We start from the raw sequence: 56398 nt of genomic DNA on the forward strand, positions 1-56398 counted from the left end.
CTTTTCTGTATTCGATTATGCAATTTATCAATATCATATGCTAACGCCAATAGATAATATTAAGTTCTTACATTTATAGTCTTGTTTTGTAACACTGAAAGTTCTTTCTACTTGAATAGAGTGATTCATTCTAAGCAAAATTCCTACTTTATTTTTAATATTATCTTGACTACGCTTCCTAAGTTTAGTTAAAACTTTAGAACATTCAATCTTTTTATTATTCTTACCTTTAAAGCATTTTCCACGTAAAAAGCAATTATTATAGCTTTCACATTTATACACTTGTACTTCATATGTATCCATTTTTATTTGTTTTCTTTTTAGATATGTAACTTTAATAAATCTCTTATTAGCACAAGTATATACATCTGATTCAGAATCATATTTCATATTTATTTTCTATATTTTTCAAAATAGATGGAAAATAGAGTAGTTTCAAACTGCTCTACTTTTTTATCTAAAATAAAAAGTGTATATATAATTTATTATATAAGTTATTTTATTTATTCAATAAATGGAAAATTTTTTCAATATAAGATATGTTATAATAAATATTCAGTGTATGATATTTAAGAAAATAATGATTTTAAATTAGGGTTTTATATTAACTAAGTGATATGTAAATAAATTATTAGCATATGCTTGTTGTAAAGCCTATCCAAGTTTTATATTAACTAAGTGGTATGTAAATTCACCAGGTAAGATAAATTCATTAAATTTACCTGGAAGGTTTTATGTTAACTAAGTAGTATGTAAATGAAGGTCTTTCTATTGTTTTATTTAAAGAGTATTCTTTTTATATTAACTAAGTAGTATGTGAGTAGTTTCTTCCCTCCATTACTTTTTCTTCTTTGTACTCTAGTCTTATAGTGAATACGTACAAAACAAAATAGTTTCAAATTTCTCTGTTTCTTTATCTAAAACTAAATAAAAAATGTATATATAAATTTAAATAATTTTAGTTCTTTATATTTAGTTTATTTAATAAATCTAGATTTTTGCTAGATAAAATACGATATAATGAATATATAATATGCAGTGTGCAATATTTTGAAAACAAACGCTGTAAGAATTGGAAATACTGTTTTACAAGGTGTTTTTTTAAATATCAAAAACACTACTTATAATTCAGTGCTTTGTGTGATTGAAAGTATTGAAAATACTAGATTTGAATTAGTGTTTTATATTAACTAAGTGGAAAACAGGAGTTATCTCAAAATTGATTTTTTTCTAATCAAATTTTAAGTTTAACTCCTTTTTTGATTAGTATCTTAAATTTTAATACTGAGTAAATTTGAGAACAAGAAATAAAGCATATGTATAAAAAATTAACTACATAGCTATTTCAAATAAGTGTTTTCTGAATCTATATTTTTGTATTCGATTATGCAATTTATAAATATCAAAGGCTAACGCCAATAGATAATATTAATTTCTTACATTTATAGTCTTGTTTTGTAACACCGAAAGTTTCTTCTATTTGAATAGAGTAATACATTCTAAGCAAAATTCCTACTTTATTTTTAATATTATCTTGACTACGCTTCCTAAGTTTAGTTAAATTCAAGAATATTCAATCTTTTTATTATTCTTACCTTTAAAGCATTTGCTACATAAAAAGCAATCATTGCAGCTTTCACATTTATACACCTGTACTTCAGATGTATATCCACTTTTATTCGTTCTCTTTTTCAGATATATAGGTCTAAGAAGTCTCTTATTAGCACAAGTATATACATCTGATTCAGAATCATATTTCATATTCTCTTTTCTTCCTACTATAGGATTTAAAGCTATGCTTTTTAATTTGTTTGTAATTTGCAGGTTTAATATATGAATTAAGGTTTTGATCTTCTAAATACTTATAGTTTTCTTAACTTTCATATCCAGCATCACATACAATATTTTTAAATTGCTTTTCTCTCTTTTTTTACAAAAAAAGAGATGATTCAAATTTTTATTTTGACACATCCCCTTTATTATTGCTTTAATTCAAATAATTAATTTTAAATTTATGTTCTTAGTTATAATTTTTTAATCTAGACTTTGTTCTAAATAGAAAACTATTTTTTCTTAAATTATACTAGATATGTAAATGTACTTAGTTTTTAAATGAATGTATAGGAGCTGGAATTCTTCCTCCTCTTTGAGTAAATAGTTCAGATGAATTTTTATTTATAGGCATTACTGGTGCTCGTCCTAAAAGACCTCCAAACTCGACCATGTCACCTACATCGCATCCTGGTGCTGGTATAATTCTAACTGCTGTAGTCTTATTATTAATCATACCTATTGCTGCTTCATCAGCTATCATAGCTCCAAGTGTACCTGCTGTAGTGTCTCCTGGCACAGCTATCATATCAAGACCTACAGAACAAATTGCAGTCATAGCTTCAAGTTTATCTATACTTAAAGCACCCTTAATAACAGCATCAATCATACCTGCATCTTCAGATACTGGTATAAATGCTCCACTAAGTCCTCCAACATGTGAACATGCCATAACTCCACCTTTTTTAACAGCATCATTTAAAAGGGCTAATGCTGCTGTAGTACCATGAGTACCAACAACTTCAAGACCCATTTCCTCTAATATATTTGCTACAGAATCGCCAATTGCAGGTGTAGGAGCTAATGATAAGTCTATTATTCCAAATGGGACATCTAGTCTATTAGAAGCTTCTTTTGCTACAAGTTGTCCAACTCTTGTAATTTTAAATGCTGTCTTTTTAACAGTTTCTGCGACAACATCAAATGGCTCTCCTTTTACCTTTTCTAAAGCTCTCTTAACAACTCCAGGACCACTTACACCAACATTGATAATTCTATCTGCTTCACCAACACCATGGAATGCTCCTGCCATAAATGGATTATCTTCTACTGCATTACAAAATACTACTAGTTTTGCACAACCAAAACCTTTTGCATCTTTTGTCATTTCTGCAGTTTCTTTTATAATTTCTCCCATTTCTTTTACTGCATCCATATTTATACCACATCTTGTAGAACCTACATTTACTGAAGCACATACCTTATTAGTACTTGCTAAAGCTTTTGGGATTGATTTAATTAATATCTTATCACCTTTTGTATATCCTTTTTGAACCAATGCTGAAAATCCACCAATAAAGTCTATCCCTAAATCCTCTGCTGCTCTATCTAATGTCTGTGCAAATTTCACATAATCTTCTTCATCTGTTGCACCTGCAATAATAGAGATTGGAGTTACTGATACTCTTTTATTTACAATTGGAATACCAAATTCACGTTCTATATCCTTACCAACTTTTACTAAGTTTTTAGCAGAATTCATAATTTTATTATATATTTTTTCTCTCGCTTTATCTCCATCAGGGTCTATACAATCTAGTAATGAAATCCCCATAGTTATAGTTCTTATATCTAACTGTTCTTCATCTATCATCTTGATTGTTTCAAGTATATTTCCTACATTCACTGTTATCACCTCCCCTTACTGTTTGCTACAGATTATGCATTGAATTAAATATTTCTTCTCTTTGAATTTTTACATCTACTGATAATTTCTTTCCTCTTTCAATTAAATCTTCAACTGTTTGCTCAAAAGAATTTAATGCTTTTTCTAAATCAACTACCATAATCATTGTAAAATATTCTTGAAGTATTTTTTGTGAAATATCTACTATGTTAATATTTTGTTTGTATAGCTCATCACTAATACCTGCTACTATACCTGGTTTATCCTTCCCAATTACTGTTAAAATTGCTCTCATAAATAATATCCTCCCTTAATTTTTTTATAAATCTTACATTTTTACAAATTGAACTAGTTGTTAACATATATTTCATTTATTTGTTGGTAAATCACTTTTTATGTATATATTTAATATATTTTAATACCTATACATTCATTTGTCAATTTTTTTTCAATATTCTATTATTTTTATACTATTTAACGAAACTGTATATTATATATCATTTTATTGATAGTAATATATAGTTTTCATAATACTGAAAGGTATTATTTATCAACTTTATAATTCACTAAATAATACCTTTTTAAAAATTATTTTTTTATTTGTATGAATTCTATTACATTTTTTCTTACACTTGGATTTACAGCTAATATAGAACCAATCATAGTTGGAGTTAATATACAGAGTAAAAAGAAAATCTCTCTGTTTAAATTATATTTTTTAGGTATAGACTTAAGATTTTCATTGTAATTTGCTATTTCGTCATAATTATTTACTCCTAACTTTCCATTATCTATTTCTTGATTTTTGTTTACAAAAACATTCCTATAGGAGAAATATTGATTATTATTGCTAAATACTGATTTTTGCTTTAAATTATAATTGCTATCATCTTCTGGCATTAAATTTTTACTATTAAATTTATTTTTATCCTCATAATCATTTTCTTTATCACTATTTATATTGGCATCTTCTTTATTATTTTGATGATTTTTATCATCAACACCACCAGCACTTGGTCCTATGTTATCTTCTGGAGCATTTGGTTTTCCTCCATTAGAATCATTATTTTCATTACTAGCACTGTCATTATTTTCTTTATTTTCGCCATTATTATTTTCTTTATTTTCGTCATTATTATCTTCTTTATTTTCATTGTTATTACCCTCATTTTTACTGCTACTGTCATCTCTATCTGGGTCATCTCTACCACCACCTCCACGGTCACCTCCATCGATAATAACGTCTCGGTCATCTTCTGGTGTCATCTGGTCACTACCTCCACCTATCACAAATCCTGGTTTTAAAAATATATTTGAATATCCGTCTCTCAATCCACCCTCTACATTTACTCTGAAGCATCTCAACTTAAAATCTTCAAAATTAAGTGTAGCTTGGTTGCTAATATAATCTAATTCTTTGCTTACCCAATTTATACCATCATCAGAATATTCTACAAATACCTTCTTGGCATTATATGGCATACTATAATCGAAAAGAGCTGAATAACCCTTTCTTGAGTTTATAAAAAATACTTCTAAATCATTTATAGGTCCTTTATTTGTAATATGAACATATAAAATAGGAGCAACATTATCATTTAGCACTATATTCTTTTCATTTAGATGTTCTTCTTTAAATTTTCCTTTTATTATGAATTCTGTATCTTTATTTAAATCAGTATAGTAATTTGATAAATCCCAATCTACATCTAACGTTACAAACTTTCCACTAGAAGTTTTTAAAGTTACAGTTTGAGGGAATTTTAAACCTTCTATTTTATCTTCTTTTGTTATCATTATTTCCTCTTCAAAGACTCCAATACCTCTACGATTACACCTTATAATATTATAATCATCATCTCTAGGTATACCTGGCATTATCATATTTTGGTCTCCTATAATATAGACATTCTTAGTCTCTGATACAATTGATTTTCCTTTTTTAGAGTTACTTCCTACTCCTATACTTTGTTGTTTATTATCATCATTAACAATTACTGAAGTATCCTCTATTTCGACTTCTCCCTTAGAATAAATTCCTATAGCATTTTCTCCATCAACTTCAATTGTTTTACAGTCTACTCTAACATCATTTTCCGAATAAATTCCTATAGCGTTTTCTCCACTTGCTTTTATGTTTCCAACCTCACCATAATATGTATCTATAAATAAATCAGCTTCTTTTTCTGCATATAAAGCAGTCCCATTTAAAGCAGTTATATTGTCTATTCCTATCCTTAGCTTTCCTCCTCGTTCTACATGAATTACACCTTCAGTTTCACCTTCTCCAACTATATTTAGTTCATTCCCATTGATAAAAAAATTCCCTTTATCTTTTATGAGTATCTTATACTTATTAGTATCTATCGTAATCTTAGTTCCATATGGAATATTAAGTTCAAAATAATCATCTATTACCATATCACAAGGAAGAGTGTAAACTATTTTTTCACTGTTATCTTCATTTTTCAAAATCCAACTTTTAAAATCATTCAGACAATTACTTTCTTGGGAAAAACTCTTATTTGGGAAAAGCACAAAAATCACAATTAACAAATGTATAAGAATAAAAGCTTTGTTTGTTTTGCTCATATTTTTCTCCTACTAATTCTCTTATCAAATAAAATTAACTTATTTTAAACAATTTTACTTATTTTACTATTTAAATTTTATAAATTTATTTATATACTTTATGATACCAGGATTTACTGCTGTTATTGAACATAGCATTGTTGAAACTACAATTCCAATTCCAATGATAATTCCACTATTAAAATTTTGAGTTTTATTCTGTGATTGAGAAGGAGAGTCTAATTTATCATTAAACTTACCTACTTCAGAAGTATCTTGTCGATTTAAGGTATTCTTGTCATTAAATGTACTTTTGGAAGATTCATCATTTTCATTGTGATTTTCTGTTAATATTTCCTTTAAACTATTTTCAATTTTATTTTTCATGATTAAATCATTACTCTTAAAATTTTTGTCTTGATTATTAATGTTTTTGTCTGTTTCATTCTCTGTATTAATATTTTTTTCATCTGAGTTATCATTATTTTCATCTTTCTGAGGTTTATTATCTTTTTCTTCATCATTAGATTCTGTAACTTTATTGGAATCTTCAGGTATTTGCTCATCAGTAGCTTCACTCTCATTATTGTCATTTGTATCTCCAATAATCTCAGAATCTTCTCTATCTGGGTCATCTCTACCACCACCGCCACGGTCACCATCAATATCATCATTTTCCCGTTCATCATCTGGTGTCTCTTGGTTGTCGCCACCTCCCACTATAAATCCTGGTTTAAAAACTATATTTGAATACCCTTCTTTTAATCCTCCTTCCACTCTTACTCTAAAACAACGCAGCTTAAAATCTTCAAAGAAAAGTATAGCTTGCTCTCTAATATCCTCCTGTTCTTCAGATATCCAATTGATTCCGTCGCTTGAATATTCAACAAAAACTTTACTTGCACTATATGGCATGTCATAATACAAAGCAGCTACATATCCATTTCTTGTATTTTGAAATTCCAATTCCAAATTGTCTATTGGCTTTTTCTCTACAACAGATATATTCAAAATAGGAACAACATCATCATTTATTATAATTTTTTCTTTATTTAATGTTTCTGTTTTAAACTTTCCTGTTATACTAAAATTTTCTTCTTTTTTTAGCTTTTCATAATAATCAGTAAAATCCCATTCTACATCTATATCAATTTGATTACTGCTAGATGTTTCTAATACCATATCTTTGGAAAATTTTATATTTTCTATTTTATCATCTTTACTTACTTTTATTTCTTCACTAAATACACCAATTCCCCTATGGCAACATTTTACAATATTATAGCCAGAATCTTCAGATATGGCTGGTATAAGCTCATTATAACTACCAATTATATAAATTTTCTTGCTTTCTGATACAATTGATTGTACCAACTCATTATTATCTCTTAATAATCCATTTTCTTTGTTACTACTATAAACTTTTATTGAAGATTCTTCTATCTCAACATCACCTTTAGAATAAACACCTATAGCACTCTCTCCATTCACTTCTATATCCTTATTTGGTATTCTGATATCATTTTCAGTATAAATTCCTATTGCATTTTTTCCATTTGCCTTTATTTTTTCAACATATTCATAGGATGATGCAAGATATAAATCTCCTCCTTCTTCGACGTATAAAGCTGTCCCATCAGTAGCAATTATGTTATTTATACCGATACTTATACTTCCACCATTTTCTACATGTATTACTCCTTCTTTTCCTCCTTCACCTATTATATTTAGTTCATTATCATCAATAATAAATTTTCCATGATTTTTTATCAGTATTTTATATTTGTTAGTATCTATTGTAAAATTACTGTCATAAGGAATATAAAATCTAAACTCTTCATCTATTACCATATCACAAGAAAGAGTATAAACTATTTCTTCTTTATTATTTTTATTTTCTTGAACCCACCTTTTAAAATCTTCAAGACAAGTTTCCTCTTGTCCAAAGACCTTATTTGGAAAAATTACAAAACAGAGTATTATTATGCTTACAAAAATAAATATTTCAGATTTTTTCATCTTTTACTCCTAATATTTTTAATATAATAATGTTAAAAAATGTATCTCATATAATATAATTTTTCCATAATTAGAACTTATTGTCAATTTTTATAAATAAAAAGCTACTTACTAAAGTAAACAAGTGTTTAACTTTAATAAATAGCTTATATTCTTATAATAAAATAGTTATAATATTAGAGCTTCCTTCATTTACAATTTTTTGTAGAGTCTTTTGCATCTTAACCCTTATCTCTTCTGGCATAGTATATAATTTACTTTGAAGCTGCTCTTTTACTAAATCATGAAGTGACTTACCAAACATATTTGACTCCCACAAATCTGCTGGTTGTTCTTCAAATACCTCCATGAGATATTTTATCATCTCTTCACCTTGATTTTGATTTCCAACTATAGGAGAAACTTCTGTAGATATATCTGCTTTTATAATGTGAAGTGATGGTGCATTAGCTTTTAACTTAATACCATACTGTTTTCCTTGTTTCATTATTTCTGGCTCTTCCAAGCTAAGTTCCTCTAAAGAAGGTGCTACTACTCCATATCCTTTTATCTTAGCATCCATTAAAGCACTTTCTATCTTATCATACTCATTTTTAACTTTAGATAATCTAGTTATCAGGCTAAGCAATTGATAATCTCCTTCAATTTTAAATCCACTTTTTTCTTCAAGGACATTATAGAATAAATCTTGCTTTGTTTGTAAGTCAATATTTATGACACCTTCTCCTAACTCCACATGGTCAACACCTGTATCATCTAAAAACTCTAACTCAGAGAAACCTTGCATAATTCCTTCTATATCTCTTATTTTACCTATGTCTATAATGCTCTGTTTTAATGTTGTTATTATACTGCTTTTTATCCAGTGATTTCTCTCAAGACCTTCCACCCATTTAGGTAAGTTTATTCTTATTTCTGTAAGTGGGAAATCATATAGTACAGTTTCCATAACTTCTTCTATATCCTCATCTTCCATTTCAACTATATTCATTGGAAGAACTGGAACTTCATATTTTTCCTCTAATTCATTTCTAAGCAGACTTGTTTCTTCACTTCTAGGACTTAACGTATTTAAAACCACAGCAAATGGTTTTTTAAGATTTTTTAATTCTTGTATAACTCTCTCTTCTGGCTCTACATAGCTTTTTCTGTCAATACCAGTAACTGAACCATCTGTTAAGACAACTATTCCTATTGTAGAATGGTCTTTTATAACTTTTTTAGTCCCTATCTCTGCTGCTTTCTCAAATGTCATAGCTTCTTGTGACCAAGGAGTGGATACTAATCTTTGCTTTCCACCTTCCTCATGACCTAAAGCTCCTTCAACTATGTATCCAACACAATCTACCATTCTCACTTTTAAAGATACTGTGTCTTTTATTTTAATTTCTACACCATCTGCTGGTACAAATTTTGGTTCTACTGTCATTATAGTTTTGCCTGAACCACTTTGAGGTATCTCATCTCTTGTTCTATCTTTTTTGAACTCATTGTCTATATTTGGGATAACCAACTTTTCCATAAACTTTCTTATAAAAGTTGATTTTCCTGTTCTTACAGGTCCCACTACTCCAATATATATATCCCCCTGAGTCCTTTTGGATATATCTTCGTATATATTATTATTCATATTATTCCTCCTATACATCTAATCTTATTAAATTATATTTAGATTTCGAGGTTAATATTCTTAAAATAGAAAAATAAAGACCAGCAATATTAATTTAGTTTACATATAGAAATTTGCAAATTTCAATGTAAATTAAATTATAATGCTAGCCCAAATAGTAGTGTATTATATTAACTAACTTTAGTAGTATTTTCATTTGACTTACTATTCATTTCAATAAGCTCTTTACGTCTTTCTTTAGTCATATTCATCCATATAAATGTAAACACCAATCCAATTATGGCTACTATAGTAAGAACTATGAAGTAGTACTTATATCCAGTTACACCTGGAAATGCATCTAATATCTTTCCTGCTGCTAGAGGACAAAGTACTTCTGGAAGATATCCTAATGTAGCAACTATACCTATAGCAGTTCCTGATATCGATAGTGAATAATTACCTTCTTCAAGTAACGAATAGTGTAAACCTTGAATGGCATACATAGATACATATATTGCAACACATCCAATCAATAGTACATAAATCATAGAAGATTTTGTTGGTGTAAATATTACACCTAAAAGTCCTGCAATCATAAGTATAAATCCATAAGATATAATCTTTGATGAACCAACTTTATCTCCAAGTAATCCAGAGGCTGCTGATGCTACTGGTCTACAATACTGAGCTAATATTGATATTGCAGATGCAAATACTACAGTTGCTCCAAATGCTTCAGTTGAATATGGCGTAAAATAGTAAAATGACATATTAGCTGAATATGAACAAAACATTATTATTGTTATTATCCATGTATGAGGCATTTTTATTACTGTAAAGAAAGCTTCTTTATCAAATTTGGCTGATACCTCTTTTTCATTATCTTTTAACTTAAAAAATACTAATAATCCAACTATTACATTTATAGCTGAATACAACACTATAATAGCTGTAAGACCAGATTTATCACTTACTTTTGATGAAATGTATCCAAATAATATTAAGACTAGAGATAAATGAATTGCATTGGTAATTCCACGACCACTTTCCATAAATCCAAAAGCCTTTCCTTGTTCATTTTCAGAGGCTAACATCCTAACAGCTTTTACAAGCGCTGGCCAAAAAGTAAGTATTGTTGTTATTCCCCATAAAGCATGGATTAAAAATACAATAGTATATGGAGGATAAAGTGTTAATACAAGACCCAATACTCCTGTAATAATTAAAGAACCTGAAAGTAGCTTTCTGGCTGAAATACGATCTGCTAAGAAACCACCAAAAAGGTATGATACCATTGCAAGTAAACCATAAATACTTCCTAAACTACCCATTTGTGTATTTGTAAGATTAAATGCTTGTGCAAAAGTATCATAATAATAATTTTTTAAATATGGTAAAGCATATATAAAGGCTCCTGCTACAAAGAGTATTATTAAGACTTTGAAATTTTTCCAAATGCTTGGTTTATTTACTTCAACTGACATATTTCCTCCTTATGTAAATACTCATAAATTTTTACGATAGCTAATTATTGATTTTTCAACATCCCAACATATTATAGATTTATTAATATATTATGTTAATTTATCCATAATTTTTAGTGAACTAAAGACAAATGCTTTTAGCTCACTAAAATAATTATATTTTTATTTATAGGAATCCCCAGAATTATTAGATACCTTCCTTTCATAGTTCTTCCATATCATTAAACCTGTTAATATAACAAAAAGACCTCCACCTATCATCTCAATCTCATAAACTATATTATCTTTTAAAGTCTCCATAACTGGTGCTGTTGAAAAAAGTATCCCCACTACAGTCACTACAAGTACCATTCTAGCTATATTGATACAAACTGAATCACTTTTTGCAATTGAGTATGGTCTTTCTTCGTTTGGTCTTGTCTTTCTAAGTCTTATATAAGACGTAAAAAGTAATACATATGGAAACAATGCCGTTAATGCTGTCATAGTAACAAGAACATTATATATATTATCTACTGATGGCAGTAAATTTGTTCCTATAAGAAGTAGACTCACTATTATAGCTTGAATTACTACAGCATTTGATGGTATATTGTGTTTATTTGTAACAGTTAATTGCTTAGGAAATACACCTTCTTTTACATTTCCAAAAAGCATCTTTACTGGACCTGCTATATAAAGTATTAGTGCTCCAAGTACCGATAAAGTTATCCCAAATGCTACTACTCTTATAAACCAACTTCCTATTCCTAAATCTTGTGCAACTTTAGCTAGTGCATCTAGTATTCCTGTTGATGCTGCAATTTCATCTGGAGGAAGTATCATTGTTATTGCTACTGAACCTAGGATATAGATTCCTCCTATTAAAACAGCTACTGTCAATATAGCTTTAGGAAAGTTTTTCTTAGCATTATCCATTTCAGTTATAAAATTAGCAGTTGTTTCAGCTCCTGATAGTGCAAATATTATAGCAGATATAGAAACTAGTGAATTAGCATCTATCTTTGGTATTATATTTTGGATTGTATATACAGATGCTGATGGAGCTTTTTTGAGAATAACTACAGACATAAATGCCATCACTATAAGTAATATAGCCGGAATTGTAGAACCTAATGCTCCTGTATTTGTAAAGAATTTTCCAAATGCCATTCCACGAGTACTTACTAGGGATAACATCCAGAATATTATAAGTGAAAGCACTAAAATAAACATCTTATTGTTTGATAGAGCAGGATTTCCAAGCATATAAGCAATATTTATAGCTAAAAATGTCAAGAAGGAAGAATACCAAAATATCTTTGATGTCCAATTTAACCATGACACCATAAATCCCCACTTCTCTCCATAAGCCTGTTTAACCCATTCTCCAAGTCCACCATCTTTTGGATATGTTGCAGCCAACTCTGCACATATAAGTGATGCTGGAACAAAGAATATAAAAGCAAACAACAACCAAACTGGTATCGAACCAAGACCCAACCCAAAACTAGAGGCAGTAGATTTAGCTATCCATCTAATCCCAAATAGTGCTGATATATTCATAAATACTAAATCCCAAAATCCAATCTTCTTTTTCACTGTAATTCCTCCAATTTTAAATTTACTTAAATTCATACATATGTACTAATTTAAATATCAAGTATAAGCTCTTCAACACTTCTTGGATAATTAGTTATAATTGTAGCACTATTTTTACCTACTATTGCTGTATCTGAGTGTCTAAATCCTCCAACTCCAGGTATATATATTCCTGGTTCCATAGAAAATACCATTCCTTCTTCTAGTATTAATTCATTGTCAAATCTTAAATATGGCTCTTCATGTTCTGATAAACCTAAACCATGACCAATTCTGTGATTTGAATATAACTCTAGACCATGCTTTGCAACAACAGCTCTTGCTGCTTCATCCACCATTCTTGCTGGTATTCCAGCTTTTATTGTATCTAATCCAGCTTGTTGAGCTTCTACTGCAATCTTAAATACTTCCTTTTGTCTTTCTGTTGGCTTACCTATAATAAAAGTTCTTTCATTTTCTGCTCTATAGTTTTCATACCAAACCTGTCTACTATGTATTACTATATCTCCTCTTTGAAGTATTCTAGTATTTGAGTCTAAATGTGGTTGTGCTGTTCTATCGATGCCTGAACAAGTCCAGTTTGCAAATCCTATATATGTATCAGGATAATTTTCAGATACATATTTTAGTAAAGCATTATCCCCTGCAACGTCAAATTCCAATTCACTCATCCCAACTCTAACATTTTCCAAAGAACCTTTTATTCCTATATCAGATAAGTAACCAGCTATCTTTAAAAATTCTATCTCTCTTGCGTCTTTTACATATCTCATTTCAAATATTTTACTTCCAACATCTTTAATAGCAAATGATTTCTCAGTTATATATTCTGAAAAGCTTGCAGATACTATATCTTTTTCTATCCCAACAGTTATCCCTTTAGGATATCTATTTAAAATTATATCTAAGTAATGTTTATGTGATATTCCATGTTCTTTCATTTCTGGTATTTCATAATATACATATACATTATCAACTTTTGCAACTTCTTTAGCATGTAGCTCCTCTAATCCAGGCACTATTAATTCTATTTTATCTTGAGTTACTACTGTTACAATTGGTCTAGAATAAGTTATTGCTTTAAATCCACTAATATAAAATTGGTTGTCTGGTTCAAATATTAGGGAAATTTCAATATTTTTTTCATTCATATACTTTCTTAATCTTTCTAGTCTCATGTTATTTGACATAGTACACCTCTTTCTCAATATTCAAATAATTTATTCAATACAACAAGTATGAATATATCATTTCAAAATTCTTAATATTTTTAGTACTTGTTGTATTCGTATGTAAATTAAATTTATTTGTGATTATTTTATCATAATCATGATTATTTTGTCAATCACGATTTAATTTTTAAATATTTTTTATATTCTGCTGATATTAAATTATCTAAAATATAACAAATATATATTATATTTTGGAATATTATTCTTGATTTATGATAAATTTAATGATAAAATCACGATTATATAAACTATATTGATTATTTGTAGGTGAATAAAATGACAAATAAAGAATTACAAAAGAAAAGGATATTGATGTATTTCATAGAAGCTGCTCAAAACATTATGGAAAATGAAGGAATAGAAAATATTACACTTCGTAAGGTTGCAGATATGGCTGGCTATAACAGTTCAACCCTATACAACTACTTTAAAAATTTAGACCATCTAATATCATTTGCATCTATAAAATATTTTAAAGATTATAACTTAAATATTTCAAGGTGTATAGAGAATGTAAATGATGAATATAAGAAATATATAATTATGTGGAAATTATTTTGTAAACATTCTTTTGACAATGCCCAAGCTTTTTATCAAGTATTTTTTAACTTGTCCAGTGATGAACTTAGTTATATAATAAAACAATATTATGATATGTTTCCAGAAGACTTAGGTATTCATGACAGTGATATATCTCTAATGATTACAGGAAAAAGTATAAAAGAAAGAAATAAAATACTATTGAACAATCTTGTAGATACTGGATATATACCATCTAAAGATTTAGACATAATCAATGATATAATTATTTCTTTTTATCAAAATCTATTATTCTTAAAAAAGAACACAGGAAAAAATTCTAATGATGATGAGTTAACTATGAAAATGATTTCTTCTATTGAATACATAATAAAACATGCTAAGTAATATTAAAATAGCCCTCTTTATAAAAAGAGGGCTAAAACACATCTATTATTTTTTTATTTTATTGTGCAATAAGTTTATATATCATCACCTAAAACTACTTCTTCCATTTCGTGCTTTTTACTTCTCATCATTAGTTCTATTCCAACTTCTTTAGGATTTGCACCTTTAGTTATTACAGAGTATATAGCATTAGTTATTGGCATATCTATATTCAGCTTTTCAGCAACATCATGTGCTACTTCAGTAGCAGTTATTCCTTCTACAACCATCTTTACTTCTTTTAAGGTATCTTCTAAGCTCATCCCTTGACCTATAAGTATACCCGCTCTTCTATTTCTACTATGCATGCTTGTACAAGTAACTATTAAATCTCCAATGCCTGAAAGGCCTGCAAATGTAGACATATTAGCTCCCATAGCAGTACCAAGTCTACTCATTTCACTAATTCCTCTTGTCATAAGAGCTGCTTTTGCATTGTCACCATACCCTAATCCATCACATATACCAGCACCAAAAGCTATAATATTTTTCAATGCTCCTCCAAGTTCAACTCCAACTATATCTGGATTTGTATAAACTCTAAGTTTAGGGCTCATAAATAAATCTTGTATACTCTGTGCTATTTTTAATTCTTTAGATGCTACTACTACTGTAGTAGGTATATTTCTTGCTACTTCTTCAGCATGAGATGGGCCAGATAGTATTACATATGGATTTTGTGGCAATTCTTCTTCACATACCTGAGACAATCTAAGTCCAGTGCCTTTTTCAAGACCTTTTGCTACATTAACAATAATTTGTCCAGCTTTTACAAAGGGTTTTATTTTTTCACAAGTACTTCTTACGGCTTGAGATGGAACTGCTAAAACTATTACTTTGCAATTTTCTATAGTTTTTTCTATATCAGTACTTATCGTTATATTATGTGGAAATAATACTCCTGGTAAATAGTCTGTATTTTCTTTAGTCCTGTTTATTTTTTTAGCTTGTTCTTCTTTTCGGGTCCACATGCTCACATCATTACCTTTATTTGCAAGACCTAAAGCTAATGCACTTCCCCAACTTCCAGTACCTAATACACATACTTTCTCCATATTTAACACCACCTGAGTATAATATATTTACTATTCTTTCTTTTGACCAATTTTTCTTTCTGTCCCATTTAATAATCGCTTTATATTTGCTCTGTGATTATATATTACTGATATGCTTAAAAACAAAGCTACAACTAGCCCAGCTTTATTTTTTGCTATAATCATAAATATTGGTGAACAACCTATCCCAACAACAGAACCTAATGAAACATATTTTGTTATAATTACCACCAATATAAATACGGCCAAACACATTAATGTTATTACTGGATTTACAGCAAGCATTGCACCTAATGAAGTTGCAACACCTTTACCCCCTCTAAATCCTAAAACTGCTGGCCAATTATGACCTGCTACAACACATATAACTGCTAGATATCCAGCTAAAAGAGTATCTATACCAACCAACTTTGCTGCAATTTCCGATATCAAAACAGCAATTACACCTTTAAAAACATCACCTAAAAAAGTCATTGCTCCTGCTTTTTTCCCAAGTGTTCTAAGTACATTTGTCGAGCCTGCATTACCCGAACCTTGAGTCCTTATATCAACCCCCGCAATTCGCTTTGCAACTATATACGAGGTTGATATATTGCCTAATAAATATGCAATTACAGCAATAATTATATAACTAAATATCTCCACTGAACTTACCTCCTTTAGTTATATTTTAGATATTTACTTTTTATTTTTTTGTCTATACTCAAACTTTATGGAAGTTCCTTCAAATCCAAAGTTTTCTCTTATCTTATTTTCAAGATATCTTTGATATGAGAAGTGAGTTAAGTTCTTGTCATTTATAAATAAAGTAATTTTAGGAGGTCTAATGTCTGTTTGAGTTCCATAGTAAATTTTTAATCTTCTACCTTTATCAGATGGTGGCTGATTTAACATTACAGCTTCTCCAATTACTTCATTTAATGCTGAAGTTGATATTCTCTTAGAATGTTCATTTGATACATATTCAACTGTGTCTAATATTTTATTCATTCTTTGATTAGTCTTTGCAGAAACAAATACTATTGGAGCATACATCATAAATGGGAATTTTTCTTTTATATCTTTTGTGTAATTACTCATTGTCTTATTATCTTTTTCTATTAAGTCCCATTTATTGACTACAAATATACATCCCTTACCTTCATCATGTGCTATACCTGCAACTTTTGTATCCTGCTCTGTAACGCCTTCCAAAGCGTCTATAACTATCAACACTACATCTGCTCTATCTACAGCACTCATAGCTCTTATTACACTGTATTTTTCTATTGTCTCATATATTTTGCTTTTTCTTCTAAGCCCTGCTGTATCTATAAGAAGAAATTTCTGCCCATTTTTTTCAAAATAAGTATCTATTGCATCTCTAGTAGTTCCTGCAATTGGACTTACAATTACTCTTTCTTCTCCTAATATCTTATTAAGTATAGAACTCTTTCCTGCATTTGGCTTACCTGTTATAGCTACTCTTATTATATCTTCTTCATACTCTGTATCTAATCCTGCTGGAAAATTTTGAACTATCTCATCTAATAAATCTCCAAATCCCATACTATTGGCTCCTGACACTCCAAAAGGAGTTCCAAAACCTAATTCATAAAAATCGTATATATTGTCAAACTGACTTTGACTATCAATTTTATTAACCACTAGAATTACTGGTTTTTTTGTTTTTCTAAGTATCTGAGCAATTTCTTTATCAGCAGCTGTTATTCCAGCCTTACCATCAACTATAAAAAGTATTACATGTGACATGTCCATTGCAAGCATAGCTTGACTTCTCATTTGAGATAATATTATATCTTCGCTATCAGGTTCAATACCTCCTGTATCTACTAATGTAAAATATTTATCTAACCATTCTACTTCTGCAAATATTCTATCTCTTGTAACTCCTGGTGTATCTTCAACTATTGATATCCTTTTTCCTGCAAATTTATTAAATATTGTAGACTTACCAACATTTGGTCTCCCAACTACAGCTACAACTGGCCTACTTATACTCATGTTGTTTCTCCTTCCATCTTTTGTTTTCTATTTTAAAATTTTATCCACAAAATCTTTTCCTTCATTTAAGCATGGGATAATTTTTATTTTCATAAGTTCTTCTAACTGATTTAGTTCAATATTATCTAAGAAAATTTCTTCATCTGCTTTTAACATACTTCTTGTTATATAAAGAGCTTCTCCCAATTCCTTATGCTCAAGTTGCTCTTTTAAATCTTTCGCTGTTAAAAGGCCTGATACTGTTATTGTTTCTCCAAAAAACTTATTTTTTATTTCATAAACATCTATTTGAAGATTCTTAAACTTGTCCATCATAGCATCTGCCATACTTTGTATAAATTCATATGCAGAATGTCCAGTAGCTATTGATACCTTTTTGTCTCTTTTAAGACTATTCTCAGACAATGTGTTTAGATACTCTTCAATCTCTGTTTTTAACTTACGTATCATACCTACACCATCTTCAAACTGTAAAAATCCTTCATATTCTTCATATCCAGGCAATTCTCTACTAGATAATATATAAAATTCATCCGATAAAAATGCAAATCGAGTCCCTATTTTCTCAAGATATTTCTGTTGTATTTCATGAATTTGCTCTATAGTTTTACTTGCACCATTATTATCAAATATATTTAATTCTGCTAAATTTTCTCTATGCTTTGTAATTCCAACTGGAACTATAGCAACACTATTTACATATGGATAAAGTTGAGCTAATTCTTTTATTGTTCTATCCAATTCCTTTCCATCATTTATACCTGGACATAAAACAATTTGACAGTTCATTTCTATATGAGCATCTGCCAATCTCTTCATTATACCATATAATTTTCCTGCAAATTTATTGCTTATCATTTTTTGTCTTAATTCTGGATTAGTTGTATGCACAGATATATTTATAGGACTTATTCTGTATTTAATTATATTATTTATATCTTCTTCGCTCATATTTGTAAGTGTAACAAAATTTCCTTGTAAAAAAGACAATCTTGAGTCATCATCTTTAAAATAAAGAGTTTCTCTCATTCCTTCTGGCAACTGGTCTATAAAACAAAACATACATTTATTTCTACAACTTTTAGCTTGGTCAATTATTGGATTTGTAAATTCAACGCCCAAATCTTCATCATAGTCTTTTTCTATCTCATATATGTAGACTTCACCATCTTTTTTTTGTATTTCTACCTCTAAATACTCATCACTTAGTAAGAATCTATACTCTATTATATCATGTATTGGTTGTTCATTTACAGATATAAGTAAATCTCCTACTTCTATACCTATTTCTTCTGCAATACTATCTTTGTAAACTTTACTTATAATATTATTTATTTTTTTTACATTTACTTCCATTTTTTTCACCACTCTTTTATATTCATCAATATTTATTATAATATATTTTAATATACAGTTTATTACTTTATTGTATTTTACAATAGCATTTTTAAACATTTCATGTCATAATAACACATTTTAATTCTAATAGTCAATATAAGTAAATAGCTATAAAAAGATTAAAACAAATAATATTCAAATTTAAATATTTTATAAATTTGAACATTATTTGCCCTTAAAAGTACCTTATAGTTTTAATGCTTTACTATTATTAATGTTCCATTAGTCATATCGTGAACCATTCCGCCTACACACTTTGACATGAGCATCGCCTTATTTTGCAAATCTTTTTCATCATTTGCATAAAATATCGGACAACCTCCACCATTTCTCATATTTTTATCTAGTGTAACTATTGCTAGGGTATATTCATTTAGACCTATATCCATTCCCATTTTATGCACTTCCTTTCTTTCCTATTTTATAGTTTTTCAGTGATAAGTTTTTACCTTTAGAGCTTGAAAGTATTGGACATGATTTTACAGCTTCCATTACCTTATCAACATTCCTATCTATTGGTAAATAAGCAATCATTATACTTTCATCATCTTTATTTCGTCTAGGTAATGGTACAAATGCAGGTTCTCCATAATCTCCATATAAACCTAATCTCGAATATATATTGTATACTATCGCTTGTCTTTGACCCGAATCAAATAATATTCCTGCATTAGCATAATCTCTATCTTTAGGAATTATTTGTATTCCTACACCTCTATTAATATATACTTCTCTATCACTTTTTAGACCTATATTTGTTATCCCTTTTAAATCTCCCACCTTTAGTATAGATTCATTTACGAAGCTAATATCGGCAGGCATTACATCAGCTATATCTCCAATACTTTTTCTAGTAAGAAGTTTCTTAAGCATGAAAGCTAATAATAAACCACAAATTGAACTTATTATCAAACTCATGCCTTCACTTATTTTAGTTTCTTCAATAATTACATAATATAATCCTATTGTTAAAAAAGATGTAACTATGCACATATAATTTCTTACTTCATAAGTTCTAGCTATCTCTTCTATAAATGCAGCTCCTCTTTTTACAAGTTGAACTTCTTCTAAGTTTTGTAATGTATTCCTTCTATTTGCTCTTACTTGTCTAAACTGTTCTGCTGCCAAAGATAAAAATGTTATCGATGTATAAGAACGATTTATAAGAGCTGGAACTAGTAATGCTCCTAATGCCGAAGCAACAAAGGCTAATATAAGCTGAGATAGTAAAACATTTGGTTGTGTAGGGTACTGTTTTTGGTCTAAATTTAACATTATGACTCTTGATGTCATACCAATAATAACTGCAACAAAAAATACTCTATCCATTAAATCACTCCTAAAATATCTAATATAAAATGTTCACATATAAATCTACAAAGTCTTTCTAGAAAAATCACTCTGTTTTCCTTTTGATGTCTCTATGATAGGAGTGCTCTTTACTACATCTATCATTACATCTATATCCTTGAGTATTGGTACATATGGTACAACCACAGTGCTTTTTTCTAAGTTAGTTTTAGATATAGCTACAATATCAACCTCATCTACATCCTTATCTATACCCATATGAATAAATAGATTATGTATTATAGCTTGTCTTTGCCCTATATCATTTACTATCCCAAATGCACCCAAATCTCTTGGTATAATCTCTATAGCTAGACATTCATTTTTATATTTTTCTCTTGTATTCTCTAAACCTATATTAGTTATTATTACACCATTTACTTTTAAAATAGGCCCTTCAAAACTTACTTCAGCAGGAACTATATCTGCTATATCTGCTATACTATTTCGTCTTAGAAATCTTCTAAAAATTAAACCAACTAAAGCTCCTGCTATAACAGCTAGTATTGTACAATAAACAAAACTAAGGTCATATCGTTTTGAAACAGTAATATAAACTATAGAAGATACTAGTGCAGAAAAAAGACTGATATAACTTCTAGATTCATACGTAGATGCTATTTCTTCTACATAAGCATCTCCTTTTGGTACTAATTCTTCATTGTCGATATTTTTTAATGTTATTCTTTCTTGCTCTGCAAGACCTTGAAATTGTTGTATTGCTACTGCAAAAAATGTTAATGCTGCAAACTCCTTATCTATAAGTGCAGGTAATGCTATAGCACCCAATGAAGCTGAAAGTCCTGATATTATTATTTGTTCTAAATAATCTTGCGGTCTCGATGGGTATTGCTTGTCTGTAACTCTTAAAACTAATCCTCTACACAATATTCCTATAATTACTGCTACTATAAAAGAGTGTCTAAATAAATTTGCACCTAATAAGCTTTCTTCCATTTTCTCAGCTCCTTCTATTATATAGTTTGTGCAAAAAACAAAAAAAATTTCCTTCTATTTAAGGAAATTTTTTTGTAGTATTGTAACAATAAATTCGCTACCAATACCAAGTTCACTTTTTACTTTTATACATCCATTTAATGATTTGACTATATGCTTCGTTATAGCCAATCCTAAGCCCGTTCCTCCTACATCTCTACTTCTTGCTTTATCCACTCTATAGAAGCGTTCAAAGATACGTTCTACATCTTCTTTTGGTATTCCAACGCCATTATCTATAACTTTGATTATTATTTTTTCTTCATCTTTTAAAACTACAACTTGTACAATACCATTATCTTGAGTGTATTTTATAGCATTATCAACTAAATTTAAAAACACTTGTTTGATATAATCTCTATTAGAAAGTATGTTTATTGATTTATCATCACATTTATATAAAACTTCTATATTTTTTTCACTAGCTGAACGTTGAGTTATTTCATATACTTCTCTAAATACATCATATATTACAACATCTTCCATTAGAAGAGTATCTTTATTTTCTACAAATGATAATAATAATATGTCATCAATCAATCTTTTTAATCTGTCTGATTCACTTTCTATTATTTCCAAAAACCTATTTCTAGTATTTACATCTATATTTTCATTGGATTTTAACGTTTCAACAAATCCACTTATAGATGTAAGTGGTGTTTTAAGTTCATGACTTACATTAGCAACAAAATCACTTCTCATATTTTCAAGCTTCACCTTTTTAGTAATATCTTCTATGTTTACTATTGAGCCAATTATTACATTATTAGTATTTTGAAGATAAACTGGGTCCACTTTTATTTTGTATACTATATCATCTTTAGTAGTAATCTTTGCAGTTTCATTTTCTTTAGAACCTATAAATTGAAGTATCTGCTTTAATATTTCTTCTTCTTTTATTACAGCATTGATATTATGACCTTCAACTAGTTTGTTTGGTTCGCTCTTTATCATTTCTTTAGCTTCATCATTTATCAATAATATGTTTCCATTTACATCTATAGCTAAAATTCCATGAGATATACTTTTTAATATAGACCTTAATTGTAAATGTTTATATCGCACTTCTTCTAATGTATCATCCATGTTTTTTATCATATGATTAAAATTTCTGGCTAATTCTCCTAGTTCTCCTTTAGCTGATATATTCAGCCTAGCATGAAACTCTTTGTTACTTACTTTTTTTGAAACGTATATAAACTCTTTTAAATATTTTCTTAGTGTTATTGTGTATCTTACAGACAATATCACAATGGCTATAGACAACATAACAATAAAAAAATATATGTTCTTTAATTCTTCCACAAGATAACACTCCTAAAATATAACTTTTTCTAATCTATTTTGTATCCTACACCTCTTATAGTTTCTATATATTTTTCTGATTTATCTTCATCTTCTATTTTTTTTCTTAAATATCTTATATGGACGTCTACTGTTCTAGTTTCTCCATAGTATTCATAGCCCCATATTTTATCTAAAAGATAGTTTCTTGAAAGTACCTTACCTTTATTCTGAATTAATAATTTTAACAGTTCAAACTCTTTAAGTGTTAACTCTATCTTTTCAGAACCTTTAGTAACTTCATGTTTTGATAAATCTAGTTTTAAATTACCTGTGGTAAGTATATTATTTTCTTCACCTGTACTAGTTAAGTTATATCTTCTTAAAACAGAGCTAACTCTAGCTAACAATTCTTTTATACTAAATGGCTTGGTTATATAATCATCAGCACCTACTTCAAGACCTTCAACCTTGTCATTTTCCATATTTTTAGCAGTAAGCATTATAACAGGAATATTTTTCAAGTCTTTATCACTTCTTATTTTTCTAAGTACTTCTATTCCACTTATATTTGGTAGCATCCAATCTAAAAGTATTAAATCTGGTTTAACTTCCTTAGCTTTTATAAATCCATCAAATCCATCATATGAATAACTAACTTCGTAGTTTGACACCTCCAAATTGAATTTTAATAGCTCAACTATATGCATTTCATCGTCTATAACAAGCACTTTAGTATTCATTAAAAAGCTCCTCTCTATTTTATCTGTAGTACCGTTCCTATTCGTTCTGATGCCTTATTATGTTTTCTATAAGAGTGGAATTCATCTGCTCTACAACTAGTGCATAGATTTAAATTTATTATATTTTCTTCTTTGACTCCACTACATCTCAGCATATACTCATTAATTTTCCATAAATCTAAATAGTAACTTCCCTCTTTTATTATATAGAACTTTTCATCATTATTTGTAAGAATTGTGTTAAATTTTTCTACTAAATCCTCAGACACTTCATAACAACAAGGTCCAATTGATGGTCCAATTATACATATCAAATCTTCAGGAACTGTTTTATAGGTCTCAGACATCAATTTTATTGTTTTGTGACCTATATTACTAAAAGTACCTTTCCAGCCCGCATGTGCTAGTCCTATGGCTTTATTTTTAGCATCTATAATTGATATGGGTACGCAATCTGCTGTAAACAATAAAAGTGGTACTTTCTCTAAGTTTGTTATAAGTGCATCGCCTTCTATTTTTTGTCCTATATTCTCTCTGTTAACTATGTTAACTATGTCTGAATGTATTTGAGAATTACTAGTTAAATTTTCAAACATTAAATTGCATTCCTTACAAACCCTTAACATGTCTTCTTTACTTTTTGCATCTATATTTTTGCAAGTTATAATTAGATTTATAGAATTTAATTTTTCATCAATTTCTTTACAGTTGCTACTTAAGTTAACATACTCTTTAATATCTTCTACACTTTTTAGATTTATATAATCTTTCATCATTTATCTCCTTTTTCTATTAGTATACTTTTAAGTTCGTTTACAAAAGTATTTATATCTTTAAATTGTCTATACACAGAAGCAAATCTTACATAGGCGACTTCATCTAAATCTTTCAATTTATCCATTACCATTTCACCAATTTTTTTGGTTTCGATTTCTTCTATAAAACATTTATTTATTTCATTTTCAATATGTACAACTATATTCTCAATATCTTCAACAGATACAGGTCTTTTCTCACATGCCTTTAATAGTCCGTATTTTATTTTTTCTCTATCAAAATATTCTCTACTATTATCTTTTTTAATAACCATTAAAGGAGTAGTTTCTATTTTCTCATAAGTAGTAAATCTCTTTTTACATAATTCACATTCACGTCTTCTTCTAATAGATTTTAAATCTGTATGTCTAGAATCTATTACCTTTGATTCTTTATAATTACAATAAGGACATTGCATCTGTATTCCTCCTTCGTTTAGCTATATATCAAATTCATCTAAGCTTAATTCTGAACCTATATTTACTATTATTGTATCACAACCTATTTTAAGTATATCATTCCAAAATATAACTTCTTCATCCCCTCCTCTTGAAAAAAAACTTCTACTTCCATCTCCAAAAATGGTAAATGAGACTACCTTACCCTCATGGATATCCATATCTATGTCGATTATGAAACCCATCCTTTTTCCATTTTTTACATTTATAATTTCTTTTTCCATTATATCAGAAACTCTAATCATATTATACTCACCCTTTCTTTAAAAATAAATATGTATTTGGATAAAAAAAAATGACCTATATAGGTCATTTAAATTTAAAATTATGTTTACATTCCATGGATTACTTATACATACTTTCTCATATTTTTTAAAGCATTTTTTTCAATTCTTGATACTTGTGCTTGAGATATACCGATTTCATCAGCAACTTCTATCTGAGTTCTTCCTTTGTAAAATCTTAAATCTAATACCAACTTTTCTCTACTATTTAATTTTTTAATAGCTTCCTTAAGTGATATTTCTTGCAACCAGTTTTCATCAGTATCTTTTTTGTCTTGAACCTGATCCATTACAAATATCGCATCTCCATTATCTTGATATACTGGGTCAAATAAAGATATTGGGTCTTGTATAGCATCAAGTGCCATTACAACTGACTCTACTTCTAATTCTAATTCTTTTGCTATTTCTGATACTGTTGGTTCTTTTGAATTTGTTCTAATTAATCTTTCTCTGACTTGTAGTGCCTTATATGCTATATCTTTTAATGATCTACTTACTCTGATTGGATTATTATCTCTTAAGTATCTTCTAATTTCTCCTATAATCATAGGAACAGCATAAGTTGAAAATCTGACATTTTGACTTAAATCAAAATTATCTATAGCTTTTATAAGACCAATACAACCTATTTGAAATAAATCGTCTATATTTTCTCCTCTGTTGTTAAATTTTTTTATTACACTCAAGACTAACCTTAAATTTCCTCTTACAAATTGTTGTCTGGCTTCTTCATCACCACTTTTTATTTGTAATAAAAGTTCCTTCATTTGCTTATTTTTAAGAACTGGAAGTTCAGATGTATTAACACCACATATTTCAACCTTATTAACTTGCATACATTTCAGTCCTCTCTCAAAAAGTATTCATCTATTGAAATTATTTACATTTCCAATTTTTTTATACTTTTTAAGAAGAATTAATTTAGCATTATACAAATTTTTTCATTTCTTTTTGTAACCTTGAAATTATTTTCTTTTCAAGTCTAGATATGTAGGATTGAGATATTCCAAGCATTCCAGCAACTTCTTTTTGTGTTTTTTCAATACCTTTATCTATAAGTCCAAACCTTAATTCCATAATTTGCTTTTCTCTGTCACTTAATCTGTCAAGTGCCATAACTAATAAATCTCTATCTATCTCTTCTTCTATTATTTTATATATTTCATCATTTTCTGTACCTAAAACATCTGATAATAAAAGTTCGTTTCCATCTAAGTCTATATTTAAAGGTTCATCAAAAGATACCTCTGTTTTCTTTTTATTATTTTTTCTTAGATACATTAGTATTTCATTTTCTATACATCTTGAAGCATAAGTTGCTAATTTTATGTTTTTATTTAATTTAAAAGTATTGACTGCCTTTATCAAACCTATAGTTCCTATAGAAATTAAATCCTCTACATCTATACCTGTATTTTCAAATTTTCTTGATATGTAGACTACTAATCTCAAATTTCTTTCTATTAAAATTGATTTTACAGTTTCATCAGTTTCTAGTTTTTGCAAAAGTTCCATTTCTTCTTCTGGTTTTAGTGGAGGAGGAAGAATATTGGCCCCTCCCATATAGTATATTCCTTTTGGCTTTATTATTTTTAATTTAATACCTAACATCGTAATAAAGCTTATGATTCTTTCTTTTAATCGTAACATCCTTTGTCCCCCTTAAATTTTTAGCTAGAATCCAGGCAATATATTTGGATTCATTATTGCCCCGTATTCTCTATCATTAAAATTTGAAATACCAAGTATTATATTTCCTATCTTTTGCTCATCTACCTCTACATAATCAGCTTTTAGACCAATTATTATGCTTGTCTTATTACTTCCAGCATGTTTATAAGGTATTATTCTAACTCTCCCTGAAGTTCTGTCATCTAAACTACATATGATTTCCTGAGCTTTTTCCATATCTATATCTTCATAGTTAATATTTAATAGATTTTCTGGAATCAATCCTTCTAACACACTTGATTTGACTATTATTACATCACTTTGACTTATTGGGTCTTTTAATAAATTTCCACTATCCACTAAAGCCTTACAGCAAAAGCTTTTTTCTAATAAGTTTATATTTATAGTCTTTGTAAGCTCTTTGATGTATTTAAGCATCTTCAAGTCTTTGTAAATGTACTTTAATAGTTCACAACTTACATAAGTACATGCAATTAAAAAAGATATTTTTAAATGGCTTATTCCTGTAAAATAAATTACAAAATAAGTACTTCCAGAAATAAAAATATTTACTAAATAAAAAACTAATGCTACATGAGCATAATCTTTTTTACTCTTAGTCCTAAATGAAATTAAAGTTATAATACTCATGATTATTATTTTAAATGGCACTGTAAATAGTATATTCATTGACGGGTATAAATAAGCAACAGAGTAGGCTCCTCCTAAACTAGCCCCCAGCAACTTATTCTTTCTAGGATTATATTTTTTAGTAAGAATAGAAGTACAACTTATAATAATATAATTTATTACTAGGTTTTCTATAACATAGTACTCAATATACACCATGTATCCCCCCTTAAAACCTTTAAACATATTATAAGATAGTATGTACAAAATTTTATGTCACTTTTGACAGTCGAATCCAAAACAAATTCTATTTAAAAATAACAATGATATATGTCTTATACTTTATGTCGTCAAAAGATATTTTTTTAGTATCAAACAAATAGGCTTTTTTGTAGAATTCAATATATCTAGGTAGAAGTTATTCAACCCTACTTTTGGAATATTTCCATAAAAAAAGACTATGCGACTTAATAATATAGCAAGTAAATCTTTTACTTGTATAAAATTAAGTTGCATAGTCTATAAATTCAAATATAAACTTAAACTATTGTGCTAATAATTCATTTGCATATTTTGCAGATTCATTTAGTGCTTGTTCTGGAGTCTTATCTCCAGCTATCATCATTTGAAGTTGTTTCCATAAGTGTTCATATATTTCTACTCCATGAGGTCCAACTGTTAATGGTCTGTACATATTTTTATCTTTTGTTACCATTTCTTCAAATCTTGGGTCTCCTTGATATTTTTCACCTTTAGCAACTGGTGCTCTTGGTATCTCTTTATGGAAAGCTTCCATTGAGTCTTTACTTAACATATATTCAAGAAGTTTAAAGCCAAGTTCTTTGTTTTTACACGCTGACATTAAAGTTAAATCATCTACTGAAGCAAAACTACCAACTGTTTTATCTTCTAATGAAGTTACATATCCCCAGTTTAAGTCTGGGAATGATTTATCAAAAGTACTTGTAGCAGCAGAAGACAGCATTATAGTAAATGCAGCTTTTCCTGGTCCAAATACACTTTCAACCATTTCATTACTGTCTTTTGATAAAGCATTATCTGGTATATATTTTTTCATATCATTTATAAAGTTAGCAGCTTTTAATCCTTCTTCATTATTAAATTTAACTGATTTTAAATCATCATTATATATATCTCCACCAGCTTGCCATAGATATGGATACCAGTTCCAGTTTAAACTACCAAACACTTTAGAACCCCAACCTTGTGCAAGACCCCATTGGTCGATTTTTCCATCTCCATCAGTATCTTTTGTTGCTTTTTCACATATTCTTTTAAAATCTTCCCATGTTTTAGGAGGTTTTTCTCCCAATTTTTCTAGTATATCTTTATTATAGTATAATACACCTGGATTAGCAGCTTCTATAGGTAAACCGTAAATTCCACCCATCATTTTTGCATTATCTAAGTATAAATAATTGTCTGAAGTTCCTGATTTTTCTAAATAAGGAGTTAAATCTTCAACTGCTCCCATTTCTATAAATTGAGGAAACATTTCTGCATACATATATCCTATATCTGGCCCCTCACCTGCACTGATTGCAGTAGCATATTTTTCTGCATAATTATCCCATGGTACTATTTGAAATTCAATTTCACAGTTATTTTCCTTTTCAAATTTCTCAAGTATTGGTTTCCATGCATCTGCATCATGATCTGTTAATGGTGCAGACCATACAACTAATTTTTCTTTGCCATCTTTTCCTTTAGATTCTTCTTTTTTTGTACATCCAGCAAGAAGTGATGTTGACAAAACAGCAACCATGGCTAAAGAAAGAATTTTTTTTAGCTTAATCATACTTAATCCCCTTTCAGACTTTAATTTCTCTTTTTCCTCAAATTTTTACAATTCAATTCAGATTTAATATTACCAAATAAAAATATCATTGTCTAATTATAAAAAACTATAACCATTTGTATAATTATCATTTTTTTCTATACTTAATAAAAAAACTTTACTTTTTTATATTTTTTTGATACTAGAATATATTTTAAGAAATAATAGATTAAAATACAAAAAATAAAAAGAAGTCTATTGACTTCTTTATAAATTTACATATTATCTTCTTCTTCTTAAGAATGTAGGTATTTCCATGCTCTCATCATCGTCTTCTTCTATTATACTCGCCTTTTTAGGAGCTTCTATCTTTTCTTCAACGACAATTTCTTCTTCTTCTATTTCTTTTACAACTTGTTTTACGGTTGTATTCAAAGAAGATCTTATACTTGATTTAGGCTTAGTATCCAAATCTAAAATCCCACCTTGTAAGCCTTCAAATCCTGTTGCGATTACTGTAATCATTATTTCATCGCCTAAATCTTCTTTTATAGAAGCACCAAATATAACATTTGCTTCTGGGTCACATGATTCCATAACTAAAGTAGATGCTTCATTAACTTCAAATAATCCTAAGTTAGGACCACCTGTAACATTAAGAAGTACTCCTTTTGCTCCTTGTATTGATGTTTCTAAAAGTGGAGATTGGATAGCTTGTCTAGCAGCATCTATAGCTCTAGTTTCTCCACTAGCACTACCTATACCCATATGAGCAAGACCTTTATCTTTCATTATAGTAGTAACATCTGCAAAGTCTAAGTTTATTAATCCTTCAACTGCTATAAGGTCAGAAATTGATTGTATACCTTGTTTTAACACATCATCTGCAACTGCAAAAGCATCCAACATTGAAGTATTCTTTTGTACTATTTGTAAAAGTCTATCATTTGGTATTGTTATAAGAGTATCTACCTTTGACTTAAGCTCAGCTATTCCACCTTCAGCATTTTTCATTCTTATTTTACCTTCAAATGCAAAAGGTTTTGTAACTACACCTACTGTAAGGATACCCATTTCTTTAGCTAAGCCTGCAACTACTGGGGCAGCTCCTGTACCAGTACCACCACCCATTCCAGCTGTAACAAATACCATATCAGCTCCTTGAAGTAGTTTTACTATTTCATCTTTACTTTCTTCAGCAGCTCTTTTTCCTACTTCTGGATTAGCTCCTGCACCAAGTCCTCTAGTTAATTTTTCTCCTATTTGAACTTTATATTCAGCCTTTGATGTATATAAAGCTTGTTTATCTGTATTTACTGATATAAATTCAACGCCTTTAAGTTGAGCTTCTACCATTCTATTGACAGCATTGTTTCCACCGCCACCTACACCTATTACTTTAATTTGTGCACATTCTTCTAATTCTACGTCAAAGTTTAGCATCATAAACCCCCTTATCTCATGATTCAAAGTTATCGTATGTATTAATTATATCATTTTCTTCTTTTATTTTGTTAACCTTTAACTAACATATTCCACAAAAACGTAAATTTTCCTTTTTAATTTTCTTACTTATATTGTCAAATATTACTCTTTAAGTATAAAATATTTTATGTATATATCAAAAGCTCTTTAATTTTTATGTTTTTTATTCATAATATTGGCAATGATATAACGTCTAATTATGGATAAATTATTAAATAGTCTCATACCAAAAACTAATACTGCTACATAATAAAGTGAAATTCCTAACTTTTCTCCTATATAAGTCAATAATATAGCCAAGATAGCATTCCCTATGAAACCAGTAACAAAAATTACATTATCATAGTTCTCTTCAAAACTGGATTTTATCGCTCCAAATATAGAATCCATTATTGCAAGAATAGCTACTGACATATATATCGAATAATCCATAGAATATGTAAATGGAATGTAGTAACCTACTACCACACCAAATGCCAATCCTCCTAACACCCATATCATAAATCTTCACCTCTTTATTTTACTTTGAAACACAACTATATTACAATCCTTTTTATTAATTTTTTTTATTTTTTCTTTATTTTTTTGTATTTTTCGTTTTATTTTGCAAATAAATCCACCTTATTTCCATTATTTTCCTGTATTTTTATATTAATTCCATATATATCCTTTAGAGATTTAGCATATGATTCTGGAGAATTTATAGCTGCACTCAATAAATCTATATCTCCTATAGCTTTTATTATAAATGGTTGTCCATATGTAGTATCGTTCACTGTAATAGTTGCTCCTGAACATTTTATCTTACTTGTTGACAATACTCTTTCTCCATTTATAGATATTGCTTTTGCACCTGCTTTTTTCAAATCATTTAAAACTCTTAGAATGTCAATATCATGTATAATCAGGTCGTTTGGATTTTGTCCATCTTTTAATTCTCTTTCACTATCCTTCATAGTAATAGTTATTCCTGGACCTGTGACAGTTGAGTAGCCACTTAACTCTTTAACTTCTTCAAGTTCTTTTTTCATTAATGTTTGAATCGATTCATTTCCATTATTTTCTGCTTGCTTATATTCATCTAAAGTATTTTTATTACTTTTAAGAGCTTCTTTTAGATTTTTTATTTCCTTATTTGTATTTTCTATTTCACTTTCAATACTTTTAGTCTGACTCAATGTTATATACACTTTATTTGGGTTCAGTGATTTTATATAAGTTGATATGAAAATGCCTAATATGAATGCTCCTAATATAATCATTTTCTTTTTCATACTATTATTTCCTCTCTACTTTTTCTGTATCACCGTGTCCATTTATTTTTACATTATCTTCTTTAGTCACTTTTACCTTTGCATTATAATACGTTTCTATTTCCCAGACAATACCGTACTTTATATTGAGCGCAGAAGCTAATGTATCAGAATCACCAATTGCCTTTATTGTAATTGGCTCCTTTATAACAGTATCATTCATATAAAGTTTATCTTCTTTCAAATACATATATGTATTTGAAACTAATCTTTGATTATTTATAGATATAGCACTTGCTTGTGCTGAATTTAATTTATTTATCATTGACAGTAATAAATCATAATTATATAGTATACTGTCATTTTTATCAAAGCTTCCTAAGGTTTTTGTAGAATTTATTTCAACTTCAATACCTTTTCCTTCTACATCTGTATATCCAGCTAAGGTTTCATATTTTTCTATTTCTGATTTAAGTATATCTTGCTCTCCTTTTTCACTTTTACCTCTATAAGTATCTATATCTTTTTTTACACTATTAATTTCTGATTGAAGATTTTCTTTTTCTTTTTTTAGAGATTTAAGTTCTTCTGTAAGTTGCTCTCCTCTCTTAAAAGTCATCATTCCTCTATTTTCTATATTAATAATTTTTAATTGTAAACTAACGAGAACTCCCAATACAATACTTCCTATGATTATACTCTTATTTATAAATCTTTTTTTCAAAATATCACTTCCTTACAATTGTCTATCCTTCTGGACTATATACAGCTAGCTTTCCATAATTTAGATTTATAGTCCCACCATTGGTATTTTTATTTTGCAGGTCAATCAAAATTTTATTTACCCTAGATATATTATAATCTAAGTTATCATCATTAGAAAGTAAGATTTTTATATTGCTTCTCGTAAGCATATTTACATTCCCTTCTTTTTTAAAGTTTACATAATTTATTTTTCTATAAATACCTTCTTCTTTTAAATAATTTAAAGTCTTAAATACATTCTCTTTAGTTTTATAATTTTTAAATTTTATTGATTTCGTATCATCAATATTATAATCTACTTCCACTATCAAATCATTTTTGCTTTCATTAGTGCCTTTTAGTTCCTCTAATAAGTTCCCTTTTTTATCTATATAACAATAGTTATCTTCATCCTTTAATGCTGCAAAAATTTCTTTTTCCTTTAAGCTTATAATTATCTTATTTGGAAGTTTCCTTTTTATTTCTACATCTTCTATATATGGATTTTTCATAAGCTTACTTTTCATGTCTTTAAAATTGTATGCAAATATATTTTCATGTGAACTTACATTTAACTCTTTCATTATATTTGACTTGGTGACTCTTTTATTTCCAATCACATCTATCCTCTTTACATCAAATAAATCACTCCCTACAATAATACATATCCCAAAAGATAGCATAAGTATAAAAACCAAAACTATCATAACATTATTCGTATTTAGCTTCTTTCTCCTCTTCAAATACAATCAACCCCTTTGGTTAATAAATACACCTTTCGAGTTTATATTTCCTACAAAAAAAATATAATATTTAAAGTCAAATTTTCTCATTTTTTTACAAAACAATCTAATAAAACATTAAAAAAGAGGATTAAATTGATATTTCATCAAAATAAATATAAAATACCATATATTTTTTATAACTTAAAACTTGTATACACACAAATAAACCCCTAATTTAGAATAATTTAGAAAATCTAATATATTATAAATTAGGGGTAAATATCTATTTATCTTTTCTTTATTCCTATTACTTTAGCCTGACCTTCTATACTTGGAGCTGCTTCTTTTTTTACTTCCTCAACAACTTTTTCTTTTTTTGGTTTTTTAGCTGTTGATTTTTGTGTTGAGTTGTATACCTTTATTATCTCATCATATATAAGGTCTATCGCCTCAGGTCTACCTATAGTTTTACTTGCATTTGCCATGTCAACTAGAAGCTCTCTATCGCCTAAAAGTTTAAATACGGCTGTATTTAGGCTTTCTGGAGTTAAGTTTTTTTCTAGAATTGCAACCCCTGCACCTTGCTTCTCTATACTCTTAGCATTGTACTCTTGATGATTTTCAGCAGTATATGCTTTAGGTATTATTATAGAAGGTTTGCCAAGAGCTGTTATTTCAGCTAGTGAAATTGCTCCTGCACTACCTATAACTAAATCACTTGCTGCAAGTGCATTTGCCATATCTTCTAAATAAGGTACTACTTTTTGGTATGGTTTAAGATTTATATTACTGATACTTTCCATAAATTCTTCATAATAGCTTTTTCCTGTTGCAAATATAAAAGCTATATCTTCATTGACCATATTCTTTATGACAAGTCTCATTGCATCATTTATTTTTCTTGAACCTCCACTACCACCATAGCAAAGTACCATTTTTTTCTCTTCACTTATCCCTAAATTTTTTCTTGCGATATTTTTTCTTGATAACAAAATTTCTTTTCTAACTGGATTTCCTGTAAAAACTAATTTTTCTTCAGCTGTCTCAGGAAATCTTTTATGTGAATCTTCAAAACTTGTAAGTACCTTTGTAACTGTTTTGGATAAAATCTTATTAGTTACTCCAGGAAAAGAATTTTGCTCATGTATTATAGCTGGTATTTTTCCCATAGACGCATTAAATAAAACAGGTCCACTGACATATCCACCAGTTCCTATGACTACATCTGGCTTAAATTTTTTAACAATTTTTCTTGATTGTTCCAATCCTTTAAAAAGCTTAAAAACTCTTTTTACATTATCGAAGTCTATTTTTCTCTTAAATCCTTGTACTGTTACAGTTTTCAATTCAAATCCATACTTAGGAACTATTTCTGATTCTATTCCCTTTTCCGTCCCAACAAACATTATCTCGGCGTCTGGATGTTCATCTCTTATTTTGTTAGCAATAGCTATAGCTGGATATACGTGTCCTCCAGTTCCACCGCCCGATAATAAAACTTTCATCAAATCATCATCTCCTGTTAATTAATTTTGACATGCTTTGAGATGTTCAACACTATACCTACGGCCCCCATAAAGATGGTGAGTGAGGTACCTCCATAACTTATAAATGGTAGTGCTACACCTGTAGCTGGCATTGATGATGTTGCAACTGCTATATTTAAAGCTGCTTGTATTCCAATTTGTGCCCCTATACCTATGACAACCATACAAGCAAATACATTAGAAGTCTTCAGCGCTATTCTTACACATCTGTAGACTAAGGCTACAAATAGCATTATAACTATTATACAACCAATTAATCCTAACTCTTCTCCTATTATAGCAAATATAAAGTCATTTTGTGGCTCTGGTATATAAAAATACTTTTGCTTACTCTTTCCTAAGCCTAAACCAAACAGTCCTCCTGAGCCTAATGCATATAAACCTTGTATTACCTGATACCCCTTACCAAGTGGGTCTTGAAATGGGTCTAAAAAAGATGTAACACGACTAAGTCTATACGGTTCAGCAATTACTAATGCAGCAAATAAAGCAGCCCCACTTCCTATCATAGCAAATACAATTTTCATATCCATCCCAGCAACAAATATCATTACAAATGTAACTAGAATTACAGTACCTGCTGTTGACAAATTTGGTTGAAGTATTATCAACGCAAAAAATATTCCTGGAACTACGAGAAGTGGTACAACACCTTTTGTCAAAGATTTTATTTTATCATAATTTTTCTCAATCAATTTTGCAGTTAATATTATTGTAGCAAACTTTGCAATTTCTGCAGGCTGAAATGTTAAAGCACCTATCCCTAACCATCTTTTTGCTCCGTTTGCTTCTATTCCCAAAGGAGTTAAAACCAACAATAATAATACTACTGCTATAGCTCCAATTGCTGTAGCATTTTTCTTCCAAAAATTATAGTCTATTCTAGATGTAATAATCATAACTATAAATCCCAGTATAGCATATATTACATTTTTCTTTAGAAAATAGTATGCATCATTATGTTTAAATGAAGATTGTATAAAACTTGCACTAAACACCATAACTATTCCTACAAATACTAAAAGCATAGTAGTATAAAATACTACTCCATCAAATTCAGTCTTCATCCTTATGTCAATTTGTTTTTTCAAATTTTCTTTAGGCATCCAACTAATCTACCTCCATTCTTCCATCTAAGTAAGTTTAGAGGTAAGAGATTATTTTAAATTGTTTACATTATCTTTGAAGTCTTTTCCTCTTACTTCAAAACTTTCATACATATCCCAACTTGCACAAGCTGGTGAAAGAAGCACTATATCTCCATTTTTTGAAATCTCATGAGAAGTCTTAACTGCTTCCTCCATATCTTTTACTATATGTATGTCATTAAATCCTTTATTTTTAGCACAACTTTCTATCTTTGGTGCAGTTTCTCCTAATAAGATTAATGATTTAACATATGACTTTGCAATTTCAAGAAGTTCATCAAAGTTGCTTCCCTTATCCATTCCTCCTGCTATAAGCACTATAGGTCTATTATAAGACTGTACAGCTTTTATAGTAGAGTCTGGATTAGTTCCCTTTGAATCATTTACATACATTACATTATCTAAGTTTCTTACAAACTCTTGTCTGTGTTCAACTCCTTTAAATGTCATCAATACATCTTTTATTACTTCTAAATCTACTTTACAAACATATGCGATTGCTATTGCTGCCATACAATTTTCTAAATTATGGCCTCCAGGCAAACTTACATCATCTTTATTTAGAAACTTAATCTTATCCTCTATATCTATTATTATGTCATTATTTTCTAAATATACTCCTCCATTTACTCTATGAGTTCTTGAAAAGTAAATTATTTTGGCATTACATTTATCAGATAGACCTCTCACTATTTCATCATCATAATTTAATACACAAAAATCTTCAGCATTTTGATTCATAAATATTTTTGATTTAGCTTCTATGTACTTTTCCATAGTATGATGTCTATTTAAATGATCTTCTGTAATGTTTAATATTGCACTTACTTTAGGTCTAAATTCATCCACACTTTCAAGTTGGAAACTACTCAGTTCAGTTACAAGTATAGATTCTTCATTTGAAGTTTCTATAGTATCTATTACAGGATTCCCTATATTACCAACTACATATGTATCTTTTTTGGCACTTGAAAAAATTTCTCCTACTAAGCTAGTTGTAGTTGTCTTACCATTTGTACCTGTAATCCCTATAAAAGTTGGATTATTTGACAATTTAAAAGCTAATTCTACCTCACCAATTATACACTTGCCTGAATTCTTTAGTTCCAAAATAAATGGCAGGTCTAATGGTACCCCTGGAGATACTACAACCATATCTACATCGTCTACATCCTCTGGATGGCATCCTAATATGTATTCTATGTCATTTATAGATTTTAATTCATCAAGTATGTTTTTTAATTTATTTTCATCTTTAATATCATTTACAATTATACTTGCTCCTAATTTATCTAAATGTTTAATTGTAGATATACCAGTTTTTGCAAGCCCTACTAATAAAACTTTTTTTCCACTTAAGTCCATTTTTTATTCCCCCTAGGCCTAAAATACTGCTATTATACTTATCCAAGCTAAAACAACTGTAATAATCCAAAAAACAAATACAACTCTTGTTTCTGGCCAGCCACATTGTTCAAAATGATGGTGTATTGGAGCCATCTTAAAGAATCTCTTTCTAGTTGCTTTAAAATATCCAACTTGAATTAAAACTGATAGAGCTTCTGCAAAATAAATACCTCCAATTATAGGTATTATAAGCACAGAATTAGTTAAAACTGAAAATGCTACAACCGCACCTCCTAGTGCCATTGAACCTGTATCTCCCATAAACACTCTAGCTGGATATGAATTAAATCCTAAAAAGCCTAGACATGCTCCAACAGTTGCTGCTGCCAAAACTGCAACTTCTGTATTACCTGCAACTGAACTTGCAAACAACATAAAAAATACAGAAACAACTAAAGTCACTCCTGATGCTAGACCATCTAGACCATCAGTTAAATTTACAGCATTTACTATTGCTACTATTATAAACATCATTATTGGTATATATAGTATCCCAACATTTATTACAAAATCTGTAAATGGTATCATAAGTTGCGAAGCACTTGATGATGACGTATACTGATAAAAAGCAACATAAAAAGATAATGCAACTTGAAGGATTATTTTTTGATATGCTTTTAGTCCAAGTGACCTTTTTAGCTTTATTTTTATAAAGTCATCTAAAAAACCAATAAAACCAAAACCAGCAATACATATAAGACCTACTGCCATGTCATGACTAACTTTTACTCTTGTAAGTCCAGTTATTAGAATTGCAACAATCATTATAATTCCACCCATAGTAGGTGTTCCATTCTTAGCTAGATGTGTTTGAGGTCCATCATCTCTAACTGTCTGACCAAATTTAAATTTCCTAAGCATTGGTATAAATATTGGTCCTATTATAATTACTATCAAAAACGCAATCAATGCGGTGTACGTAAGCTCTGTTATTCCTAACATCATAAAACTCCTCTCCCTTGTCAATCAACTCATTAGTTTAAGCTTATTTATTTAGATATTCAACTATTTTTTCTAATTTCATGCCTCTTGAGCCTTTCACTAAAATAGTGTCTCCTGTTTTTATTAATTCATCTAATTGATTAAATACATCATCTCTATTTTTAAAGTGATATATATTGGATGAATCGAATCCTAATCGTTTTGCTTCGTCTCCAATAAACACTGAATTTTCACCTATAGTTATTATAATATCAGTATTATTCATAGATGATTTTCCAACTAATCTATGACCATACTCTGAAATTTCACCCATCTCAAGCATATCTCCAAGTATTGCTACTTTTCTACCTTTATATCTTCCAAGTATTTTTAAGGCTGCTTCCATAGAATCTGGACTGGCATTATATGAGTCATTAATTATTGTTAATCTTTCATTTTTTATTATGTCTAATCTCATTTTTGTCCCTTTGAAGTTTTTTAAACCTGTTTTTATATACTCCAAAGAAATATTTAAACTCATGCCAACTAATATAGCTGACATAGCATTATATATATTATGCTCTCCTATTGTTGGTATAAATATTTCCTCTTTTTTTCCATTTATGACACACGTAAATGTCAAACTACCTTCTTCCATAGTATAATCTTCACAATAAATGTCATTATCTTTATTAAATCCAAATGTTTTTAACTTATATATGTGCTCTTTTTCTTTTAGTGTAGATAAAAATTTATCATCACCATTCACAATCAAGGTATTTGTATCATCAAAGTTTGAAGCAATCTCCAGCTTTGCCTTTAAAATCCCTTCTTGTGAACCTAGGTTTTCTATGTGCGATAATCCTATATTTGATATGACTGCAATTTTAGGATTTACTATGTCCACCAAATACTTTATTTCATTAAATCCAGACATTCCCATTTCTATTACAGCACACTCATGTTCTTTATTTAAATTAAACAAAGTCAAAGGAACCCCAAAATGATTATTTAGGTTCTTTTCATTTTTCAAGATGTTTAATTTTGCAGAAATAGCTGCATATATCATATCTCTAGTAGTTGTTTTCCCTACACTACCTGTAACACCTATAAATGGAATGTCAAATTTTTCTTTATAGTATCTGGAAATATTTCCTAGAGCCAAAGTTGTATCTTTTACCTCTATTAAATTTATATCCGAACTTTCTAATTTTATTCCATTACTTTCATTTTTTATAAAAGTTTTACATCCACTATCATAGGCAGACTTTATAAATGTATGCCCATCTAAATTTTCTCCAACTATGGCTACAAATGCATTTTGTGCCTTTGCTTCCCTGCTATCTATAACTATATCACTTACACAGTCATTATAATCTCCATATATTAACTTTCCATTAGTTGCAAGTACTAACTCCTTTATTGTTAAGCACTCCATTCTCAAACTCCTCCTTATAAAACATTAGCTATATTATCTTAGCAACAAAAGGCAATGTATACCGTTACATATACATTGCCTACGATAACTCTTAACTTTATAATTATATACTATATTTCTGTTTTTTTGAAGATGTTTATGGATATATGTTAATTATCTGTTACTTTTTAGTTTTCAAAATATAGTGTTATACTTGAATCTTCATTAACTTTTATTCCAGGTTTTGGAAAAACATCCTTTACTTTTGTATCCTTTGGAATTTCTATATCTGTATCTAAATTTGGTTTTAACTTCGCATCTTCTAGTGCTTTCACTGCATCTCCAATTTTTAAATTTCTTACATCTGGTACTTTGACTTGTTTCTTTTCATATTCAGCTTTTTCTTCTTCTTTATATACTGGTTTAACCCCTAAATATTTTAGAGAATCATTCATTATTTCTTTTACTATAGGTCCTGCTGTAGTACTACCAAATGCACTTACTCCTGTTGGCTCATCAACAATAGCAAGAACTACAATTTGTGGGTCATCACAAGGTGCTATTCCCACGAATGAACATATATATTTTCCTTGAGCATATTTACCATCTATAACCTTTTGAGCTGTACCTGTTTTCCCACCTAGTCTATATCCTGGTATATATGCAATTTTTCCTCCACCATCAGTTACAACTGACTCTGCAATTTCTAACATTTTTTTGGATGTTTCTTTAGATATAACATTTCTTACTTTTTTTGGTTTTACTGTCTCAGTTATATTACCTTTATTGTCAGTATAAGATTTTACTACTCTTGGTTGCATTAAATCTCCACCATTTGCTATTGATGATATAGCTGTTATAAGTTGTATTGGAGTTACTGATATGGATTGACCAAATGATATTGTAGCTAACTCGACTGGACCTACATTTTTTTCATTATATAATATCCCCTTAGCTTCTCCTGGTAAATCTATACCTGTCTTATTCATAAGACCAAAAGATTCTATATAATCATACATTTTACCAACACCTAATCTACTTCCTAATTCAACAAACACAGGGTTACAAGAATTTTGTACTGCTTGTTTAAACTCTTGTGTTCCATGAGGTCTATAGTGTCTCCAACATTTAATCTTTCTTCCTCCTACAGTTACACTACCTGTACATGTGAATTTCTCACCATCTTTTATTACTCCTTCTTCAAGAGCACTAGAAGATGTAATAAGTTTAAATGTAGAACCTGGTTCATATGTATCACTTACTGCTGGATTTCTCCACATTTGATAATAGCCCTTTATTTTGTCTTTATCGCTATATTTTTCAAGTTCTTCTTGATAATATGGATATATTGGTGTTCTTGAGTCGTTAGGGTCATAATCTGGTTTTGATGCTAAAGCAAGTATATCACCAGTTTTAGGATTCATTGCTATTGCAGTGACTTTCTTTGCATTGTTTATTTCATAAGCCTTTTGTACTGCTTTTTCAGTATAATGTTGGATTACTTCATCTATAGACAATACAAGACCATTCCCTTGAACAGGTTCATAATATTTTTCCATACCTTGTGGAATTTCTCTACCTGAAGCATCAGTACTTACTATTAGTTTTCCAGCTTTCCCTTTTAATTTTTTATCATATTGCATCTCTATACCAGATATCCCTGTTGCATCTGAAGAAGTATGACCTATTACATATGGTGCAAAATTTCCATAAGGATAATATCTTTGATTGTCTTCTGCTACCCATATTCCACCTAATTTAGCATCCCTTATTTGACTTGCCTTATCATCATCTATCCATCTTTTGACCTTTACAAGAGCCATATTTTTTTTACTTATTAGAGAATAAATATCTTTATAGTCTTCGTCCAAAATTTCAGCAACTTTTTCAGCCGCTTCTTTTTTATCTTCAACTTCTACAGGTTTGCACCAAACTGTATATTTAGTTACACTTACTGCCAATTCTTTCATATTTCTATCATATATAGTTCCTCTTTTAGGCTCTATAGGTATATCTCTTGTTTGTTGTTCTAATGCTTTTGTGCTCAACCAATTACCTTTCATAAGTTGTAAGTATCCAGTCCTAATAACAAGGCAAAAAAACAGTGCACATGCTAAAACAAGAACAAGTACCAGTCTTTTTTTGCTTATCCTTTTTACTTTTCTCAAACCTATTCCCCCTAGTTATCCACATTTATATACTTTATTTGTCCATCTTTTGGATAGTCCATATTGAGCAATTCCTTTGCTTTTAACTCAATTTCTTTTATTGATGTTTTTTCAGTTTCTTTTGCCTTTAGTTCCTCTAATACTATCTCTTTTTTTCTTAAATCTTTTTGTAAATAATAAATATCATATTTCATTTCTGAAATTTTTGAATAACCACATAGATTCAATATTATTACTACGAAAGTTGTAATCAATAAAATACATTTAGCCCCTATTTTTTTATTAATTCTCTTTTTATAATTATTCTTTTTTTTATTTTTATATTCATTTAGATTATGTATTTTATAATTTTTTTTCAAATTATCACCCCGATAATATAGATTTTTAGATTTTCCTCTATACTATATTTGTTATTAATCATATCTCTTCCTTTAAAATTTCATCGCTAAATTAATACACTATTACACAATCTATTTGTAATTTTTTCTATACACAACAAAAAATCTATAGATTCACTAATTCTTGAATATCGAACCTATAGATTATACACTAATTTTTATTTATTTTTATCACTATATATTTTCTTTAACATATAAATCAATACACTTAAAGCAAATAATATTAAGAGTCCTGTCATCATGACTTTAGCTCCACCAGTCAACATCCCACCAACATAAGAATATACAATGGTTGCTGGTAATTGTCCTACCCCAGTAGCTATAAAGAAAGATATAAAACTCATAGATGTTAGACCTGCTGCATAACTCACAAGGTCAAAAGATATAAAAGGAAGCAATCTTGCAATTAAAATTGTATGTTTTCCATATTTATCAAAAAAACCATCTATACTTTCTAGTGCAAATTTACTTGTAAGTTTTGCAACTACATCTCTACCTAAAAATCTCCCAATTACAAAACAGATTGCAGCACCTGCCATTGCACTAACCCATGACAGTATAGCACCATTTACCCATCCAAATAAGGCTGCATTTGCAAAAGTAATTAAAAATGCAGGAAGAGGTGCAGCTATTGATTGTAATATCATAAGTGCAAATGATATTATTGGTGCCCAAACTCCAAATGATAGTATGTACTCCTTAATTGCATCTAAATTTAACATACTCAGATAAAATATCATCTGATTTACCATTTTTTTAACAGGAGGTATAAAAAAGTAAATAGCAAGTACCCCCAATATAATACAAATTTTTATTAATAATTTTTTATGCTTATTCTCTATTTTTCTTCACTCCTAATATCTATTTTAGTTATATTATAACAGAAAATATTTTTCTATATTGTCGATTATATCATAGTTGTTTTCTATTCTAATAAAAACTATAATAGGTTTTAACTATCATTAAGAAGTTTATTATTTTATTACATAGCTAGCCCTTACTCTCAAACTATATAAATTATATTTTTTCAGCTACTCTCAATTTAGCACTTCTTGAACGTGGATTTACTTCTATTTCTTCAGCACTAGGTAATATTGGTTTTCTAGTTATTATTTTTACTTCAGATTCTTTGTCACATTGACATATTGGTAAATGTTGTGGACATATACAATCTGATGCAAGATATTTAAATGCATTTTTCACTATTCTATCTTCTAACGAATGAAATGTTATTATACAAATTCTACCCCCTTCATTCATTATAGAAGAAGCATCATTTATCATCTTTGTAATTACTCCAAGTTCATTATTTACTTCTATTCGTATAGCCTGAAAAGTCCTTTTAGCTGGATGAGGCCCATCTATTCTAGCTTTTTTAGGAATAGCTTTTTTAATTGTATCAACCAATTCACCTGTGGTTTCTATTGGTTTATTCACTCTTTCCTCAACTATAAATTTAGCTATACGTTTAGCCCAGTTATCTTCACCATAATCTTTAATTATCTTAGCTAGTTCATCTTCTGAATAAGTGTTTACAACATCATATGCTGAAAATTCACACCTAACATCCATCCTCATATCAAGTGGTGCATCTTGCATATAAGAAAATCCTCTCTCAGCTTCATCAAGTTGATGAGAGGAAACTCCTAAATCTGCTAATACACCATCTATCTTATAAACTCCTATTTTTTCCAATTCTTCTTTTATATTTTCAAAATTGCTATGAACAAATTTTACTCTGTTTTCATATTCACTTAGTCTTTCTCTCGCTGTATTTATAGCATTTTTATCTTGGTCAAACCCTATAAACAATCCTTTATCTGATAAATTTTTTACTATCTCTTTGGAATGTCCTGCACCCCCCATAGTACAGTCAACATATACTCCATCTGGTTTTATCTTTAAATTTTCTATACATTCATTTAAAAGAACTGATACATGATGAAATTCCATAACTACCTCCTTTAAACTCACTATTTAAATTATTTTTCAATACTGTTGTTTTTATTTCTCTTTGATAAATAAATATGTGCTATTATACCACCAACAACTCCAACTAAACTTATCACTTGAGCCATTCTAAGTGGCCCTAACATTAAACTATCTGTTCTTAATCCTTCTATAAAAAATCTTCCTATTGAATACAGGGTTATATAAGTTACTATAACCTGCCCTTCGTATTTTTTATTCTTTCTAAACAATAATAAAACTATAAATATTCCAAAATCCCATATAGACTCATATAGAAAAGTTGGATGAACCTTTACTCCATCAACCATTATTCCCCATGGTAAATTAGTTGTACCTCCATGAGCTTCTCCATTAATAAAGTTTCCCCATCTTCCTATAGCTTGTGCTAAAGGCATTCCAAGTATGACAGTATCAGCCATTTTTAAGAAATTAATATTTTTAACCTTAGTGTATATGTAACCAGCTAAGATTCCACCTATTAATCCTCCATGTATAGCAAGTCCACCACCTCTAAAATTAAGGATTTGAGATAGATTTTGAGCGTAATAACTCCAATTAAATATAACATAATATATTCTTGCACATATTAATCCAACAGGAATTGCTATGATAGCTATATTTAATACATCATCTTCTTTAAGTCCTACTCTTTTTGACTCTTTTATTGCTATTAAAGTTCCCAAAATCATACCACTAGCCATAAGTATTCCATACCACATTATGTCTATCCCAAACAGTGTAAATGCAACTCTATCCATAACTCCACCTCTTTATCTTAATTAAAATATTTCCAAAGCAATACACCATGTTTATAATTAATTGTAATTATACTAAATTATGATAACATATTAATGTTAATTCTACAAAACATATTGATGTTGATTCTACAAATACTAAAAATATATTATACACATCATCACAATAAAATCATTCATAAATTATTTGTAATCAAAGAAATTGGTGTATAATATACACCAATCTCTCTATAAATTTTTATCAATAATATTTAATTTTTACTAACTTAATTTATATAAGTATATTCAACAAGCTCACTTGCTATCTAAATAAAATAAGTATCAAAATTAACTATTTGGCATTTAGCTACTCATTGTAATGTTCAAATTTTCTACTTAGGTTCTACAATAGAAATAACACAATACTCTTCTTTAAAGTGTTCTTTTAATCTTTCTTCAATTTCCTCAAAAGTAACATCTTTAATAATATCTAAATAATCCAAAATATTTATCTCTTTAAATGTATAAGATATAAAACTATTTCCTATAAAGTTTATAGAATCAAAACACTTAATAAATGAACCAATTTTTTTCTTTTTAGTTCTTTCAAATTCCTCTTTAGATAATCCTTCTTTTTTAGCTTTTTCTATATATTCAAGAATTATCTCTTTTACTTTTTTAGGTTCCTTAGAATCTCCAGCAATTACACTAAAAGCATAGTCTACTTGAGATGAAAATCCAGCTCCAAAATTTTCATTTATCAGACCTTGCATATACAAATCTTCATAAAGTTTGCTACCCTTTTTAAATAACATACCTACAAGTATGTCAGTTACAATTTCTTTACGTAAAAGTTCTTTTCCTTTTATACCTACATTATTATCTTTAAAACCTATGTTAAACATAGGTATAGATATAGGAAACTTTTCTATAACTTCTTTTTCCTTTACATTTGCTGGTTCTTCAGGATAAAATCTTTCTATATTCTTAGAAAGCTTATCTACATCATAATTATTTGCTTTTTTAGTTACATCTATGACTTTTTCTACATCTAAATCACCAACAACAAACAAAGCCATATTTCCTGGATTGTAGAAAGTATTATAGCATTTATACAGTTCTTCCTTAGTTATCTTATATATACTATCTACTGTACCAGCTATATCAATTCTAGCAGGATAATTTACATACATAGCCTTTAGACAATTAAAATATACATTCCAGTCTGGGTCATCATTGTACATTTTTATCTCTTGTGCTATTATACCTTTTTCCTTTTCAACATTTTCATCTGTAAAATAAGGTGTTTGAACATAATCAATTAAGTGTTCTAAACTCTCATAAAAATTTTCAGTAGCTGAAAATAAGTATGCTGTCATTGTAAAATTAGTAAATGCATTTGCACTTACACCCAATTTAGAAAACTTTTCAAATGCATCTCCTCCATCAGGTTGTTCAAACATCTTATGCTCTAGAAAATGTGCAATTCCTTCATTTACTCTAATCTTTTTATCTTCTCCTATTGGAACAAATTCTAAGTCATTTGAACCATAATTAGTAGCTAAAATAGCATATTTTTTTGTGAAGCCTCTCTTTGGCATAAAGTATACATCTAAGCCATTTTGTAATTTTTCATAATAAACTTCTTCTCTTAATATATCATTAACTATTTTTTCCATAGACATCTCCTCCATTAATTTCTTAAAAAGTATACAGTATCAAGTTCTATATCTTTTACAGCTTCGACTATATCTTTTTTAGTAACTTTTTCTATACTATATATTATGTCTTCTACTTCAGAATTTGTCTTTGCCATAGACTGAGAAAAAGCAAAATCAGACATTCCACCTATATTATCTGTTATAGACTTCATAGAGTTAACTAAAGCAAGCTTACTATTTTCTAACTCTTCATCAGATATATCTCCTGCTTTTAGACTTTCTAATTGTTCTTTTATTAATTTTACAGCTTTATCATAATCTTTAGTTTCTATTCCAGATGATATAAGCATAATGCTTTTATACTTCTCTATTGAAGAGAAAATATAATAGCATAAGCTTTCCTTTTCTCTTACATTCACAAATAGTTTAGAGTGTGGCCCACCACCTAATACATTACTTCCGACCACAAGAGCATAGTATTTATCATTATCTACATAATCTACATTTGCTCTATACCCCATAACTAACTTACCTTGAGTTATTTCCATTTTTTCGTCTACTACTTTTACTTCATCTACATGTTTTATGAAATCTTCTTTTGGTATATCTATAATATCTTCTCTTTCGAATTTTAAATTCTTGCTTATTATGTCTACAACCTTATCTTCATCAAAATCACCTTCTACAACTATGTCTATTGGAGATGTTTTAAGTATATTTCTATAATGTTCATATAGGTCTTTTGATGTTATATTATCTATTTCATCTTCATAACCAAACTCACTTATACTGTATTTTTCATTTTCACACATAGCTTCTATACATTTATCTTGTGCATATTCTTTTTTATCATTTATTATTGATTGTATCTTATCTCTTAAATTTTCTTTTTCAATATTTAAATATTCTTCTTTAAATCCACCATCCACAACAAGTGTATTATTTATTACTTCATTAAAAAATTCTACTACTTCTTCAAATATGTTTTCATCTAAATACTTTTCACTTATATTAATTATTTTAAAACTTAGTACTTGACGCTCTCCACGCTTTACAGCATCAGCTCCCATAGATGAACCATATAAATCATCTAGTTTATTGGATATTGCTCTAGCACTAGGATATTTTTCACTTCCGCTTGCTATTATTGATGGTATCAAAGCATTTTTTGTAGTTTCTTTTTTATCCAACAATCTCTGAACATACAAACTTATAAGATTTGATTTAAACTTTTCTGTTTTTATCAAAGTTAGATTAATATTATTACCCAAATTTATTATTTTCTTAGTATTAACCATATGTACCTCCTATTTTTTATTTAAACATCAATTTTAAAATTGAAATTTATTCATTTTTGATTGTATATACTTATATATAAAAACCTTCTATTTAATTATATCCTTTTTATTATTTTCTAAAAGTAATATTTTTATTTAAAAATTATTTAGACCATTCTGCTTTAAAGTCTAGTTTACAAGCTTCATATATATGATGTATAATCAATATGTATGTCTATAATTAAAACAATTTTACAATCCTATAGATTGATTGTTTAAAGTTATATAAAGAATATAAAAAGAATAAGAGAGAGGACGATTAATATGAAATTAGGTATAGTTGGTTTACCAAATGTAGGTAAAAGCACACTATTTAACGCAATAACTCAAGCAGGTGCAGAATCTGCAAATTACCCTTTTTGTACAATAGACCCAAATGTTGGAGTTGTATCTGTTCCAGATGAAAGATTAGATAAACTAAAAGAATTGTACAACTCTGAAAAAATAGTTCCTACTGCCATAGAATTTTGTGACATAGCTGGTTTAGTTAGAGGGGCTTCTAAAGGAGAAGGCTTAGGAAATAAATTTTTATCACATATAAGAGAAGTTGATGCAATCGTACATGTTGTCAGATGTTTTGAAGATGAAAATGTTATACATGTAGATGGTTCTGTTGAACCACTTCGCGATATAGAAACTATAAATTTAGAATTAATTTTCTCTGACATAGAGATTCTTGAAAGAAGAATTCATAAAACTCAAAAAGCCGCTAAAGCTGATAAAACTTTAGGTTCTGAACTTGATTTATTAAATTCAATCATGGCTACTCTAGAAAATAGTAAGTGTGTAAGAACTATGCAATTTACAGAAGATGAACAAAGCTTTGTAAATTCATTAGATTTACTTACATCTAAACCTGTAATATACGCTGCAAATGTATCAGAAGATGATTTAGCAGATGACGGAGAGAGTAATAAGTATGTTCAACAGGTTAAGGTATTTGCAGAATCAGAAGATGCTGAAGTTGTTGTTGTATGTGCACAAATAGAAGCAGAAATTTCTGAACTTGATTCTGCTGAAGAAAAGAAAGAATTTTTAGAAACACTAGGGCTTGAACAATCAGGGCTTGATAAACTTATAAAATCATCTTATGCCTTACTTGGTCTAATTTCATTCTTAACAGCTGGTCCAAAAGAGGTTAGAGCATGGACTATAAAGCTTGGAAGTAAAGCACCTCAAGCAGGAGGGAAAATACATTCTGACATAGAAAGAGGATTTATCAGAGCTGAAACAATTGCTTTTAATGATTTAGTTGAACATGGTACTATGGCAGCTGCTAAAGAAAAAGGATTAGTTAAATTAGAAGGTAAAGAATACATAGTTAAAGATGGAGATGTAATATTATTTAGATTTAATGTTTAAAATGTTTATTTATCTACAATCTTAACTATTGTATTGTAATAAAGAAATTAGAATAATAGAAATTTCTATTATATTATAATAGCTATTCAGATTTTATAAAAAAGAGAGTTTTTCTAAATGATTTTTGAAAATCATAATAGAAACTCTCTTTTTTATAAAAATAAAATATTCTATATTTTAAATAAAAAAATATAGAATATTAAAAAATAAAACTTATAAAACTTCTCTTTACTATTTCAAACTTTAAATTCATGTTTAACCAAAGGCTTGTGCCTTTTAAAAACTATATAGTATTCCCACAGAAATTATAATTGTCAACAATGAAAGTACTTTACTGTAATCCCAAATACGCTTTCCACCAAAACATCCAAATGGATAAAAAGGTATACTATGAAAAAGTAAAAAACTTATCCCAAAGGAAATAATATATTCATAAAATTCTGATTGTTTGTCAAATACTGCTACTACTAAAATAAAAAGTAGTACTCCTAACCACTCAAACAATCCTTCAATCCCCATACTACGTCTAAATGTAGTACTCCTCTTATACTCTGTTGGATAAAATCGACCTACCACTGGCCATATACCACCCAAAATTGTAATTAATAATGATATCAACAAACCACCTCTTGTAGCAATAAACTTCCATTTCTCAGATGAAATCATGGTTGCAATTAATCCACTAAGTAAAGAAACAATCAGTAATGAAAAAAACGCACCTACTCTGACAGCAAAATCATTAAAATTATTGCTAAAAAATAAAATAGGAAATGATATTAGTAAGTTTAATACAATATAGATTCCTAATTGTTGAATTGATGAGCTATTTTTTTGTGATAATGTGCTCCATAAATGAAATCCAGAAGCAATAGCAAGTGTACTATTAAACCACAATCGTATTGTACTAATTAGCCCATAGTTTTGTAACATTTGTGTAAAGCTTATAATATGATATCCATTATTTTCAAACAACTTCCATGATGCAACATTATCGTCCTTCACAGTAGCAGTCATAGTTTCACAACCTTGTTCTTTTAAAAATATGGTTACTTTTTTGTAAAGCTCACCTCCTATTCCCTTACCTTCATGTCCCTTCTTTACATATGCTGTTTCTACATATCCAATTTTTTTGCCATTTTTTGCTGGAAAAATTTTATAGGAAGCCATACCAACAATATGACCATCTATTATAGCAAGAAAAGCATTTTGAGGCTTTTTAAATGCCATCCCTTCAACCAATCCAAAACTAGATTTACCAATTTTCCAAACAAGCGTTCTTTCATCATTTACCATTTCCCGAATTGTTATATTACTCAAAAATTTTCCTCCCTTAAGTACTTTAATAATTGCTGATATCCTTAGATTCACAAACTGTTATACTCAAATTAAAAACTTCTACCCATAGAAAAATTATATCTCTTTTAGAAAATATCATATGCTCCATATAATGTAAAGTAATACTCTAAACCTAGTTCATATTTTTATACTAAGGTGTTCTTACATAAGGAAAGTGAACTTTGACTACACAAAGTTCACTTTCCTTACAAATCTTTATTTTATTTTGTACTAAGCTTTTTAATCTGTACTTATACCTTCAATATCATTCCTATTTAATATCAACTTTTCGTATTCTTCTATTGGCATTGGCTTTGCAAATAAAAATCCTTGAGCCATATCACATCCTATAAATCTTAAAAACTCTGCTTGCTCTAAGGTTTCAACTCCCTCTGAAACAACTTTTATATCAAGTTGCTTTGCCATCTGAACAATACTTGAAACCACAATTTGACTCTTTTTTGTTTCTTCTACTGTTATAAAAAATTGTCTGTCTAATTTCAAGACATCAATTGGCATATCTTTAAGCATATTTAAAGAAGAATAACCTGAACCAAAATCATCCATAGATATTTTAAATCCTACAGACTTTAGATTTTGCATTATTTTAAATAACATTTTTGTATTATCAAATATTGCACTCTCTGTTAGTTCAATTTCAATTAAATTTGGTTCAATATCATATTCTTTTGCAATGTTTTCAAACTTCTCTATAAAGTCAGGATTTTCAAGATGTACTCTTGATAAATTTACTGATATAGGAAATCTAGGTAAACCTTCATTTTCCCAACGTTTAAAGTTTTTACAAACTTGAATAAATACAAACATATCTAATTCTGTTATAAAACCATTCTTTTCAAAAATAGGAATAAACACACCTGGACTTATTAATCCCTTTTTTGGATGTTGCCAACGTACAAGAGCTTCAGAACCTACTATTTTACCTGTTGATAATTCAATTTTAGGTTGAAAGTATACCTTAAATTGTTCATTTTTTAAAGCATCATGCATCTCTTGCTCAATATCACGTTCTTCTATAAGAGTTTCCTTTAAATTCTCAGCATAAATTTCATACACTTTTAAGTATTTTCTTTTTACTGTAGTCTTTGCAATCATAGCTTTATCAAGACAAGTAGATATATTTGTTTCTCCATCTTCAATAAAATATACTCCTATAGATGGTATCAGATTAAGTTCAACCCCTAAGCTAGTTTTTATCATAGATAATTTTTTACGCATAATTTCACATATCTCTATAACTGATTCTTTATCCTTCTTTTTTTCAAATATTACAGCAAAATTATCATTTGAAATTCTTGAAAATACAGACTGTTCTTTAAACATATTTTCAATTATCTCTGCAATTTTTCTTAATACTCTATCTCCCTCTTCATATCCAAATCTATCATTTACTAACTTAAATTTATCTATATCAAAATAAATCAAAACTAGATTCTTTTTCTCATGAGTGGATAAAAATTTACCACCTTCCAGATTAAATTTATTTGAATTTCCAATTCCTGTAATGCTATCTTTAAATGCAAATTCTTCTAATCTTTCCTTGCTCTTTTTTTGCATAATCAAGATATAAATTATTAATGATGTAAATATCACAATTAAAACTATACATGCTGATAGTGTAAGTTTTATAATAGCATATGATTTTTCAGATACAGCAGTTCTAGGAACTTCAGAAAAAAGATACCAATCATTAATTCCTATTGGAGCATAACTTAAATAATATCCTTTTCCAGACATATTATAACTTAATGAACCTGATTTAGAATTTTTTATATTTAACTTCATATTATTAAGAGTAGATTTTGATAAGGCATTACTTTTATTTATATATGAAAATAAATTTTCCATATTAGAATTTGCGTTTTTACTACTTGGATTTAAAACAATATCACCACTACTATTAGCTATATAAGAATATCCTTTTCCATTAAACGTTGGTACAGAGAGTATCTTTTCATATAACTTTGTACTATGTGTAGCAAATATAACACCAATAATCTTGTTCCCCTTATAAATTGGTACAGAGTACACATTAATGTCTTTATAGTCTTTTATTACATCTTTTAACTTACCTGTTATGACTACTTCTCCTTGCATTGACTTGGAAAAATAATCTCTCTTAGAAAAATCTTCTACATAACCATCTGTAGTATATGCCATACCATCTGGTAGAATAACGCCCATTCTTTTAAAGGAACTATTTACAGATTCTCTTTTAAGTATTGAAAGAATATTGTCCAATTCAAAAGATTCTTCTCCTTCAATACATATTGAAATTGATTGTAACAATTTTATATCGCCATTAATTTGTTTTTTTAACACATTGACACTTTGATTTGCTATTTCTGAAAGATATTGATTCGTTTCCTCACCCAGTGTCTTATTCAACTTCGAACCATAAATCAAACAGGAAATTGTAACTACTAAGATACTTATGATAGCAATTATGGATAAACCCTGCCTATTATTTTTTGCATCACCCAACATCATGCTTCCTGCCTTTCCGGAATCTATATGTATATAATTATTATTTTATATTAATTATTCTAACAAATTTACGATAATACTTATTTTTCCATATTTACTGTAATTATACAAAATTATCAACTTTATTACAATAAAAAATTAATTAATATAAGTAATACAATTTTAATAAATTATATTATTTATATTAAGGATTACTAACATAATTTGTATTAATGTCCACTAACATAAAAAGAATATAATATCAAAATAATTTTGATATTATATTCTTAAAATATATATTTTATTAAATTTTTACCTTACATTTTACTTAAACATTCATTGGCAACCTCTTTATCATCAAAATGATGCTTAACTTTACCTATTATTTGGTAATTTTCATGCCCTTTACCTGTTATAATTACAACATCATCTTTTTTTGCCATACTTATAGCTTCTTCTATAGCTTGCTTTCTATCAGCAACAACATGATAATTTTCTTTTTCCTTATCTATTCCTTCAAGTATATCCTTTATTATTGCTTCTGGTTCTTCAGTTCTTGGATTATCAGAAGTTACAATACATATGTCAGAATATTTTTGTCCAATAGCACCCATTAAAGGTCTCTTTTCAGTATCTCTATCTCCACCACATCCAAATACAGAAATTATTTTTCCTTCTGCAAATTGTTGAGTTGTTTTTAATACATTTTCAAGTGCATCAGGAGTATGAGCATAATCAACAATTACACTTATACCTTTATCGTTTGGTACTGTTTCAAACCTTCCTGATACTCCACTAGAAAGTCTAAGACCTTCTTTATATACTGGTTTAGGTATGCCAAGTATATAACAAGCAGCTATAACAGCTAAGGTATTATATACTGTAAACATTCCTGGAACTGGTATAAATATAACTTCTTCATAAGAAGGAGTTATTAATCTATAAGATACACCATCTGAATCTGATTTTATATCTCTAGCCATAAAATCAGCATTATTTTCAACTCCATATGTGTAACAAGGAACATCTATACCTTTTATATTTTCGTATATCTTTTTACCACCCTCATCATCTATATTTATTATATTTGCCATAGTAGTCTTAAAAAATAATTTTTCTTTAGCTTTTCTATAATCTTCTAAATCTTTGTGAAAGTCTAAATGGTCTGGTGTTAAGTTTGTGAATATTCCCAGTTTAAAGTCGGTTTCATCAACTCTATTTAATGCTAATGAGTGTGATGAAACTTCCATAGCACAGTAATCACATCCATTATTTAACATATTATTAAAATGATATTGTAAATCTATACTTTCTGGAGTTGTTGAATTAGAAATAATGTCTTTTTCACCATCAAATATTTTTATAGTACCAATAAGACCAACTTTATTTTTATTCAAAGTTAATATTTCGTTTAGTATAGTAGTTATACTAGTTTTTCCATTAGTACCTGTAACTCCTATAACATTAAATTTTTGTGATGGATGATTATAAAAATTGTCAGCTATCTTTGCCATATCTTCTCTTGTATTTTTTACTTTTATAAACGTATATCCTTTTATGTCTACTTCTTCTTCAATAATAAAAGCTTTTGCTCCTTTGTTTATAGCATCTTTTATATACTTATGACCATCTGACACAAATCCTTTTATACATACAAATAATGTACCTTCTGTAACCTTTCTTGAATCATATTGTACATTATTAATATCTATATTTAATTCACCTTTGACACTGATTATATCCAACCCCTGTATAATATCATTTAATTTCATAAATGCTTTCCTCCCTTTAAACTCTTTTTGCTAAAATTACACTTCATGTAATATTATATTAAGAATTTTTTACTATGTGAATGGTTAAAAATGCTTGAAATATTGCAAAAAATGCTCTATAATTCTCTATAATATAATCTAAGAGAGGTCTTTTATGAAAACTACAGACAATAAAATTGGATACTTAAATGATAATTTTAAAATATTTAGTATCAGAGATAAAAAAGACATAGAATTTGAATACCATAATCACGATTTTAATAAGATAATTATATTTATAGATGGAAATGTCACTTATTTTGTTGAAGGAATTCCATATAAACTAAAACCTTGGGACATACTTTTTATTAGCAATAATGAAATTCACAAGCCAGTTATTGATTCAAATGTATTTTATGAAAGAATCGCAATATGGGTTAGCCCAGAATTTATGAAAAAAAACAGTGATAATACTAGTGATTTAGAAAAATGTTTTAAGATAGCCACAGAAAATAAATGTAATCTACTACGTTTAAATATGCATGACATTGAATCACTCAAACTTTTTATTGAGCAAATAAATATTTCTGAATCTAGTAATGAATTTGGAAATGAAATACTAAGAAATACCTTGTTCATACAGCTTATGATATTTTTAAATAGAATTTTCTTAAAAAAAGAGAACATAGAATCTATAGAAGGTGTATTTTACGATGAAACTATAAAAAAAATATTAAACTATATAAACTTAAATATAGAGAATAAACTTTCTATAGACAGCATTGCATCTGAATTTTTTATAAGCAAATATTATCTTATGAGAAGATTTAAATCTCATACTGGAACATCTATACACAATTATATAATTCAAAAAAGATTGATTTTAGCTAAGTCACTAATAATCAATGGTCATCTTATGAGTGAAGTTTGTAATAAATGTGGATTTAATGATTATTCTAGCTTCGTAAGGGCATTTAAAAAGTATTATGGCGTATCTCCTAAAAACTATACAAACAATAAAAGCCCTTTAGATAGTACTTTGTTAGATGAATAAATAATTATTATAAATGTTATTTCAAAAAAATTAGAGGCATTAGTATATCTATTTTACTAATACCTCTAATTTATTGAAATA

The 56398-nt window shown here is 28.5% G+C and carries 49 protein-coding genes; 3 read left to right on the plus strand and 46 right to left on the minus strand.

What is annotated here, in order from left to right; genetic code table 11:
- Positions 1-33 precede the first annotated feature (33 nt).
- The 10 genes from KGF52_RS05865 to KGF52_RS05910 all read right to left on the minus strand — a co-directional run bounded on the left by KGF52_RS05865 (position 34) and on the right by KGF52_RS05910 (position 13914).
- The gene (locus KGF52_RS05865) at positions 34-390 is read right to left on the minus strand and encodes a transposase (protein WP_227839452.1); all 357 of its coding nucleotides are present in this window, start codon (positions 388-390) and stop codon (positions 34-36) included.
- 1173 nt (positions 391-1563) lie between these two features.
- Entirely contained in the window at positions 1564-1761 is a 198-nt protein-coding gene (locus KGF52_RS05870; protein WP_227839453.1) for a transposase, read from the minus strand.
- Between the two features lie 340 nt (positions 1762-2101).
- On the minus strand, positions 2102-3457 hold the full coding sequence (locus KGF52_RS05875; RefSeq protein ID WP_227829154.1) for a PFL family protein: 1356 nt from the start codon (positions 3455-3457) through the stop codon (positions 2102-2104).
- 25 nt (positions 3458-3482) lie between these two features.
- A complete protein-coding gene (locus tag KGF52_RS05880) occupies positions 3483-3752 on the minus strand; it encodes an ACT domain-containing protein (protein WP_227432440.1) in 270 nt (89 codons plus the stop codon).
- Positions 3753-4045: 293 nt separating this feature from the next.
- The gene (locus tag KGF52_RS05885; protein ID WP_227839454.1) at positions 4046-6049 is read right to left on the minus strand and encodes a hypothetical protein; all 2004 of its coding nucleotides are present in this window, start codon (positions 6047-6049) and stop codon (positions 4046-4048) included.
- 66 nt (positions 6050-6115) lie between these two features.
- Positions 6116-8047 (minus strand): hypothetical protein, encoded by a 1932-nt coding sequence (locus tag KGF52_RS05890; protein ID WP_227839455.1) that lies wholly within the window; start codon positions 8045-8047, stop codon positions 6116-6118.
- Between the two features lie 154 nt (positions 8048-8201).
- On the minus strand, positions 8202-9677 hold the full coding sequence (spoIVA, locus tag KGF52_RS05895) for a stage IV sporulation protein A (RefSeq protein ID WP_227829157.1): 1476 nt from the start codon (positions 9675-9677) through the stop codon (positions 8202-8204).
- Between the two features lie 170 nt (positions 9678-9847).
- Positions 9848-11143: an MFS transporter gene (locus KGF52_RS05900; RefSeq protein ID WP_227839456.1), complete on the minus strand. Its 1296-nt coding sequence runs from the start codon at positions 11141-11143 to the stop codon at positions 9848-9850.
- Between the two features lie 162 nt (positions 11144-11305).
- Complete coding sequence (locus KGF52_RS05905) at positions 11306-12760, minus strand: amino acid permease (RefSeq protein WP_255626172.1); 1455 nt, start codon at positions 12758-12760, stop codon at positions 11306-11308.
- Between the two features lie 14 nt (positions 12761-12774).
- On the minus strand, positions 12775-13914 hold the full coding sequence (locus tag KGF52_RS05910) for a M24 family metallopeptidase (RefSeq protein ID WP_227839458.1): 1140 nt from the start codon (positions 13912-13914) through the stop codon (positions 12775-12777).
- A 318-nt stretch (positions 13915-14232) separates the two neighbouring features.
- Here KGF52_RS05910 and KGF52_RS05915 point away from each other — a divergent pair, with 318 nt between their 5' ends.
- A complete protein-coding gene (locus KGF52_RS05915) occupies positions 14233-14883 on the plus strand; it encodes a TetR/AcrR family transcriptional regulator (protein ID WP_227839459.1) in 651 nt (216 codons plus the stop codon).
- A gap of 74 nt (positions 14884-14957) precedes the next feature.
- On the opposite strand, the gene KGF52_RS05920 is transcribed toward KGF52_RS05915, so the two are convergent.
- The 33 genes from KGF52_RS05920 to yfmF form a co-directional block, all read right to left on the minus strand.
- Entirely contained in the window at positions 14958-15977 is a 1020-nt protein-coding gene (locus KGF52_RS05920) for an NAD(P)H-dependent glycerol-3-phosphate dehydrogenase (protein WP_227432432.1), read from the minus strand.
- A gap of 30 nt (positions 15978-16007) precedes the next feature.
- The gene (gene plsY / locus KGF52_RS05925; RefSeq protein ID WP_227829162.1) at positions 16008-16622 is read right to left on the minus strand and encodes a glycerol-3-phosphate 1-O-acyltransferase PlsY; all 615 of its coding nucleotides are present in this window, start codon (positions 16620-16622) and stop codon (positions 16008-16010) included.
- A 33-nt stretch (positions 16623-16655) separates the two neighbouring features.
- Positions 16656-17981: a ribosome biogenesis GTPase Der gene (gene der / locus KGF52_RS05930; RefSeq protein WP_255287738.1), complete on the minus strand. Its 1326-nt coding sequence runs from the start codon at positions 17979-17981 to the stop codon at positions 16656-16658.
- A 27-nt stretch (positions 17982-18008) separates the two neighbouring features.
- Complete coding sequence (locus tag KGF52_RS05935; RefSeq protein WP_227829163.1) at positions 18009-19337, minus strand: DUF512 domain-containing protein; 1329 nt, start codon at positions 19335-19337, stop codon at positions 18009-18011.
- A gap of 236 nt (positions 19338-19573) precedes the next feature.
- Positions 19574-19774 carry a capping complex subunit for YIEGIA gene (locus KGF52_RS05940; RefSeq protein WP_227432429.1) on the minus strand — a complete coding sequence of 67 codons (201 nt, stop codon included), beginning with the start codon at positions 19772-19774 and terminating at the stop codon, positions 19574-19576.
- 1 nt (position 19775) lies between these two features.
- Entirely contained in the window at positions 19776-20708 is a 933-nt protein-coding gene (locus tag KGF52_RS05945) for a YIEGIA family protein (protein ID WP_227839460.1), read from the minus strand.
- A 45-nt stretch (positions 20709-20753) separates the two neighbouring features.
- Positions 20754-21686, minus strand: a complete 933-nt coding sequence (locus tag KGF52_RS05950) for a YIEGIA family protein (protein ID WP_227839461.1) — start codon at positions 21684-21686, stop codon at positions 20754-20756.
- Positions 21687-21740: 54 nt separating this feature from the next.
- Positions 21741-22994 (minus strand): HAMP domain-containing sensor histidine kinase, encoded by a 1254-nt coding sequence (locus KGF52_RS05955; RefSeq protein WP_255642516.1) that lies wholly within the window; start codon positions 22992-22994, stop codon positions 21741-21743.
- A gap of 65 nt (positions 22995-23059) precedes the next feature.
- Complete coding sequence (locus KGF52_RS05960) at positions 23060-23752, minus strand: winged helix-turn-helix domain-containing protein (RefSeq protein WP_227432425.1); 693 nt, start codon at positions 23750-23752, stop codon at positions 23060-23062.
- A gap of 14 nt (positions 23753-23766) precedes the next feature.
- The gene (gene pgeF, locus KGF52_RS05965) at positions 23767-24528 is read right to left on the minus strand and encodes a peptidoglycan editing factor PgeF (RefSeq protein WP_413894805.1); all 762 of its coding nucleotides are present in this window, start codon (positions 24526-24528) and stop codon (positions 23767-23769) included.
- Positions 24525-24986: a transcriptional regulator NrdR gene (gene nrdR / locus KGF52_RS05970; protein ID WP_227824212.1), complete on the minus strand. Its 462-nt coding sequence runs from the start codon at positions 24984-24986 to the stop codon at positions 24525-24527. The genes pgeF and nrdR overlap by 4 nt, the downstream gene beginning before the upstream one ends.
- A gap of 21 nt (positions 24987-25007) precedes the next feature.
- Positions 25008-25271, minus strand: coding sequence for a YlmC/YmxH family sporulation protein (locus tag KGF52_RS05975; RefSeq protein ID WP_227432422.1), 264 nt, complete (start codon positions 25269-25271; stop codon positions 25008-25010).
- A 104-nt stretch (positions 25272-25375) separates the two neighbouring features.
- On the minus strand, positions 25376-26149 hold the full coding sequence (gene sigG, locus KGF52_RS05980) for an RNA polymerase sporulation sigma factor SigG (protein WP_169468424.1): 774 nt from the start codon (positions 26147-26149) through the stop codon (positions 25376-25378).
- A gap of 91 nt (positions 26150-26240) precedes the next feature.
- Entirely contained in the window at positions 26241-26963 is a 723-nt protein-coding gene (sigE, locus tag KGF52_RS05985) for an RNA polymerase sporulation sigma factor SigE (protein WP_227829169.1), read from the minus strand.
- A gap of 24 nt (positions 26964-26987) precedes the next feature.
- Entirely contained in the window at positions 26988-27833 is an 846-nt protein-coding gene (locus tag KGF52_RS05990; protein ID WP_227829170.1) for a sigma-E processing peptidase SpoIIGA, read from the minus strand.
- Positions 27834-28158: 325 nt separating this feature from the next.
- The gene (locus KGF52_RS05995; RefSeq protein WP_227829171.1) at positions 28159-29433 is read right to left on the minus strand and encodes an ABC transporter substrate-binding protein; all 1275 of its coding nucleotides are present in this window, start codon (positions 29431-29433) and stop codon (positions 28159-28161) included.
- A 261-nt stretch (positions 29434-29694) separates the two neighbouring features.
- On the minus strand, positions 29695-30855 hold the full coding sequence (ftsZ, locus tag KGF52_RS06000) for a cell division protein FtsZ (RefSeq protein WP_227432418.1): 1161 nt from the start codon (positions 30853-30855) through the stop codon (positions 29695-29697).
- Positions 30856-31044: 189 nt separating this feature from the next.
- The gene (locus tag KGF52_RS06005; protein WP_227839464.1) at positions 31045-31398 is read right to left on the minus strand and encodes a small basic family protein; all 354 of its coding nucleotides are present in this window, start codon (positions 31396-31398) and stop codon (positions 31045-31047) included.
- Between the two features lie 98 nt (positions 31399-31496).
- Positions 31497-32171, minus strand: a complete 675-nt coding sequence (locus KGF52_RS06010; RefSeq protein WP_227839465.1) for a DUF881 domain-containing protein — start codon at positions 32169-32171, stop codon at positions 31497-31499.
- 4 nt (positions 32172-32175) lie between these two features.
- Positions 32176-32874: a DUF881 domain-containing protein gene (locus KGF52_RS06015; RefSeq protein ID WP_227839466.1), complete on the minus strand. Its 699-nt coding sequence runs from the start codon at positions 32872-32874 to the stop codon at positions 32176-32178.
- Positions 32875-32896: 22 nt separating this feature from the next.
- Positions 32897-33637 (minus strand): FtsQ-type POTRA domain-containing protein, encoded by a 741-nt coding sequence (locus tag KGF52_RS06020; protein ID WP_227839467.1) that lies wholly within the window; start codon positions 33635-33637, stop codon positions 32897-32899.
- A 269-nt stretch (positions 33638-33906) separates the two neighbouring features.
- Entirely contained in the window at positions 33907-35124 is a 1218-nt protein-coding gene (murG, locus tag KGF52_RS06025) for an undecaprenyldiphospho-muramoylpentapeptide beta-N-acetylglucosaminyltransferase (protein ID WP_227839468.1), read from the minus strand.
- A gap of 17 nt (positions 35125-35141) precedes the next feature.
- A complete protein-coding gene (gene spoVE / locus KGF52_RS06030) occupies positions 35142-36272 on the minus strand; it encodes a stage V sporulation protein E (protein WP_227432412.1) in 1131 nt (376 codons plus the stop codon).
- Between the two features lie 51 nt (positions 36273-36323).
- The gene (gene murD, locus KGF52_RS06035; protein WP_227839469.1) at positions 36324-37679 is read right to left on the minus strand and encodes a UDP-N-acetylmuramoyl-L-alanine--D-glutamate ligase; all 1356 of its coding nucleotides are present in this window, start codon (positions 37677-37679) and stop codon (positions 36324-36326) included.
- 18 nt (positions 37680-37697) lie between these two features.
- Positions 37698-38666 (minus strand): phospho-N-acetylmuramoyl-pentapeptide-transferase, encoded by a 969-nt coding sequence (mraY, locus tag KGF52_RS06040; RefSeq protein ID WP_227829178.1) that lies wholly within the window; start codon positions 38664-38666, stop codon positions 37698-37700.
- 40 nt (positions 38667-38706) lie between these two features.
- Entirely contained in the window at positions 38707-40080 is a 1374-nt protein-coding gene (locus KGF52_RS06045) for a UDP-N-acetylmuramoyl-tripeptide--D-alanyl-D-alanine ligase (protein ID WP_227839470.1), read from the minus strand.
- A 167-nt stretch (positions 40081-40247) separates the two neighbouring features.
- Positions 40248-42227, minus strand: a complete 1980-nt coding sequence (locus KGF52_RS06050; protein WP_227839471.1) for a stage V sporulation protein D — start codon at positions 42225-42227, stop codon at positions 40248-40250.
- An 11-nt stretch (positions 42228-42238) separates the two neighbouring features.
- Positions 42239-42586, minus strand: a complete 348-nt coding sequence (locus tag KGF52_RS06055) for a hypothetical protein (protein WP_227829181.1) — start codon at positions 42584-42586, stop codon at positions 42239-42241.
- Positions 42587-42783: 197 nt separating this feature from the next.
- Positions 42784-43365, minus strand: a complete 582-nt coding sequence (locus tag KGF52_RS06060) for a TVP38/TMEM64 family protein (RefSeq protein ID WP_255640441.1) — start codon at positions 43363-43365, stop codon at positions 42784-42786.
- 277 nt (positions 43366-43642) lie between these two features.
- Positions 43643-44578: a 16S rRNA (cytosine(1402)-N(4))-methyltransferase RsmH gene (gene rsmH / locus KGF52_RS06065; protein ID WP_227839472.1), complete on the minus strand. Its 936-nt coding sequence runs from the start codon at positions 44576-44578 to the stop codon at positions 43643-43645.
- Between the two features lie 29 nt (positions 44579-44607).
- Entirely contained in the window at positions 44608-45354 is a 747-nt protein-coding gene (lgt, locus tag KGF52_RS06070) for a prolipoprotein diacylglyceryl transferase (RefSeq protein ID WP_227839473.1), read from the minus strand.
- Positions 45355-45722: 368 nt separating this feature from the next.
- Positions 45723-47009: an EF-P 5-aminopentanol modification-associated protein YfmH gene (gene yfmH, locus KGF52_RS06075; protein WP_227829184.1), complete on the minus strand. Its 1287-nt coding sequence runs from the start codon at positions 47007-47009 to the stop codon at positions 45723-45725.
- A gap of 14 nt (positions 47010-47023) precedes the next feature.
- The gene (gene yfmF, locus KGF52_RS06080; protein WP_227829185.1) at positions 47024-48289 is read right to left on the minus strand and encodes an EF-P 5-aminopentanol modification-associated protein YfmF; all 1266 of its coding nucleotides are present in this window, start codon (positions 48287-48289) and stop codon (positions 47024-47026) included.
- Positions 48290-48592: 303 nt separating this feature from the next.
- Here yfmF and ychF point away from each other — a divergent pair, with 303 nt between their 5' ends.
- Positions 48593-49690 (plus strand): redox-regulated ATPase YchF, encoded by a 1098-nt coding sequence (gene ychF, locus KGF52_RS06085; RefSeq protein ID WP_227839474.1) that lies wholly within the window; start codon positions 48593-48595, stop codon positions 49688-49690.
- Between the two features lie 276 nt (positions 49691-49966).
- Here the strand turns inward: ychF and KGF52_RS06090 are convergent, their stop codons facing one another.
- From KGF52_RS06090 to KGF52_RS06100, 3 genes are all read right to left on the minus strand, one after another.
- Complete coding sequence (locus tag KGF52_RS06090) at positions 49967-51007, minus strand: GNAT family N-acetyltransferase (RefSeq protein WP_227839475.1); 1041 nt, start codon at positions 51005-51007, stop codon at positions 49967-49969.
- Between the two features lie 258 nt (positions 51008-51265).
- The gene (locus KGF52_RS06095; RefSeq protein ID WP_227839476.1) at positions 51266-53533 is read right to left on the minus strand and encodes an EAL domain-containing protein; all 2268 of its coding nucleotides are present in this window, start codon (positions 53531-53533) and stop codon (positions 51266-51268) included.
- A 296-nt stretch (positions 53534-53829) separates the two neighbouring features.
- Positions 53830-55284, minus strand: coding sequence for a UDP-N-acetylmuramoyl-L-alanyl-D-glutamate--2,6-diaminopimelate ligase (locus tag KGF52_RS06100; protein WP_227839477.1), 1455 nt, complete (start codon positions 55282-55284; stop codon positions 53830-53832).
- A gap of 154 nt (positions 55285-55438) precedes the next feature.
- On the opposite strand from KGF52_RS06100, the gene KGF52_RS06105 reads away from it, so the two are divergent.
- The gene (locus KGF52_RS06105) at positions 55439-56317 is read left to right on the plus strand and encodes an AraC family transcriptional regulator (RefSeq protein ID WP_227839478.1); all 879 of its coding nucleotides are present in this window, start codon (positions 55439-55441) and stop codon (positions 56315-56317) included.
- Positions 56318-56398 lie beyond the last annotated feature (81 nt).

It is taken from the genome of Clostridioides sp. ZZV15-6597 (genome assembly GCF_020657815.1).
Taxonomy (GTDB): Bacteria; Bacillota; Clostridia; order Peptostreptococcales; family Peptostreptococcaceae; genus Clostridioides.

Coding starts and splice junctions, on each gene's coding strand:
- KGF52_RS05920 (WP_227432432.1), bottom strand. CDS start 15,977: ATGGAGAAAGTATGTGTATTAGGTACTGGAAGTTGGGGAAGTGCATTA.
- KGF52_RS06100 (WP_227839477.1), bottom strand. CDS start 55,284: ATGAAATTAAATGATATTATACAGGGGTTGGATATAATCAGTGTCAAA.
- KGF52_RS06060 (WP_255640441.1), bottom strand. CDS start 43,365: ATGATATTTTATCTGAGTATGTTAAATTTAGATGCAATTAAGGAGTAC.
- KGF52_RS05990 (WP_227829170.1), bottom strand. CDS start 27,833: ATGGTGTATATTGAGTACTATGTTATAGAAAACCTAGTAATAAATTAT.
- KGF52_RS05865 (WP_227839452.1), bottom strand. CDS start 390: ATGAAATATGATTCTGAATCAGATGTATATACTTGTGCTAATAAGAGA.
- sigE (WP_227829169.1), bottom strand. CDS start 26,963: ATGTTACGATTAAAAGAAAGAATCATAAGCTTTATTACGATGTTAGGT.
- KGF52_RS05995 (WP_227829171.1), bottom strand. CDS start 29,433: ATGATTAAGCTAAAAAAAATTCTTTCTTTAGCCATGGTTGCTGTTTTG.
- nrdR (WP_227824212.1), bottom strand. CDS start 24,986: ATGCAATGTCCTTATTGTAATTATAAAGAATCAAAGGTAATAGATTCT.
- pgeF (WP_413894805.1), bottom strand. CDS start 24,528: ATGATGAAAGATTATATAAATCTAAAAAGTGTAGAAGATATTAAAGAG.
- KGF52_RS06010 (WP_227839465.1), bottom strand. CDS start 32,171: ATGAAAAAGAAAATGATTATATTAGGAGCATTCATATTAGGCATTTTC.
- KGF52_RS05885 (WP_227839454.1), bottom strand. CDS start 6,049: ATGAGCAAAACAAACAAAGCTTTTATTCTTATACATTTGTTAATTGTG.
- yfmH (WP_227829184.1), bottom strand. CDS start 47,009: ATGGAAAAAATAGTTAATGATATATTAAGAGAAGAAGTTTATTATGAA.
- KGF52_RS05910 (WP_227839458.1), bottom strand. CDS start 13,914: ATGTCAAATAACATGAGACTAGAAAGATTAAGAAAGTATATGAATGAA.
- KGF52_RS05940 (WP_227432429.1), bottom strand. CDS start 19,774: ATGGGAATGGATATAGGTCTAAATGAATATACCCTAGCAATAGTTACA.
- KGF52_RS05890 (WP_227839455.1), bottom strand. CDS start 8,047: ATGAAAAAATCTGAAATATTTATTTTTGTAAGCATAATAATACTCTGT.
- ftsZ (WP_227432418.1), bottom strand. CDS start 30,855: ATGCTAAACTTTGACGTAGAATTAGAAGAATGTGCACAAATTAAAGTA.
- KGF52_RS05955 (WP_255642516.1), bottom strand. CDS start 22,994: ATGTTGTCTATAGCCATTGTGATATTGTCTGTAAGATACACAATAACA.
- KGF52_RS05915 (WP_227839459.1), top strand. CDS start 14,233: ATGACAAATAAAGAATTACAAAAGAAAAGGATATTGATGTATTTCATA.
- KGF52_RS05880 (WP_227432440.1), bottom strand. CDS start 3,752: ATGAGAGCAATTTTAACAGTAATTGGGAAGGATAAACCAGGTATAGTA.
- KGF52_RS06045 (WP_227839470.1), bottom strand. CDS start 40,080: ATGGAGTGCTTAACAATAAAGGAGTTAGTACTTGCAACTAATGGAAAG.
- KGF52_RS05870 (WP_227839453.1), bottom strand. CDS start 1,761: ATGAAATATGATTCTGAATCAGATGTATATACTTGTGCTAATAAGAGA.
- rsmH (WP_227839472.1), bottom strand. CDS start 44,578: ATGGAATTTCATCATGTATCAGTTCTTTTAAATGAATGTATAGAAAAT.
- KGF52_RS05975 (WP_227432422.1), bottom strand. CDS start 25,271: ATGATTAGAGTTTCTGATATAATGGAAAAAGAAATTATAAATGTAAAA.
- ychF (WP_227839474.1), top strand. CDS start 48,593: ATGAAATTAGGTATAGTTGGTTTACCAAATGTAGGTAAAAGCACACTA.
- KGF52_RS05945 (WP_227839460.1), bottom strand. CDS start 20,708: ATGGATAGAGTATTTTTTGTTGCAGTTATTATTGGTATGACATCAAGA.
- sigG (WP_169468424.1), bottom strand. CDS start 26,149: ATGCAAGTTAATAAGGTTGAAATATGTGGTGTTAATACATCTGAACTT.
- yfmF (WP_227829185.1), bottom strand. CDS start 48,289: ATGGTTAATACTAAGAAAATAATAAATTTGGGTAATAATATTAATCTA.
- spoVE (WP_227432412.1), bottom strand. CDS start 36,272: ATGCCTAAAGAAAATTTGAAAAAACAAATTGACATAAGGATGAAGACT.
- KGF52_RS05935 (WP_227829163.1), bottom strand. CDS start 19,337: ATGGAAGTAAATGTAAAAAAAATAAATAATATTATAAGTAAAGTTTAC.
- KGF52_RS05900 (WP_227839456.1), bottom strand. CDS start 11,143: ATGTCAGTTGAAGTAAATAAACCAAGCATTTGGAAAAATTTCAAAGTC.
- KGF52_RS05950 (WP_227839461.1), bottom strand. CDS start 21,686: ATGGAAGAAAGCTTATTAGGTGCAAATTTATTTAGACACTCTTTTATA.
- lgt (WP_227839473.1), bottom strand. CDS start 45,354: ATGGATAGAGTTGCATTTACACTGTTTGGGATAGACATAATGTGGTAT.
- murG (WP_227839468.1), bottom strand. CDS start 35,124: ATGAAAGTTTTATTATCGGGCGGTGGAACTGGAGGACACGTATATCCA.
- KGF52_RS05960 (WP_227432425.1), bottom strand. CDS start 23,752: ATGAATACTAAAGTGCTTGTTATAGACGATGAAATGCATATAGTTGAG.
- mraY (WP_227829178.1), bottom strand. CDS start 38,666: ATGATGTTAGGAATAACAGAGCTTACGTACACCGCATTGATTGCGTTT.
- KGF52_RS05905 (WP_255626172.1), bottom strand. CDS start 12,760: ATGAATTTAAGTAAATTTAAAATTGGAGGAATTACAGTGAAAAAGAAG.
- der (WP_255287738.1), bottom strand. CDS start 17,981: ATGAGTATAAGTAGGCCAGTTGTAGCTGTAGTTGGGAGACCAAATGTT.
- KGF52_RS06095 (WP_227839476.1), bottom strand. CDS start 53,533: ATGTTGGGTGATGCAAAAAATAATAGGCAGGGTTTATCCATAATTGCT.
- KGF52_RS06105 (WP_227839478.1), top strand. CDS start 55,439: ATGAAAACTACAGACAATAAAATTGGATACTTAAATGATAATTTTAAA.
- murD (WP_227839469.1), bottom strand. CDS start 37,679: ATGGACTTAAGTGGAAAAAAAGTTTTATTAGTAGGGCTTGCAAAAACT.
- spoIVA (WP_227829157.1), bottom strand. CDS start 9,677: ATGAATAATAATATATACGAAGATATATCCAAAAGGACTCAGGGGGAT.
- KGF52_RS06005 (WP_227839464.1), bottom strand. CDS start 31,398: ATGATATGGGTGTTAGGAGGATTGGCATTTGGTGTGGTAGTAGGTTAC.